The organism is Limnothrix sp. HT2024, from assembly GCF_059138625.1.
Genome location: NZ_CM181121.1, coordinates 1,153,430 through 1,211,100, shown reverse-complemented (window position 1 = coordinate 1,211,100; position 57,671 = coordinate 1,153,430). Strand labels below are relative to the sequence as shown.

Genomic DNA, 57,671 nt, shown 5'->3' with positions numbered 1-57,671 from the left:
ACCAGGAATTTGAGCTGGAGCGATCGGTGGTGCTCGAAGAAATCCGCCAGGCCTATGACAGCCCCGATTGGGTGGGATTTCAGATGCTGCTGTCGCGGGTCTATCCGGATCATGCCTATGGGCGATCGGTCTTGGGCAGTGAAGAATCCTTGATGAAGCGATCGCCCGCTGAGATGCGGCGGTTTCATGCCTGTCACTACCAACCGGAAAATCTGGTGGTGGCCCTGGTGGGAGGGTTGCCGCCCGATCGCGCCCGTCACTTGATGGAATCGGCCTTTGCGGCCTTTGGTCAGCCCCAAGCCTGTCCTCCTCAGCCGATCGGGCAAACTCCGCCGATTGCCGCCGTCCATCGCCAAGAACTGCACCGGCCCTATCTGGAGCAAGCTCGGGTGATGATGGCCTGGACGGGGCCCAGCTTGCAGGACATTGGCGATACCTATGCTTTGGAAGTGCTGGCCACCGTTCTCGGCATTGGGCGCACCTCGCGCTTGGTCAGCGATTTGCGTGAAGACCGGCAATGGGTTTTGGCGATCGACTGCGAAGCCAGTGCCCAACGGGATGCCAGCTTGCTGACGATCGGCGCTTGGCTGGATGTGCGAGATGTGGGCGTGGTGGAAGCCTGCATTTGTGATCACCTGGCCCTACTGCGCGATCACCCCATTAACCCGATCGAGCTGAAGCGGGCCCAGCGTCTTCTGTGCAGCGACTATATTTTCGCCACGGAAACCCCCAACCAACTCGCCAGCCTCTATGGCTACTACGGCCTGCTGGATCAACTGCCAGAAGCAACGGTTTATCCCGATCGGATCCAGGCCGTGGGCCCCGAAGACGTGCAACGGGTGGCGCAAAAATATCTTTCTCCCGATCGCTATGCCATGGTTACCCTGGTTCCGTCCTAGAGCGAGATCGATCGACCAAGACAAGGGGTTTCAGTAGACCTCTTGCATCAATCAAAACCCTCACCCTAAATCCCTCTCCCAAGTCGGGAGAGGGACTTGACAACTAACAACAAAATCGTCGCTATTCCCGATTTCTGGCTCCCCTTCGCCCTCCTTGGGAGAAGGGGTTGGGGGATGAGGGCTGTTAGCTGATTCGCGCAAGAGGTCTAGTCCCTTGCGCCCACCATGATTAATGCTTGGCCAGTCCGAAAATCAATCGGTTTGCACAGCAACCAACGCCTAACCGTGGATTAACCCATGGATTAGCCCTTGGCCTTCATGGCCAACTCGCGCCGCCAGAAAAAGGCCGCCGCTCCCCACAGCCCCACCATCTTGAACGTTTCCGAAGCCAGCGTCGCCCAAATGGCCCCCGCCCAGGAATAGGACGGAATCAAGATTAGGTTTAGCACCACATTCAAAATGGCAGCGGTGACTTGAATTAAGCTCCGTTGTCCCTGGTGGCCCGAAGAGGTGAGGCAATCGGCCGCCAAATACTGCATTCCCAAAATCAAATGCACGGGGGCGAACCAACGCAACACCCCGATCGCCTCGCGATATTCCGATCCCAAAATCCACTCCACCACCGGAGCAAAGAAAAACATCCCCAATCCCCCCAGCACCCCGTAGCCCGCGATCAGCGGAAACAGGCGCTTGGCAAATTGAATACTGCCGTCAATGCCATGAGTGCCCGCCTGAAAAAAGCGGGCATAATTCGCCGCACCAATCGCCAAGATCGGCTGGTAGCCCACATCCACAAACCGATAGCCCGCCCCATAGATCCCGGCAGCCTCTTCATTCACCAAGCTAGAGAGCAAGGTCTTATCCGCATTGGCATTAATCGTTTCAGCGGAACCGGCAATGGAAAAGTAAAACCCTTGACCCAATTCCCAATCACAATTGGGTTTGGGCCAAAGGGGCCAGCCCGCCTGCCGACTGGCCAACACAAAGGCCGCAAGGGCCGGCAACACTGACGCAATGCAGTAAAAAATCGACCAGGTTTCCGCCGATCGCCAGTCGGGAACCAGCCACAGGGCCCCCACCGCCAAGAGTTTCACGGCGCTGAAAACCACCTTGAGCTGGGCTGGGCGAGCTGCCACCCCCACCGATAAAAACGCCGAACTGCTAAATTCCAGCAGACAAACGCCCCAATAGTCCCCCAGGGCCATCCACAACACCAACCAGGGGGAAACTTGGCTGCCCCAAATTCGACTCGCCAGCAACATCACCAACCCAATGCCCAGCAGGGAAGACCAGCCCCAAACGAATAGGGACTTTCCCCACTCCGTGCGGAAGCTGCTGCGATCGCGCGAAACCGTCCGCATCAACAAGTGGGCATAGCCAACCCCAACGAAAGGCGAAAGCATGGCCACCAAGGACAACACCCCGATCAGTTCGCCATACTCTTTGGATCCCAAAAACCGCGCCACAAAGATGAAGTACAGCGCCTGGATCGCCACGCTAATCACCCTGGCGGCAATCATCCAGAGATTGTCTTGCACCGAGGATTTCCCCAGAGTGGTGCGCAGACGTTGCAGGACTCCTTGAAGGTTGGGCATAGGGGCTAGTGAGTGAAGAGTGAAAAGGAGTAGAAAATTGCACCCAAACTAACACCGTCGCTACACAAAACCTCTGGAAAAGATTACGGACTGGTAATGCTGGCCAGCAAACGAACGTAGGCTGCTTGATAGTAAATGGCTGGTTCCGTGAGTTCCCAACTATTCACCGGCCAGCCGGTGGGTGAGTCGAGATAGCGCTTTTGGATGGGCTGTTGTTTCACGGATTCTTGGTTGCCGGTGTAGTCGCGGTTGGGCCCGCCCACCAAATATCCGGGAGCCGGGCCCGGTTTTCCGGGGGCAACCCGTTCATACTCGCCACGCCCCAACCATTCGTGATACATGCTGGTGACCGATCGCTCGGCTCCCAGACTGCCCATGTTGGTGAGGTAAACAAACCCCAAGGGATTCACGCCATGGAGGTAGTGCAGGTGGGCCATGGCTCGGGCCTGTAGGCTGGTGTTGCGATCGGGCACTGCGCCATAGCGAATGGCATCTCGGTTGCTGTTGCCATAGTTGGCTTGAACTTGGTTGCTGCCCCAGTGATATTGCTCATCGGGCAGCGACACCCGATAGGGATCTAGATCCATACGCAAGCCGTAGGCCTGGGTTTGGGTGCGCACCATATTCACAAATCGATCGCGAATTTGCTTGACCAAGGCGGCATCCGCATTTGGCAAGCGGGTATAAAGCAGCAGCGCATCGCCTTCGTGGGCCCGATACCGACCCCAAACGTTGTCGTTCCAAGGCTGGGAAGCGGTGAGATATTTTGCAAGTTGGGTGCTGTAGTCGGGGTTGCCGGTGAGGGCAAACAGGTGAACAGCGGCGGCGGCAGCGTTGCCCTGTTGTTCAGGAATCGGGCGATCGGCATCCCCGGCTTTAATTTCCTGGGTGTCGCAATCGGTCTTGAGAGGATTTTGCTGGAACCAGTTCCAAGCCCGAATGGCCCGTTGTTCCAAATCTCGGGACTCCCCTTGCAGGGCGGGAAACTGCCGATAGACACGGGCCGCATGGGCAAAGGCGGCCGCCGTGGCGATCGTGGAGGAAGAGCATTCGGGCCCGTAATATCGGGGGCGACGATCTTGGCTGGGGCGATCGGCCGCATTGTGATCCAGCACGCCCACCTTGATCAATACGCCGCCATCGTCTTCCTGCATTCGCTTCAGCCAATCCACTTCCCACTTAATCTCATCAATCAGGTCGGGGATGCCGTTGCCCGATTCGGGAATGTTGAACCGATCGGTGAAAGCTCGGGGGTTTTCTTCGTAGGCCGTCAGCAGTTGATTCACCACGGGGCCTGCAAAGGTGCTGTATTTGTTCGTATCACCGGCATCAAACCATCCCCCTCGCAAGTCGCGGGCCGTGGCGGGATCGTCCTTGGCACTGACCGATCGAGCCTGGGAATCCTGATTGGGGCCCAAAAAAGCCGCCCCATCTTGCCACTTCCCAGCCACAGAACCCGTTTTGTTGAAACCGGCCCGCTGGTAATAAAACACACGTGTGGCGGTTATCAGTTTTTTTTGGTAGACACTGCTCTGAATTTCAAAGGGAAATGATTGCTCACCCCGTTCCCGATCAACCACCACATAGGTTCCCGATTGTTTCACGGTTGAAAAATCAAAATGCCAAGCCCGATCGCCCGATTGACCGTGGATTTGCCCCCCATTCCAAGGGGTCAGCGCACCCGAAAAAACCACCGCATTGGTGGAGGTATTTCTGACTTCATAGACTGATCCCGGCGTGAAGGCTCGGTTGGCATTTTCACCCCGCTGCGGAGAGGCAATCACCGCCACTTTGGGATCCTGAGGTCGATAGCCAAACTGATCCACCAAAATTCGAGGAATGGGTTCATTACCACCCCCAGTTCCCCCGTTGAATGGCAGTGATGCCCAAGCCTGCATGGTGTATTGAAACAGCGATTGATTCGCTAAGGATTGAGACCCAAAATCCATGATCCCTAGCCCCGCTAGCAACGCTCCACCCAGCCAAACCCACTTCCAACGCTGCATCACAAACCTTTCTCCTTGGGACAGGTGCTATTAACCAAATTTCATTGCTAGGCAGGACGACTGAGATCAGAATTCTAGGAAGGTATCTCAGATCATAATTTCAAGTCATAATTTCAAGAAAAATGAGATTAACTATTCAAGAAAATGAATGGAGCTATTCAAAATTAATCAATAATTCAAAATATTTGAATGAAATAATGCTGAAAAGCTTTGTTGATGTTTTCGGTATGTATCAAATTAAACAACAGAGAAAAAATGGTAATTGAATTGATTGGAAAACTGATCATGGTTGAACCCATGAATGGTTATTCTCAATCACTCAAATGGGTCAAGGCTGTGGTGCTCGTTAATTCCCAAACTTTTAGCTTGAAGTTGGGTTGAGCGCAATGCCACCTGAATTCGCCTAGTCTTTCTATCATACTAATGAAAAAAGCGTCCGGGCCCTGAAGGGGGATAGTCTTTAGATTAATCTTTTTTTGAAAGCAGTCGTTAACCGAATCTTCACAAATTAGGTTTCCAGATTCACATCATTTTTCTGCATAAACTTTCTGGAAATCTAGTAACAATGCCAACGGGCTGCGATCGGGAAGGAAAAGAACCGCCAAAAATCAGCCCTAATCCCGCCCGATCGCCCTCTTATTCTCATCAGCTTTAGGCTTGCAGGAATTCTCGTAGCGCCACCAGTTTTTCCCAAGCGGCCCCGCTCGCCAGGATTTCCTTGGCCCGAGCCACACCAACAGCACAGGCTTCCGGCGACCCGATCGGCTCAGCGATCGCCCCGGCCACTTGGAGGGCCAGGGACGCATTGAGGGCCACGGCATCCCGCTGGGCGATCGAGCCTTGACCCTGAAGCACTTGTCGCAAAATCTCGGCATTTTCGCTGGGATCACCGCCCACCAAGGCGGCCGTGGGCGCGGCCGCACAGCCGGCCGCCACCGGATCCAACTCCAAGCGGGCGATCGACCCCTCGGCCAAAACCGCCAGATCGGTCACATCCGCCAATCCCCCTTCATCCAAGCCTTCGCGCCCATGGAGGACGATCGCCCGCTGAGTGCCCAGCCGATTCAGGGCCCCAGCCATCACCTCAATCAAATCGCTTTTGAAAGTGCCGATCACCTGGCCCGTGGGCCGCAGGGGATTCACCAGGGGCCCCAATAGGTTAAACACGGTGCGCACCTTCAGGGCTTGGCGAATGGGCGCGACGGCCTTCATGGCCGGATGCCAACCGGGCGCAAACAGAAACGTGATCCCCACCTGGTGCGCCGCCGCTTGGATTTGGGCGGGATCAGCTCCGAGGCGAATTCCCAATGCTTCCAGCACATCGGCGGATCCCGACTTGCTGGAAGCGGCCCGGTTCCCGTGCTTCACCACCGTGACCCCAGCGGCGGCGGCCACAAAGGCGACGGCCGTGGAAATGTTGAAGGTGGAAGCGCCGTCGCCACCCGTGCCGCAAGTGTCGATCGAGGGGCTGGGCAGCGGATCGCCCGTCACACTCACCGATTGGCTCAGCAAAACCTGGGCCATCCCAGCCAGCTCATCCGCCGTTACGCCTTTGGCCTGGAGAGCAGCCAAAATTGCGCCTGACAGGGCCGGAGCCAGCCCATCATCCAACCAAGCCTGCATCAGTTGAGCGGCCTGAGCCTGGGACAGGGAGGCTCGATCGAGCAGTTGCTTCAACAGGGTGGGCCCATCAAAGGTCGTGGCGGCGGCAGTCATAACTGAAGCTCCAGGGGCGATCGCGCGAGAAAGTCCAGTGCTAGAATACTATCCGCGCTCAAAATTCCGGGCCCCCCAAGCCAAGAATCAGCCCATCAATCCCCCCTTGCTGAAGGGCTGGCTAGAGGTTGATTCAGTGGCTCAAAGTCAAGCAATTGGGGTAAAGTAACAACCGCGCGGGTGTAGTTCAGTGGTAGAACGTCAGCTTCCCAAGCTGAATGTCGTGGGTTCGAGTCCCATCACCCGCTTAGTTTCTGCGACACTGCGATTTCAGGTAACCAACAAATCGCTCAGATTGCTTGAGCGAGTTTCCTGATCACTGCAATGGCATCATTGTGATTAATTAGCCCTGGCTAGGCACTGCCTCGGCCTTCAGCAAAAATTCGATAACGTTTTGTCAGCAAAACTATTTTGGGCAACACATGGTGAAGTGGGATGACGATATCCATAACACCCCAGCGTATTCGGTGACGGACGCTGCGCGGTATTTGCGTATCCCAGTTGTGACGCTGCGCTCTTGGCTTAACGGGCGTTCCTATGCCACCCAGATTGGTCAACAAGCGTTTGAGCCACTGATTCAGCGGCCCGATTTAGCTCTGCCCCAGCTCTCGTTCACAAACCTGGTAGAGGCTCATGTTTTGCGAATTATTCGTGAAACCCATCAGGTCAAGCTTGATAAAGTTCGCCATGCCCTAGATTATATGAGCCAGCAGTTTGACACGGCTCACCCATTGGTGATGAGACGGTTTCAAACCGATGGGGTTGATTTGTTTGTAGACCAAGTAGATCGGCTGGTCAATGTTTCCCGATCGGGCCAGCTTGCCATGCGCGAAACCTTGAAACACCTGCTGACCCGCATTGAGTGGAACGCAGAGGGGATCGCCAACCGATTTTTTCCCATCATTGAGTGGGTTCCTGAGCCAGGAACTGACAAAATCATTTTCCTCGACCCATCCATTCGGTTTGGTAAGCCGGTCATTGCAGGCCAGGGAGTGCCTACTGCTGCCATTGTTAGCCTGATTGATGCGGGTGATTCGATCGACGATGTGGCAGAGGAGTTTGACTGCTCTCCTGAACAAATTAAGGCCGCTATTCAGTTTGAAGCTCAAAATCGTGCCGCGTGACTCCAGCCGATCGCCCCATTTTTTTCATCGATTGGTGCCTCGGAAAGTCGGTGGCCAAGGCTCTCAGGGAAGTGGGTGCTCAAGTTGAGCATCATGGCGATTGCTTTGCCCAAAATACCCCTGATCCAGAGTGGTTGACGGTGGTGGGCGATCGGGGTTGGGTTGTGCTGACCAAAGATGAGGCAATTGGAACCAATAAGCTGGAATTGGGGGCGATCGCCCGTGCCGAGGCAAGGGTATTTATTTTGGTGTCAGGCAACTTGGGCCGTCAGCAGATGGCGGCCCTATTTGTTGAGGTGTTACCTAAATTGGAACGGTTCAGCCAGGGCAACCAAGCGCCCTTCATTGCCAAAATCTACAGAGATGGCAGAGTTGAACTCTGGAAAAATCGTACCCAGTTGCTCAAGCTATTGAAGGGGAGAGACTTGCTGGATCTTTGAGAAAATTCCTCGAACATAGAGGTTTAATTGACCCAATGAGCGAGGATAGCTGCCACTAGTTCGCAGAAACCTTCTCCTTCAGCGCTGGGAGTGATGTGCGCCGGTTGATGAATCAGCTCGCTGAGGTAGGGACGCACGTTGGCAACACCGACGGAGCGGGGAAAAAGGGCCGGGTCAAACAGACTTTCATCATTGGGGCTGTCCCCGATCGTCAGGATTTGATCGAGGGCATAACCGGGCCACAACAGCTCGATCGCCCGTTGGAGTCCTGCGGCCTTGTTTTGTGCCGGGAGTTTGATGTGGGCTTGCACGGCACTGTAGGTGAATCCCCAGCCCAAGGCCGCCAGCGATTCCCCCATGGCCAATAGGGTTTGGCGATCAATGCCCGGTAAATCCGCTAGATCAAAAGTCCAATCGGTGATTCGGAAGCGGTTATCGGGGGCCGGGTGCAGGTGGGGAAAATGGTGATGGAATTCCGTTTGGAGGATGCCAAAAACATCGGCCAAAGCATCGCGATGGGCGATCGGGTCGGTTACATCCACTAGCCATTGGCCCTCGGGTCGATCGCGCCGATAGAGCAGACCGCCGTTTTCCGCGATCGCCCCTGCGATCGGCAGGTATTCCACCAGGGCGCTCACCCAACCGGCTGATCGCCCGGTGATGATCAGGACGGGGATGCCAGCCTGTTGCAAGCGTTCCAAGGCCAAAAACAGGTGGCTGGAAAATCGACCCGATCGGGTCAAGGTACCGTCCATATCGGTGGCGATCGCCCGAAGGCCGGGAGCCAGAGCAGCGGCCATCGCCGCCAGTGAGGACTGAGGAGACAAGGGCATAGCGATCGACCCGTTTGCAAATACCGCAATGTACAGTGGGGAATGTTTTTGCCGCAAGTGGCGCGATCTCCACATTGCCTGAACACACTCTGATCAGGCCTGCAACGCTACCTTCAAGGCTGTCTCAACCCTGTAAACGTATTTAACGGATTGGCTGTACCCATGGCTACCACCGCACTTGATCGGGACGCGCATCTGTTCCACCTGGCTGCCCAGCGAGCGGGAATTCATATGCCCATCTTGCCCGCGCTCCAGGAAGCCCATGATCAGCCAACCCCAGAAGGGGAACGGGGGTTGGGCTTAACCAGCGCGGATCAAGAACAGGTGGACAGCCTACCGGATCAGTTGATGGAAGCGGCCCTGTTGGTGCGACGGTTAACGGATTCTTTAATCCAATCCGGTTGGAAGGCCGATCGAATCTGGCAGGTGAGTGCTGGACAATATAGCCCTGAAGTGTTGGCCGTGTTGGCTCGGGGCTTTGAAGACAAAACCACTGGCGGGCCGATTCTGGCCGGTTGCTCGCTCGATCGGCTGACGGCCGCCTATCGCCAATTTTGTACCTTGGAGCGATCGACCCAGATTGCCCCCGCCAGTACCACCCTCACCGGCAGCACCTTCACCATCGATCGGGCACTGCTCGACACGATTGAGCGCCTGCCTCAGTTTTATCAAGGCTATGTGCATCAGCGGGAAGCCCTGCTTGAGGCGACCCGTATTTGGCGCGGCCTGGCCACCCGGGAGGACACCTTGGTTTCCCTGGGGTTGCCAGCCTTGAACTACACCGATACCGCTCTTGACACGGCCTTAGTCACCTTCATCCAACGTTTGTCGCCCAACTATTCCGGCTTTCCGCACCAGCGAGAGGCCCTGCTGCGGTTGGTGCAAATTTGGCGGCAACTGGATTCACGCCAATCGGCGATCGCCTCCCTCAGCGACAGTAATTTGAGTCTGTTGCCCCGTAATTACGATCCGGCCCTGCTGGCCTTTGTGCTGCGGGTTCCGGAGTTCTACGCCGGTAGCGGCACTCAGCGCAATGCGGCCACCGAAACCGTCCGCATGTGGCGAGATTTGGAGAATCGCAACGCGGCCCTCACCAGCTTGGGGGTGAATCCGATTGTATTTGCGAATCCGGCGGCCCCCGAAGCCAGCACCGCCGCTGCCCAGCTCGATCGGGAATTGCTCTCTTTTCTGCGACGGTTGCCAGCCGCCTACCGAGCCACACCCAATCAACAGGGGGCTTTAACTCGGTTGGTGCAACTGTGGCGCAATTTGGAAACCCAGCAGGCCGCGATCGGCTCCCTGGAAACGGATCTGCGCACCATGCAATGGCAGGTAATGATCCTGAAACAGAACACCGTCCTCAAAAGTCAGCCGGTTCAGGCCAGCGCCCTGCCCCGAAACGAAGTGGCCGCCATGCCTGCCGGGGAACTGTCGCTGATTGACTCGATCGAGCAAGGAACCCACTATCGAATCCTGACCGTGGAGCCAATCCGCGATCGGCGGGAATGGTTTGTTTACCGGGGTCATGCGGACTTCTTGGAACCGGCCACCATGTTGGTGAAAACCAGTACCTTCCTCAAGACCCGCCCCCTACAGTCCAGCAGCTTGGGAAATGCGGAAAAGGTGGCCCTTTCCCCCGGAGAGTTCCAAATTCGCAGCTACGAGGATGTGGGCGATCACCTGCGAATTCGGCTGGTGAAACCCATTAATAACCGGCTGGAATGGTTCATTTTTGAAGGCCACATCACCCTGCTGAATGTGGATGACTATCCCTCGCCTCGGGATCCCCAGCCTGCGCCCGCGCCTACCCCTGTGCCTGCCCCCGTGCCCGCGCCTGTCCCCAGGCCCACCCCGGTTCCCACCCCGTCCCCTGTGCCCGATCGGGGACGACGGATTCAAGTGCCCGGGCTGGGGACGGTCTGGACGCGTGACCCGATTATTGCGGGCGGTAACTTTAATTGGGGTGAAGCCACCAAAGATGGCACGCGGATTCCCGAAAATTCCACCATCACCCAAAACATCATCGCCATGGCCCGGCGAATGCAGGAAGTGCGGGCCCGGCTGGGCAATCGCACCATCACCATTACGAGCTGGTATCGGCCCCCGGCCGTGAATCGGGCTGTGGGTGGGGCCCGCAACTCAACCCACATTCGGGGTTATGGGGTGGACTTTGTGGTGGCGGGGTTGTCGCCGCGTGCGGCCCAACGGATTTTGGATCCCTGGTGGCCCGGTGGCTTAGGCTATGGCTCCTCCTTCACCCATTTGGATAATCGGGGATATCGGGCCCGGTGGAATTACACCAATTAATGAGTGATCCAACCAAGGGAATGGCAGGGGAGGTCTATCGGGTTCAGTCAAGGGATCACCCAACGGCTCCGCCAAGAAGCAACACTTGAATTTCGCTGTGGGCCGCGATTTCGCTGGTTCCTTGGGGAACTTGGGCCAGGGCGGTGGTTCCCGCTAGGTTGATCAGGTTGCCAGAACTGTGGCTGCCTTTGGCCAGGCTAAAGACCAGTTGCCCTTCGATGATTTGCAAAGAACCCCAAAGGTAAGTTTCTCGCCGCCCGGCCCCTTGCAGATCCTGCGCCGATCGCGCCGTTATCCATTGCACCCCGTGGGGGCCCGATCGCCCCGACAGCTTCCGCAACAGGGGAGCCACAAACCGCCAACAACCCACCAGGGCCGAAACGGGATTTCCCGGCAAGCCCACATAGACCTTGGGGCCAAAGGTGGCCAGGGTCAGGGGTTTACCGGGCCGCACGGCCACGGATTTGACGTGAATTTCGCCGCCCAATTCCGCCAAGACCGCATCCACATAGTCATAGTCCCCCACGGACACGCCCCCCGTGGACAGCACTAAATCTGCTTGGCCGATCGCCTGTTCAACGGCAGCTTTCAAAGCGGCGCGATCGTCCCGCACCACCCCCAGGGCGATCGGCTCCACGCCCATTTGTTGCAAAAAAGCGATCAGGGCGTATTGATTGGAATCAACAATTTGCCCCGGTTGCAGGGGTTGATCGATCGTGCCCAGTTCATCACCCGTGGAAAACACCGCCACCCGCGGCCGTCGCACCACCGTGACCCGATCGCACTGGGCCGCCGCCAACACCGCCAATTCAGCGGGGCCGATCGCCAACCCGGCGGGCAAAATCTGATCACCCGATCGGCAAAACATGCCCTTGGCCCGCACAAATTCCCCAGCGGCCGGCTGGCTCAACACCTTTACTCGATCGGGCCCGGCCGGTTCCGTGTCCTCTTGAATCGCGATCGCATCGGCCCCCGGCGGCATCATCGCCCCGGTGAAAATCCGTGCCGCCTGACCCGGCCCAACCGCTTGTTGAGGAGCCACCCCCGCCGGAATTGTTTCAATAATTTGCAATTCCGCTGGCCCCTGGGCCAGGTCAGCTTGGCGCACCGCGTAGCCGTCCATGGCGGAGTTGTCCCAGTGGGGAAAGTCCAAGCGCGATCGCACCGGTTCCGCCAACACCCGCCCCAGGGCCGCCACGCTGGCGATCGATTCGGTGTCGATGATTGGCGGCGTGATCCGTAGGGCGATCGCTTCGGCTTCTTGGGCGGAAATCATGGGTGACTTGGGCGAGGGAGCGATCGTCAGTTTAAAACCCCCGGCCCGTTGCCACAATTCCCACAATGGGTGATCGCCATTCGCCCGTCTCCACCCTGACCGCCTCAGCAGAATGCGATATCGTTGGGGGCAAGGGGTTGAAACCCCTTGTCTAGGACTGCGATCTGTTACCTGCTAGCTATTGCTTTTTGATCATGCCCCGAGCCAAAGCCCAACCGAGTTCTCCTGAAACCGCCCCCGATTGGCACTATGAAACGGCCATGGCCGAGGTGGAAACGATCGTGCGGCAACTGGAAACGGGCGACTTGGATTTGGATCAAGCTTTTGATCAATTCACCGCTGCGGTCGATCGCCTGCAACAGTGCGATCGATTCCTGCGCGATCGACAGGCTCAGGTGAGCTTAGCGATCGAAACACTGGACAACCTCGATCTGGAATAAGCCAGGCATTCCTGATCGCAAAATCAGTAATTTAAGTAATCCATCCGTAGGGGCGCAACGCCTTGCGCCCTTCCCCGTCTGTGCCTTTGTTAAAAACTGTTCTTAAGCCTGCCATTGTTGGAGTAACCAAGCGCTGACTTGGCCATGGTCGGCCTCGCGCGATCGCCGCAGGGCCTCTTCCAAAATATCCAAACTCAGACCCGGCAACACCGCCGATTCTTGGATTCGCCGACTGCCGCGCTCAATAATTTCAAACCCGAAGATTACCGCCTCCGGCACATTCACCACCCAATATTCCCGCACGCCCAAATCTTCATAGAGCAAGCGTTTGCGCCCACAATCATCGGGCCAGGTGCTGTCAGAAATTTCGATCGCCAAGTCCGGCGGCGGTAACTGATCCAAGTCCACAATTTTAGTTTCCCAGTCCAGCGATCCCACGCGATCGCCTACATACAAGGAAACATCGGGCTGCGCTTCTCGCAAGCCAGTTTTGCGATAGGTGCAGTTGTCGTGAACATCGACGCGCAAGTCTCGAAGCGCTGCAAACAGCAACGTCGCGTAGATCACGATCGAATGGTCGCGGGAGTGGGGGTTACCGACGGGAGACATTTCGAGCCTCATCATTCCGTCGTGATAATAACCTTTTGTTTTCTCACTGGCTTGGGCGATCGCTTGCTGATAAGTCTCCCAATCTGCCTTTTGCCAATCGTCAGGATCAGTCTCTGTCGCCTCATCAAACTCGCAAAGGGTCGGGTCAGCCTCCGCCACGGGGCTAAACCGTTGCGGCTGGGGCGCTGAAGCAGTCACAGCGGCGTTAGGGGAGCGACCGGGCTGGATGGCAACCATGGCGGGGGAAGAGTGGGCGATCGACTGCTTGGATTCTAGCAATCTCTGCTGGGAGCAGGGCGCTGCTGCGGGTTGCACCAAGGCTAATCCGTGGTAAATCACCTCACTCGCACATTTCCCACAGCAGTCGAGTTGCTGGGCCGCCGCGCACGGTGGGGTTGCGTGGCGATTCAAGGTTCAGAATGTCCAGCGATCAATTCTTGCCGATCACCCGAGGCGATCCCCTTGGGTGATCGATTGCAGACATGAACTTAACTTTTTGAAACAAATCGTAATCATCAGAAAAAACGATTGGTCACTGTATGTAAAGTTTATTAAACTAAAACCAGGTGAGTAATTATCCCTACCTCTCCCTCATCGAGTTCATACCCGACCTTTGCAGCCGGGTGGAGTCAATGGACGCAACATTTCCCTGGTTAAGTTTGATTACGCTGCTGCCTTTGGTGGCGGCACTGCCGATTCCCTTCCTGCCCGATCGCGACGGCAAAACGATCCGTTGGTATGCGCTGGCGGTGGGCATTGTGGAATTGGCCCTGATTTCCTACACCTGCTTCGGGCAGTTTGATTTCACCAACACTGAATTTCAACTGGCGGAAACCTACGCTTGGCTGCCGCAAATTGGACTGAACTGGTCTTTGGCGATCGATGGCATCTCCATGCCGCTAGTGGCCCTGACCGGTTTGGTCACCACCCTGGCGATCGGGGCTTCCTGGAACGTCACCAAGAAACCTCGCTTGTTCTACACCCTGCTGCTGGCCATGTACAGCGCCCAACTCGGGGTGTTTGTATCGAAGGATCTGTTGCTGTTCTTCTTGATGTGGGAGCTGGAGTTAGTACCGGTTTACCTGCTGATCTCCATTTGGGGTGGTGCGAAGCGCCGCTACGCTGCCACCAAGTTTATTCTTTACACGGCCCTCGCTTCCCTGTTCATCCTGGTGGCGGCGCTGGCCATGGCCTTCTCGGGCGGCCCGGTCACCTTTGATATGGATGCCTTGGGGCTGAAGAACTACTCCCTGACGGCGGAACTCCTGCTCTATGCGGCCTTCTCGATCGCCTTCTTGGTGAAGCTGCCCGCTTTCCCGGGCCACACCTGGTTGCCCGATGCCCACGGTGAAGCGCCCACGCCTGTTTCGATGCTGTTGGCTGGCGTGCTGCTGAAGATGGCGGGCTATGGCTTGATTCGGATGAACATGGAGATGCTGCCGAATGCGCACATCTACTTCGCGCCGGTCTTGGCGATCCTGGGCGTGGTGAACATCATCTACGGGGCGCTGAATGCCTTTGCCCAACGGAACCTGAAGCGACGGATTGCCTATTCGTCAATGTCTCACATGGGCTTCGTGCTGCTGGGGATTGCTTCCTTTACCGATGTGGGACTGAGCGGCGCGGTGCTGCAAATGGTCTCCCACGGGTTGATTGCAGCGGCGATGTTCTTCCTGACGGGCGTAACCTACGAGCGCACCCACACCCTCTCGATCGACGACATGGGCGGCATTGGTCAAAAGATGCCCCGCACCTTCGCCCTGTTTGTGGCGACGACCATGGCTTCCTTGGCTCTGCCCGGCATGAGCGGGTTTGTGGGTGAGCTGACGGTGTTCCTCGGCTTGACCACCAGCGAAGTCTACAGCGCTCCGTTCCGGGCCACGGTGGTGGTGTTGGCGGCGGTGGGTGTGATTCTCTCGGCGGTTTACTTGCTGTCGATGCTGCGGGAAATTTTCTACGGCAAGGAAAACGCGGCTCTGACTGAGGTGAACTGGTCGGATCTGAAGCTGCGGGAACTGGCGATCGCCCTGGTGTTGTTGGCCCCGATCGTGGGTGTGGGCATCTATCCCAAGCTGGCAACCCAAACCTATGAAATGAAGTCTACGGAAGTGGCTAGCCGGGTGCGGAGCAGCTTCGCGATCGTGGCAAAGACCCAGGATTCCCGATTCTACTCAGCGGTGCTGAATGCTCCGAAGCTGGCGGATACGGAGTTGGCGGCATCGGTACGCACCAACTAAGGATCGCTAGCTAAGGGTCTGGCTCTCAATGTTCCCCCTGAGGGGGTGACGAATCCCTGACAAATCTCGATGAGATGATTCCGTAATCCCGATTTTTCCCTGGTGAAGAATCGGGATTTTGTTTTGATTGCCCATCAGCAGCCGCGCGGTTCTGATTTGATGGAATTCTGTGGCGATAATTTTATGGATACTTACAGATACCGTTGACTCACCTCTTGATTCATACCTTGTTCATACCTTGACTAATCCTTGGGTTTTCCCGGTAATGGTTTTCTTTGGCAATCCGGCGACTTTGGTGCAATGACTCTGGAATTCTTTTTGGCAGATGCGACTGCAACTCAAACCCTGGGCCGGGCGATCGGGCAGATTTTGCGGCCCGGTGCGGTGATCCTGCTGGATGGAGAGTTGGGAGCTGGCAAAACAACGCTGGTGCAAGGTTTGGCGGCGGGGCTGGGCATTGCGGAGCCGGTGGTGAGTCCCACCTTTGTGCTGGTGAATGAATATTTGGAGGGTTCGATTCCGCTGTATCACTTTGATCTCTATCGGTTGAGTCCGGAAGAGGTGGAGCCGTTGGCCCTGGAGCAATATTGGGAAGGGGGCGAGGTGACTGCGGGCATTGTGGCGATCGAGTGGTCGGAGCGGTTGCCGGAACTGCCGATCGCTTATCTCCAAGTGGCCTTGCGATCGGGCATCACGGGCCGTCAAGTGCGGATTGAGGTGGTGGGTGAAGTGCCTGGCTGGAACCCTCAACATCTTGAAGATCTTTGCGCAAATTTGGGCGGACTCACGCTGAATCAGGAATGATGGAGGGTGGGCGCTGGTCTGTGGCTAGGTGAACTTTGAGTGAATGCGATTTCCTCATCTCCGATACTCCCATGGCGTTCCCGTCCTGGATAACTTGATCAACTCAGTGGGTAAGCCAACCGGTGACGCGCTTCTCTAGTCCGCCAATCAACTGGAATCGATCGCTGCCAACCAAAGTCGGTGCGGCAGTGTTTTTAAGTGTTTTGGGGGGCTGGTTTCTGTGGGCGAGTTGGGAGCCATTTCCCTTGGCTAAGGTGGCGAGCTGGGCCTTGGCGGTCAGTCTTTTAACGGGGATGACTGCGGCTTGGGTTTGTAGTCGGGCCTTAGACTCCATCCGCCTGGCTTGGGTGCTGTTGACCTGCTTGGATCAGGAGTCTTCTTTTACGGGTGGCTTGGCGGCGAAGGTCAGTGCCCTGACGCAATTGGACGATCAGGATGACTGTGCGCAGTTTGTGCGGCTCACCAGTCGCTTGCTGGTGCGGTATGGCGATCGATTGCAGTTTTTGGAGCGCCAACGATTAGCCCTGGAAAGTTGGCTTCATGAACATCGCGATCGACTGATTTTGATGGAAGCGGAACAGGAAAAATTGCAAGTGGCCCTTGCCCAGGCCCAAGACCGCATTCGACAGTTGGAAGGCGTTGACCTGGAAACGGGCTTGGCGAATCATTACCGTTTCTATGAAGCGCTGCAGCACACTTGGCAACAGGCGCTGCGATCGGAACAGGTGCTATCGATTGTGGCCTGCGAAGTGGATCATTTGGCGGATTGGGTGAATCTCCAAGGCGAGGCCTTTGGTCAACAAACAATTCACAACCTGGCAGCGGTCTTAAGACAACAGGTGCAACGCAGTTCCGATGTGGTTGGCCGCGATCGGGGCGATCGATTCCTGATTTTGCTGCCCAATACTGATTCGATCGGTGCTTTGGCCGTCGCGGAATCGATTCGCCATCAGTTCAATCGCTGCGCAACTCAGCAGCCCATGACTCCCACGGCTCACCATTGGCCAAGCCACTACGATGACGCTCCGGCTTCTCCTTGGACCGCCGGTTCGTCTTTGCATCTTGATATGGATTGCCCCCCAACGCGTGATCGGCTACGAAGCGACTCCACCGCCACCAGTGACCGGGTTAAGGCTGAGCAAGAGGCATCCAGGCCGATCAATGCCAACATCGATGCCAGCGCAGATTTCGCCGATGCGTTCTTAGTCACTGGTTCTGAGGCTGCAATGGCTGCTGAAGTGGCCCCTGAAATCGCTCCCGAAATGCCAATAGATCACTCTCCATCCGCCCAGGAGCCGATCCCAACCGCTGGCACAGAGGTGACCCTATCCTTAGGCATTGGCACGTTGGTGCCTGATCTCCAGCAACTGCCCGATACGGCCGTGCGATCGGCTTTGCGGGCCCTTGAGCGGGCCCGTCGGCATGGGGGGAATTGTGTTGAGATGGACGGGCTGGAATATTAACCCGGTTGTTGGTTTTGTGGGCTGGTTGTACTGGCTGGTTGTATTGACTAGTTTTGTTCGTTGATTCTGTCTGCTGGTTTTTTCTGCTGGTTTGGTTGGTCTCGGTCTGGCTCTGTTGATTCCTGGGTATAGATTGGGGTAATCCATGGATTGGGGGAATCAGCCGTTAAGTTATGGCTACGATCGCATAGTTCAGATGGTGTGTTAGCAGTGAATCGCAATTGGTGGATCGCAGGCACGGTCGCGTTTAGCTTAGGCCTTGGCATTGGGGTTGTGACCGATCGCCAATGGCAAAAGGCCCTCGGTCTCGGAGCCATTGCCCTGTCCGGTGCAGCGGCGATCACCGCCTTAACGCCCGATCGCTCCCGATCGCAGCCCGAACCCTGGGATCCTCGCCTCAGGGAAACCATCTCCCCCGAATATGCCAACTGGTTACCCAGCGATCATCGTCCACCAACCATCAACCCACCTCTCAGCAGCGACCTCGCCAGCGCCTTGCGCGTGGAGGTCGATCGCCTTGAACGAGAACTAGAACAATCCCTCACCCGTAAGCAGCAACTCGAAGCGGTGATTGGTGTTCTGCGTAAGGAAAAAGAAGCAATTCAGTCCCAAATTGATGAAGGCAGCGGCCGAACGCAGAAGATTTATCGTGTTTTGGCTGATTTGGAAACCCAGCGCCAGCAACTCGAAGACAAAATTGCCCAGCATCAAACTCAACTAGCCGATCTTGACAGTCGCAAGGCCAGCATGGAGCGCGACCTAACTCAGGTCGATCGACTGCGCGCCGAAACCATCGCCCTAGAACAAGAGGCCCAAGAACGCCAAGCCAACCTCAGCAACCTCCGCCAGCGAGAACAAACCCTCCTCAACAACTGCACCAGCCTTGAGGCCCAAGCGGCCGAACTCAGCGAGCGCACGGCCACCCTCACGCGATCGCTCGCTGACACCATGCGAGAACAGCAGAGCGTAGAAATGACCCTGCGACAACGGCAAACGGCCCTCGAACAAATTCGCACCCAAGCCGATGCCCATCACCGACGGCGCTACGAACTTCGCCAACAGATCGAAACCCTGCAACAGCAATACGACGGATTGCCCTCCACCGTCGCTAAACTGCAGGCAGAGCACGATCGACTCGTGGCCCTCTGCCGCGATCGGCAAGTGGAATTAAACCAAATTCACGAAAACATGGCCCAAGCTCGTGCTCAGCAGCAAGCAATCCAAGCCGAGTTACAGCGCGATCGCCAAGCACTCCTGCGGGTCAACCACAAAAAACAGCAGGAAACCAACTCCTTACGGCTGTGGCTCAGTTTTCTTCTCAAAGACCTATCCGCCAACGAGCCACCAGCACCCAAGCACCGCCGCGCTCCCCGCAAACCCAACGCCTAGTGGCAAGTCAGGTAAACTCGCTGAAGAATTGGACTGTAACTGCTGAACTCACAGCTCAAACCGGCGAACTCATGAACCAAACTTGAGCTTGGCATTAAATTAATGTTGTTAATATTGATCTAGCATTGATCTTGAATTGTTTTATTTTGAATTTATTTTGAATTTATTTTGAATTTATTTTGATGGTTTACGAATATTGCTCCGGATTCGCTGCCAACCCCCCTGACTAGTATCTGATCAAAAAGAAATGAGCATTTTTTTGATTACAAAGGAAGCAACAGCAAAACTCAAAGAGGTTTATAACCGCAATCCTCTCTTTCTCTTAGAACACATTTTCGTTGTTTTCTTTCTCATTCGCTACTCTCTTGGCATTCTAGAGGTTATTTTAACCAACGGAGCCAGTGAAGGTGATGGGCAAGATATCTTATCTTTTAATTATAAACCGAGCGTAGCGCTCTATTTTTTAAACTATATCGTCACTAATATTTTATTAATTATGCGATGGAAAAAAGTCATTGTGATGCTAATGGCAGCTCCCACAGTTGTTTTTCTCATTGCCATGTTTCCCGTTTCATTTCTTTGGTCGATCGAGCCGTCCAAGACCCTCAATGCCTCGATCGCCATGATTGGTACCTTTCAATTTGGTCTTTATCTCGCCACTCGCTATTCTCTTAGGGATCAAGTTCGCATCTTGGGAGTGATGTTTGGTATTTCCCAGGTGCTCTGTTTCGTCTTTGGTGTTGCCCTGCGTAAATATGGCGTGATGAGCGCAGTCCATGCTGGCAAATGGCGCGGCATCTATTCCCACAAAAATCAACTAGGCAAAATGATGGCCCTCGCTTCCGGGGTCTTCGTGCTGCTTGGTATTTCTGAAACCTATCGACGATATCGCTACTTAGCTTGGTTTGGCCTCATCACTGCCTTTGTTCTCATTCAGCTCTCTGGCTCCAAAAGTCCTTTTATTAATATTGGATTGCTGATTGCCATGAGTGCATTTGGTCAGATTTTTCGTCTACCACATAAATGGATGGTTCGCGCCCTAATTTGGTCAGCCGTCATTGGAATTAATCTGTTTTTCTATTGGGATGACATCGTAATCAATATCCTAGGCGCGTTAGGTAAAGATGCTAGCTTAACAGGCAGAACAGATGTTTGGGAATTTGTGATTGATCGGATCAAAGATCGACCAATCTTAGGTTATGGCTTTGGCACATTTTGGAATGGCTTAGATGGGAAGTCAGCCTATGTTGTTCGTGCAGTTCGGTGGCCTGTTCCTGATGCGCATAATGGATTTTTGGAAATATGCATTGATTTAGGTCTTGTGGGCTTAGCAGTTTACGTTTGGGTTGTTTTTCAAACAATTATCAAAGCCATAGCGCTCATTCGCGCCACCAGAAGCAATGAATACATCTGGGTTCTAATGTTCTTTACCTATAGCACAGTTGCTAATCTTTCAGAAAGCTCCCTGCTGTTTCGTAACTCCTTACCCAGTGTTATTTTTGCTGCCGTCTCCTTCACAGTGGCAGCAAACTATTACCAGCAATTTAAAGTCAACCCTTCCAATTTTTCCACTCAAATTTCGGAACAACCTTTGCCCGAGACCTCTGAGTTACTATCGGATGAGCCAAGCGTTGGAATTGAATATAAATCCAATCCTTGATCACGAGAAAAATTGAAAGTACTTTAAAAAATTCAAAATGTTTATTTGTCATCAAATTCTTTAAGAAAAATTCACTTTCTGAGATTTACAATTCCTTCTTGGTCAAAAATAAAAAATTCTCAAAAATTCTCAAAAAAATTCTATAAAGCTAAATACAAATCAATTTCGACAATGCAGTATAATGATAATAGGAGTCTTCGATTTATGGTGAATGTCTAAAGTATAATTTGAGATTTCGCTTAAACATTGCTTCAAGCTTACAAAGCTTCAAGCCTATAAATAGAATAGTTCATTTCATGATTGAGAAACTTTTTCCTGATTCAAATAAAATCAATAAGAATAATCGTCCAGTGCTTTGTTTTTAACTGTCTTGTTTTTACAAGAACCCTTTGAGTAAGAATTTTGCTTGAAGACACTCAAAAAATCGATAACCTACTCTGCTTTCAACACCAATCGTCCCATGCAAATCGATAATTCTCAAAATCTATCCTCCTTTGCCATCATTACACCAAGCTATGATCAAGACTTCCAGCGCTGCCAACTTCTTTGCAAAAGTATCTCGCGCTTTGTTCAGCCACCTTTCAAGCATTATATTGTTGTAGAAAAGCGTGACCTGAAACTGTTTTCACAACTCAAAAATCAACATACAGAAATTATTATTGTTCAAGATTTGCTTCCTTTCTGGATTTTTAGGCTACCCAAAATCCGAAAAACTTGGTTCAGCCTAAAGGGAGTTCCGGTGCGTAGCTGGATTATGCAGCAAATTTCCAAAATCGCACTTGCGAGAGCAATTGATGAAGAGATTTCAGTATTTTTGGATTCGGATGAGATGTTTATCCGAGACTTTGGAATTTCGAACCTGGTCAAAAACAACCAAGTTCGATTCTATGCTGAGCCAGAGGGCAACCCGATCGGAATGGATACGCCGCATCAACATTGGCATCAATCGGCTAGTCGATTATTGGGTTTAGCGGCAACACCCATGCCAGCCCCCGACTACATTGCTGACGTGATCACGTGGAAACGAGAAAATGTAACAGCAATGTGTCGTCACATTGAACGCATTTATCATCAATCATGGTTCGAGGCAGTTTCAAAAACATGGCATTTTTCTGAATACACGCTCTATGGAACCTATATTGATCGGGTGCTTCAAGACCGGAGCGGCCATTACTGGGATCCAACCAAAATTCTCAATTCCTATTACGATCCCAATGTGATGACTGAAGAAGAGTTGCGCAACTTTGTTAACTCAACTCGACCTGAGCATGTTGCCATCATGATTTCTGCTAAGGCTAAAATAGCAGTTGACCGATACGCGAGCTTGTTAGAGCTTGAATAGGCTGGTTGCTAACGGTGTGTAATCGATCGCTCTTCATGATGGGTGGAGGGTAACTGTTGAGCGAGTCGAAGAAGCAAGCATCCGATCAAAAACCCTCGGGCTACCTTCAATGATCCGGTTACTGACCCTAAATCTCGGTAAAGGATGAAAATTTGGCAAGGTTGGTGGGGGCCCGCTGCCAAAGAAGTTGGTCAGTAGTGATGTTCTTGATCCTGAGGCTGCCAAAACTAGCTGACTATTTGGGGGCATCCCCCTTGTTCTGTTTTTGATCAATATAGACGGGCAATAGTTCCATGAATGTTGCATTGATCGGCTGTGGATTTGTTGCTGATTATTATGTGCGAACTTTAGAAAATCATCCTTCATTAAAAATTCTAGGCGTGATGGATCGAGATTCAGCACGCACAGAGCATTTTTCTCAATTTCATAAACTTCCTAAGTACCCCAGTTTGGAAGCGGTACTGGCAGATGAGCGTGTGCAAATTGTCATTAACCTAACCAATCCTCGCAGTCACTATGAAGTTTCCAAAGCAGCTTTGCTAGCGGGCAAACATGTTTACTCAGAAAAACCGCTGGGGATGACTTTTGAAGAGGCCAAAGAACTGGTTGAACTAGCGGAATCTAAGCAACTGGAAATTTCCGGTGCGCCCTGCAGCCTTTTGGGCGAAACGGCACAAACGATTTGGAAAGCCTTGCGCGAGCAAGCAGTTGGCCAAGTCAGCGTGGTTTATGCAGAAATGGACGATGGGTTTGTGCCTGCGATGGCTTACCAAACCTGGCTGAGTGAATCGGGAATACCGTGGCCCTACAAAGATGAATTTGAAGTGGGTTGCACGTTGGAACATGCGGGCTATTACTTAACTTGGTTGCCTGCTTTCTTTGGGTCGGCTGTTAGCGTCACTGCTTTTGCAGATTGTACGATTCCCAATAAGGGTGTTGATCATCTAGATCCACCCAATACGCCGGATTTTTCAGTTGCCTGTATTAAGTTTGCCTCGGGAGTTGTGGCTCGCTTGACCTGTAGTATCGTGGCTTCCCACGATCATGAATTACGAATTTTTGGAGATCAGGGGGTGATGTATACGGAAGATTGTTGGTTTTATCGATCGCCCGTTTATATTAAGCGCCGTCTACGAATTCGTCGCAAAACGATCGAGGGGCCTCTCGCGCAACGTTACCCATTGGTGGGACCAGTCACCAAACGCCAAAAGTACCGAGGTGCTCAACAAATGGATTTTGCGCGGGGAATTGCTGACTTGGCGGAGGCAATTGAGAATAAGCGATCACCCAGATTGTCGGGACGCTATTCATTGCATGTGAATGAAATGGTCTTGGCAATTCACTACGCAACAGCTCAAGGATGTACCTATCAAATGAAAACCGATTGCCCGGTGGTGGAACCGCTGCCTTGGGCACTCTGATTATGCTGCCCTAACTCAACTAGTCATCATCGCAAAATGAAGGATCATGGACGATTTAGGTGCGATCGGTGAGTGCGACTGATTGAGTGTGACTCATTGAAGGTGATCAATTAAATTTTCATGAAAGTTTCCATCTGCGTTGCCACCTATAAACGACAAGATTTACTGCATCAACTGATCTTGAGCTTGCAGGCACTCAAGTTTGAGCAAATTGCAACTCCTGAAATTGAAATCATTGTGGTTGACAATGATGCAAATGGGTCGGCGCGCGAAACCGTGTCCACTTGGCAAGAAAGCTCTTGTTGGCCCATTCGCTACGATATTGAAATGCGATCGGGTGTGACCTATGCCAGAAATCGCACCATTCAAAATGCGGCTGAAGATAGTAACTTCATCGCCATCATTGATGATGATGAACAAGCTTGCCCATCTTGGCTAGAAGCACTTTTGACTGCGCAAGAGCAATTTCAAGCCGATATTGTGGGCGGGCCAATCTTGCCAGTTTTTCAATCCAATCAAGTACCCAACTGGATTCATCAGGGACAATTTTTTGCGCCTCCTGCCTATAAAACGGGTCAGAGCTTACATGTGGCTTTCACGAATAATGTGTTGCTCCCTGCACCTTACCTGAAGCAAATGTCCTGTGTTTTTGATGAGCGATTTGCGGTGGGAGGTGGAGAAGATACGCACCTATTTATGCGGCTCCATCAAGCGGGCTTAAAAATTGTTTGGTCAGCAGAGGCGATCGCCTATGAATCGATTCCAGCCAGTCGAACCACGTTCCAATGGTTGTTACGGCGTAACTATTGGGGTTGGAGCATCTACAGCTTGGTTGAAAAAGAACTCTATCCACAGCCCAAGATATTTCTAGTTCGGCTTTGCAAAGGGCTTGCGTTAATGATTTTGGGAATTTTGGCGCTGATTCCTGGATTGCTGCGAGGAAAGCATCATTTATATCGAGCTTGTATCCGAACGGCGCAGGGGGCGGGCACAATTATGGGATTACTGGGACGCAGAACTACTTGGGTTTAGTCATGGTCTAAGCTTAGTTTAATAGGGTTTAGTGAGAGATTATTGATGCTACTAGAATCTGAAAATCAACTCAAAATTTCAATTAGAATTTAATATGTAGATATCCTCAAAAACTGAGTACATGATTGATAAATATTGATAAGCTTAGGTGAACGAAATCAGATGAATAAAAAATTTCTGAGGTTCCAGTGTCTTGGGAATTTGCAGAGCGTACTGAAGCATCAGCCCAAAATTTGTTGAAAATTGGAGAGGTGCGATCGCGCAGTGGTTGCTCCATTCAAACGATTCGCTACTACGAAAGTTTGGGACTGATCCAAGCGGTCGATCGAACGGCTGGCGGGTTTCGGTTGTTTGCACCGTCCACGCTCGATCGCTTGGCCTTTGTGAAGCAGGCTCAATCCTTAGGCATGAGCTTGCAAGATATCAGTGAGCTGCTGACGGTTTATGACAGTGGCAATGCTCCCTGTTCAACGGTGAAGCATAAGCTGCGAGACAAGTTGGCAGATTTAGATCGTCGCATTCAATCGCTCCAGCGCTTGCGAGATGAGTTGCAGTCCCTGTTGGCGGTGGCGGATGATTTGGAACAATCCCCGGGCAATATTTGTCCGATTGTGGAGCGAGCGAGTCGGCTGCATCAGGTGACGGAGGGTGTTGCTTTCGAGGCAGAGACTGTGGCTACTCAGGACTCATCAATCGCCCAGGCAATTCCGCCGCTGCCTGCCGCTGCTGGTTGCGGTGCGAATCGGGCGTTGAACTCCAGTACTGAACCTTGAAGCCGATCGCGCCCTCTAAAATCTTCAAAATTGCCCGTTAAAATTGCCCGTTGCAAGCTGCCGCCAGAATGGCGCAAACGTCATGCCCAGTCTTACTTGTGTTGCTAACCGTGCTGCTATTGGTTGGGCCGTTGGTTTAGGGTTGGGGCTTGGCTTGCCGCTGGCAATTGTGCCCGGGGCGATCGCCCGGGAAGGGCCGCCCAAGACCGAGCCGGTGCAGATGGCCGTGTCACCGGAAGTGGAAACTTCGGCTTCGGAGGCGGCGGCTGCGGCCGTCACCAGCGGCAGCGATGCGCTGTCCGATCAACCCTTGGGGGATCCGGTGGCGGTGGAACTGGAGCCAACCCGAATTTTTCGGCGAACGGGCTGCTTTGGCGATCAGCCCATGGCGACTGACAAGGAAATTCGTCAACAGGGCCTGACTCCGCCTAGCCTCTGGCTCACTCGGGATTTGCTGGGGGGAAAAATTGTCGATCGCTGGACAATCCACCGGGGTGATGAGCAGTTACCGCCTTGGGTAGAAGTGACGTTTAATTTGCAACCTTGGAATAATTTGGAATACCCGCGCCAATATGCCTACCTGAATGAATTTGGGCGAGTGGCCAGGGAATATGGCTTTAATGTGCGGGTTTGCAATAGCTCGGGCGATGCGTTGGCGGCGCAGTTTTGTGACTGGTCGCAAATGCGGGCGGGGGTCACTTGTCCGATTTATCTGCCGGGGGGATTTTCGGCGCGGGCACGATCGCGACTGTTTTAGCGGGGTCGGTGGGCTTGGGATCCAGGCCGCCCAGGCCAATGCGCGATCGCCACTCGTCTCGCAGTTGGTGCAAAACGGTTCCCGGCTCCACAAAATCTAGCAAGTCCTTGGCGAGGGTGTCGGGGCCGTCCTCCCCCCAAGTGCAGCCCGCTTCCAGGGAACTGCGGGTGGTTTTGGCGATCGCTAGGCTACCAAAGGCCGCCGCCGCCGCCTGCACCAGGGCCGCCCCCAAATAGCCGCTGAAACCGTCGCTGCCCGCCTGGAGCGATCGCCCGTCATTTCCGCCCAAGAAACCGCCCCCCACTTCTCCGAGCAGCATGGCTCCCAAGCTGACCAAGCCCGTTTTCCAAAACGATTGCCAGGCCGATCGCACCAGGGGCAAACCATAGAGCCGCGACAGCGATCGCACCAAAAACCAATCCACCAACACCGCCGCGATCGCATCCAACAGCACAAAGGGACTGAGGGCCACGATTACGGCCTTCACTTGAATGAATCGCCAGGTTTGGGCCTCTGCGTCGTCGCGCAGGTGGGTGAGGGTTTTTTGGGCGATGGTTTGTTGGGCAGTGCGGGCCTGCATCAGGGCATTCAGGGCCAGCAGGGCTTCTCCTTCCCGATCGATGGTGGCCAAAATGGCCGATCGCAAGGCCTCAATCTCCGGTGGGGGCGACTCCCAACCGTAGGTCACTCGCCCATCGGGCCATTCTTCTCGCACTTGAATTGGGGCCGGTTCCGCCGCCGCCAGCACAATTTCATCCACGGGCAAGAACGGATCCCAGCGACGTTCGGCGGGATCGTGGGTCGGGTGGGTTGGTGGGCGCTGGCCGGCCGCTTCCAACTGCATAAGCGATCGCAGCCGCTCCACAATCGCCGGCCGCTCCGCTTCGGGAAACAAATCAATTTTGTTGAAGACCAAAATCAGGGGCTTATGGGCTTGGCGCAAGGTTCGCAAGGCCGCATATTCCACCTGGGTTAAGTCGCCAGCGGTGATGAATAGGATCAAGTCCGATCGCTCGGCCACTTCTCGCGAGAGTTCCGCGCGGCTTTCTCCGTCAATTTCATCTAGTCCCGGTGTGTCAATGAATTCCACCTCGATCGGCCGATCGCGCCCGGGAGGATGCCACCGCACCGATCGGGGCAATCGCGTCAAACCATTCAGGGGCCCCGTTTCCAGCAGGCGTTCCCCCAACAGGGCATTCAAAACGGCGGATTTGCCCCGGCTAACCAAGCCAAAGGCCGCAATTCGCACCACGAATCGATCGAGCTTGTCGAGGGCCCCCGCCAACCGATCCAAATCCGGTTGAATCAGAGCATTCCACCGTTGTGAATCGCGAGTACCCAACTGCTCGATCGCCCGTCGCAGGCTCGATCGGACGCGCTCAAATTGTTCCGACTGGGGCGCGTTCAAGGCTGTGAACTCATCCAAATCAAACTAGTCGCCCCCATTGTAGAAGCGAGGCGATCGTCTCGTTGCATTGGCTCCCGAAAATCCAGCCCGCCCGCTCAGGCCAGAGCATCACCACCGTGAACAGTGCGGCCATGAGACCACTCCTGAAGAAACCATGAATTTTTAAAGATCATTTAGAAGTCATCTAAAAATCATGAGGTTTGAACGACTCAGCGGCGGATTCCCTAACACAACTAATTCAACTGGGAAACGAACGGGAGCAGCAGGGTCGTGAAGTAATACACCAGGGGAGCCGTGAAAATGTAGCTGTCGGCGCGATCGAGAATGCCACCATGGCCCGGAATTAAATTTCCGGAATCCTTAACCCCCGCATCTCGCTTCATCAGGGACTCAATCAAATCCCCGAGCAGACTGGAAACACCCACCAGCAGCCCCAGCAAGGGCCCCGTAATGAACCACAAGGGCCAATGGCAATAGGCCGCGCCCAGGGTTCCCACCAGCGCACTGCCCAACGTGCCGGCCAAAGAGCCTTCCACGGTTTTCTTGGGGCTGATGTCTGAGAGGCGGGTTTTGCCCACCCATTTGCCCATGATGTAGGCCCCAATATCGGCCGCCCAGATGCAGCAAAAGGCCAAAATCGTCACCATCAGGGCTTCGGGCCAGGCGGCCGGGTTCCAAGATTCGGGCCAGAACCCATTCAGCGGCAACCGGGCCACGGCTCCATCGTCCAAAGCCAACCCCGCCCCGACCCGCAGCCGCACCCAATAACTGGGTAAATAGCCACAGTAAAACAGGCCCATCACCGAGCTGGATAGGTCGGCGATCGAGGCCATCTTGGGCATAAACAGCAAATAGAAACAAACCAGGGTGCTGGCGATCGGGACGATCGCATCGGCCACGGACGGCATCCAAGCCGAGGCGGCCACAATTGCCAAACAAGCAACGGTGACGGTTTTCACGGCGGGAACTGCCCCCTTGGCCTTCACTAGGGCGAAATATTCACCCAAACCCAGATAGACCAACAGGCCAAACCCCGCCGTGAAATACCAGCCACCCAACACCAGCATGGTCAGGGCGATCGAGATTCCCACCACGGCACTGAAAATTCGCCGCCAGGGCCACCCGGCTAATCGATCGCCCCAACTGCGGCCGGCATTGCCCTGGGCCGCTTTTGGCAAAGCAGACTTGATTGCAGCGGAACTTGATTCACTCAAAGACATGGGACGCAACCAGCACAAGGACAGCAAGGGCGATCGCAGCGACCAAGAACTGCGACACAGGGTTAAGGAAACGGGGAACCGAGGTTAAGTTGGCCTTAATTAAGGATAAGGCAGTGCGCCTCGGTGTTGTGTGCCGTAGCCAACCAGGGCGATCGCCCTGAAACCGTCCTGATTGTGGGTTTGGACGCGATGGCCGGCTTAATTTCGGCTGACATGGCCATAGTCAATGCGGGCCCCGGCCCAAAGCAATTTCTCGCGTAGGGTGCGGTAGTAGGAATAGTTTTCCCGCAGAATCACAAACTTGGCCACACAATCCGCCATCCGCACATCAATCCGCTGGCCAGGCCAAAGGGAAGCCCCAAAAACACCATCCATCCAAACTTTGGTGGCCAGCTCGTAATCCCCCAAGGGCCAAATGCTGACCACACAGCGGGGGGGCAACACAATCGGGCGGCTAGACAAACTGAGGGGGCAAATGGGGGTGACGGTGATGGCATCCAGGCCAGAATGGAGAATCGGCCCATTGGCGGAAACGGTATAGCAGGTGGAACCGGTGGGGGTGGCCACAATTAGCCCGTCGCCGTGGTAGCGATCGACGATTTCGCCATCGATTTCCACTTCCAGCATGGTGGTCATCAGGCGATCGTTGGAAATGGGCTTCACGCAAATTTCGTTCAGGGCCAGGAAGGTTTCCCCCACCGGTTCCGTACCCTTGTAGCTGTTATCTTCCAAAGCGGCGAGGGTCTTCCCTTCAAAGACCTGCCCTTGCAACATCATCCGTTGTTGAACGGCGAAGCGATCGCTCTGGAGCCGTTCCCACACCGCTTGGGAGTTTTCAAATAGCTCAAAGGGTTCCGTTAAAAACCCCAAGTGCCCTCCCACGTTCACGGCCAGAATCGGCACTTGCTCCGGGGCCAGGTGGCGAGCCGCGGCCAACACCGTGCCATCCCCCCCCAAGACAATGGCCAGGTCGATCGGCTGAGTGACCGAAGCCAAAAACACCGGGTAGGGATTGTCCTTGGGGCCGCTGGGGCCCACGAGCGATCGCGCGCCTAGGGCATCCAGTTCCCGTGAGCAACGTTCTGCCCAGCCTTGGCTGCGAGAGTCTCCGGCTTTATAGATGATGATGACTTGTTTCAGATTCATGGCAAAGGGGGAGTGATTCGGTGCAGGTCAGGGCGATCGGCCAAGAGAACGCAGAACAAGACGAGAACTTGGCCCTTGCACCATGTCTCTCTTGCACCATTTCTTTTTGTAGCGTTTCTGGCCAATGCGGAATGCTCGAATCGCACCACCATGCCACCGCAATTCAACCGTTGCGATCGGCCCTCATGATTTGGCTGCTGGCTGAGCTAGCTGCTGGATTCAGCCATCGGGTGATTAACCTGATTAACCCTTGATCAGTCTCTGATTCGCCCCGATCGGGATCAAGCCTGCTGAATCCACACCGACACCGATCCCCCGGCACAGCGGAACTCACCCCAGCCCCACTCGTTGGTGTAAACCAGTTCCTTCACGTGATCCGTTAGGTCATAGAACGTGGCGTTCGATCGCCCCGTTTCCATCCAAAGGCTGCTGGGGCCACCGTTGCTCAACACCACCGCCATGCTCAGGGGATGGGTGGCATCGCCTAACCGAGTCCAGCCGATCGTGTTGCTGCCGGAGAAGTAGTCATACTGAGGCCCCCAACCAAAGCGCCGACGGGCATAAAGAAACTTATCCAACAGCCAATTGTGTTTGGACAGGGAAACAGTGTGTTGATGGCCATCCCGTCCCCGATCGGTATATTCCGCGCCGTAATAGTCCCCGTAGAACACACAGGGATAGCCCTCCCGCCGCAGCAGAATGATCGCGTAGGCAAGGGGTTTAAACCAAGCCTCCACAGGCGATTCCAGGGCTTGCAGCGGTTGGCTGTCGTGGTTGTCCACAAAGGTGACAGCCAAGGTGGGCTGCTGTTGCATCAGGGTGCGATCGAGAATGGTGCGTAGGTCATAGGCACTGCCCGATCGACTGGCTTGGTGGAAGTGGTAGTGCAACGGCACATCAAACAGCGACATCCGCCCCTCCGTGGCCGCCAAATATCGATGCAGGGCCTCCACGTCGTTTTCCCAATATTCCCCCACCGCGAACAGCTTTCGATGGGGACAGTGATGGCGCACCGCATCGAGCCACTCATTGAAAAAGCTCGATCGAATGTGTTTCACCGCATCCAACCGAAACCCATCCGTGCCCAGGGTGTCTTGGATCCATTGGCCCCAATGCACCAACTCCTGGCGCACCTCCGGGTGATGGGTATCCAAATCGCAAGCCATCAAAAAGTCGTAGTTGCCATGGTGATGGCTCACTTCCGACTCAAAGACTTTGGGGCTGAGGCGATAAATGGCGCGATCGTTCGGATCATCGGCATTGTGGTTCACCGAGTCAAAACAGCGGGCATCCCACTTCATGGCCGAGTAGCGATCGCCCCGACCGGGAAAGGTGAACTTCGACCAAATGCTAATTTCCCGGGCCGCTCCCAACTCCCAATTGCGGTTATCGCTGGCGACGGGCGTGGCCCACACCGTTTCCGTGGCATCGCCCCCGTTTTTGTGATTAAACACCGTGTCCAAATAAACCTGCAAACCCGCTGCCCGCGAGGCTTTCACCGCCGCGATCAGCTCTTCTTTTGTGCCATATTTGGTGCGAATGGTGCCTTTTTGGTCAAACTCGCCTAAATCAAACAGGTCATAGGTGCTGTAGCCCACATCAGAACTGCTGGTGCCCTTATAAACCGGCGGTAACCAAAGGGCTGTGATCCCCTTTGCGGCCAACTCCCGAGCTTGATCCTGCACCTGACCCCAAAGGGAGCCATCGGCGGGGCAGTACCACTCGAAGTACTGCATGATGACACCGTTTGTTTCTACCATGACCGTTCTCTCCGCTTCCTGGGCTGGCCCTTATCCATGACTGTAGGCCGATCGCCCAGAACTCAGCCCGGTAGTTTGCACAAACTTAAACTCTTTCAGAAAGGGGGCTATTGAACGGATTGGTCGCGATGGCTTTGAGGGTAGTGGTAGCGGTTAGGGTGTTAGCCCACAGTTCCAGGACTGCGGCAGTAAAAATGCCATTGAGGACTTCTCGAAAATCAACTTCTATCGAATGTCCAAAGCCTTTAGGAGCGGGCAGCAGTAGTAATGGCTAGAGAAGTGCCCACTCATCATCGCTCAAGTCACTGAGATCAGCTTTGCGGGTGGGATTGGCCATGACCGGGAGACGACTCATGAGCTGGGTGATGCTTCAGATAGGGCTAGCCTAAAACCGAATTTAGAGCGACCCAGTCGATTTTAGCTTCTCTTTATCAATAGCAATTAGCTCTTATGGCTAGTGTCGGTAATAGTTTCCCTGCTTTCAAAAAAAGTCTATGACTTAATCGGCAGTTGAATCTGAAATTCAGCGCCTTGTCCTGGCTCCGATTCAACGGTCAAACTGCCACCATGTTTATCAACTACGATTTGTTGAGCGATCGCGAGACCTAATCCAGTCCCTTTGCCCACAGATTTTGTAGTGAATAAGTGATCAAAAATTCTCGACTTTACCTCTGCACTCATCCCTTTACCATTATCTTGAATAGCAATTTGTACCTGATCGCTCACCAAAGTCGTGCTGATCGTGATCCGTTGAGGATTAACTTCTAATTCCTTGAACGATCGCCCCTGGGCCAGCTCGTCAAACATATCGATCGCATTAGCCAGGATATTCATAAACACTTGGTTGAGTTGCCCCGGAAAGCAATCGATCGGCGGTATTTCACCATAGTCAGTGATTACCTCGATCGCCGGTCGGTTCGCATTCGCCTTGAGCCGATATTTTAAGATTAATAGAGTGCTATCGATCCCTTCATGCAAGTTTGCACTGACCTTATATTCCGTATCTGCACGGGAAAAAGTACGCAAGCTGGTACTAATCGATTTGATGCGATCGGTTGCCCCTTGCATGGAATTGAGTAATTGGGGCAAATCTTCGCAAATATATTCTAGGTCGATATCATTCGCGTGATCTTGAATTGGAGAAACTGGACTAGGATAATACTGCTGATAAAGGGCTAAATGGTTGAGCAAGTCTTGCACATAGTCTCTACCATTATTAATGCTGCCATTTAAAAAACTAATCGGATTATTAATTTCATGGGCAACCCCAGCTACTAACTGTCCTAGGGCAGACATTTTTTCGCTTTGGATTAATTGCATCTGGGAGGCTTTGAGTTCAGTAGTTTTTTGAGCTACCTGTTGCTCTAGAGTTTGGGCCAAATACCGAAGCTGGAGATGGGTTTTTACCCGAGCTAAAACTTCCTGCTCCTGGAAGGGTTTAGTAATGTAATCTACGGCTCCTAGATCAAGGGCCCGAACTTTGCTATTGAGATCAGAAAGAGCAGTCATGAAAATTACAGGAACATCGGCCGTTCGAGAATTTGCTTTCAGGCGGCGACAGGTTTCAAAACCATCAATACCCGGCATCATCACATCTAGTAAAATTAAGTCCGGTAGCTTTCGTTCTACTTGCTGCAAGGCTCGTTCGCCGCTAGTAGCGATCGCTACATCAAATCCCATATCACTTAAAGTGTCAGACATTACATCTAAATTACTGGGAATGTCATCTACAATTAAGATTAAGCCCGTCACCACATTTGCTGCCATATTCATGGCGCTTTCCTCCTTTTTAGCTTTGCTAATACTTTTCTAGGCTTTTAGAAAAATCCTATTAAAACTCTTAGGAGCTATCTTTGGAGTTGAGAGACTGCTGAATTAGTTGTTGAATAAATACTTCTATCTTCTCTGATTGAAATTGTTTAGCTAAATGATTAATATGGTTAACAAATGGTTGATATCGCTGCTCTTGCTCAGCAATTTTGGTTGTCAATTGAGTTAATTTTTTGAAACGTCCTTCTTGAACTAACTCTAAAAGTAATTGTAAATCCTTAATATCTGGAGTCTCAAAGAAAGGAAGCTTAGAAGATGTTGGGCTAGCTTCTTTAGCGACTTCTTCTTCCTTTTGACTATTATTCCAAGTTAATTCTAGATATTTGGTGAGAATATCAAATAACTCTTGACTATGCACAGGTTTCGCTAAAAAGTCATCCCCGCCTGCATCAATACTCATTTGCTGATCTGCTTGGGAGACGGAAGCTGAGGATACGATAAGTTTCAAGTGTTTCAAGTCTTCCGCTTGTCGTACTTGCTTTAGCATGGCAAAGCCATCCATCACGGGCATCGCTAGATCAGTAATTACAAGGTCTGGATATAGCTGTCGCATCTTTTCTAAGCCATCTTGACCATGCTCCGCTTCAGCAACAATAAATCCCAGAGGCTCCAAAAGATTAACAATTACCGACCGATTTTCCCAACAGTCATCTACGATCAGAATACGCTTCCTATCTCCTTCATAGCCAGTAATATTTTCCCCCCTGCTCTGAAATCGTATCCAATCATCATGTAAAGGTAGAGCTACTTCAAAGAAAAATTCACTGCCAACTCCTAGCTGACTATTTACCTGAATTTCTCCTCCCATAAGTTGAACAATTTGCTGACTAATAGCAAGCCCTAGCCCCGTACCTTCCGACTGTCGGCTTTTATCTCCCACCTGCTCAAAAGCTCGGAAGAGTTTTTGCACATCCGCTGTCGCAATACCTACCCCTGTATCAATGACAGCAAAGCGTAAATGAGCAAGTTCTTTAGTCGTTAGCTGATAATTAACTCGAAAAGTGATCCCACCTCGATCGGTAAATTTAATGGCATTGCTCAATAAATTAATTAATACTTGACGAAGACGCTTTTCATCAACAATTACCCCGTTGGGTAAGTTGACATCAGGTTCGTAGTGAAAGCTAATATTTTTCTGTTGCGCCCGAATTTGAGAAATTTCTACCACCCCTTGAAGAAGAGCAGGTAAATGCACAGCTTTGGGAGCAAGTTCCAATTTACGAGCTTCAATTTTAGAGATATCTAAAATGTCATTAATTAGGGTGAGTAAATGAGAGCCACACTGATGAATAATATTAACTCCGTGGCGCTCCTTTTCAGGAATAGCCTTGGAGCGACCTAAAATTTGAGCATAGCCGAGAATACCATTAAGGGGAGTCCGCAGCTCATGACTCATGTTAGCAAGAAATTCACTTTTAGCCTGATTGGCGTTATCAGCTAATTGTTTAGCTATTTGTAATTCTTTAGTTCGTTCTGCCACTCGCTGTTCGAGTTCTGCGTTCGCATTTTCCAGAGAGCTAAAAGCCGATTGAAGTTGATGACTCATGGCATTGAAAGTTTGCCCCAATTTGTTAAGTTCTTGAATATTCTCCAATTGAATTCGTTGATGAAGGTTGCCTTTACTAATTTCTTGAGAAGCTTGGTTTAAGCGATCAATGGGACGAAGAATCCAACGGGATGTGTAAATACCAGAGGTGACAGCGATTGCCAGAGCCAGAAGACATAGGAAGATAGTGATACGGGTATTTTCATTAATCTGCCCCATAAAATCTGCTTCGGGGACAATAACGACAATTAACCAATCTAGCCCTCGTCCATCTTGAAAAGGGGTGACTTGAATAAATTGTTGCTCTCTATTAAAAGAAAAATTGGACTCTTGGATCGTAGAAATTTCCTGAAATGAAGAGAAGGAACTATTTAAATACTTAGCTGTAGCTTGAATTAGAGGTATTTGACTGTTAGTCGCTTTTAATCTTTTTGGTTTTTGGTTTTTGTCAAATAAGAAAGGTCTTTCTTTGGTAGAACTAGCAACTATTAAGCCACTACGTTCCATAATAAAAACCTGCCCCGAAGGACTGATTTTTAACTCCTGAAGAAACTGGCTTAGGCGCAGAAGGCTAACATCAACCCGCAGCGCGCCAATAAACTTATTTCGATCATCATAGATTGGTTGCACCGCAGGAAGGGCAATGTCATGGGGAGGCAACTGCCACACGAAAATATCTGCCCAAGCCAGTTTATTTTCCTTTAGTGCTGTTTTATACCAAGGGCGAGTTCGAGCATCAAAATTTGGAGTTATCGAAACTAGCTTTTGACGATTTCCTTGAGCATCAATTTCATAGGTAGAATTTCCTCTTGCTACATTATCTACGCTACCGACTAAAACATTGGAAGTTCCATTTAAGGAAAACTGCTTGCCCGCCCATACATACTTACCTTCTTGATTTCCGTGGGCAATGATTGTTGCACTATCAAAGCGTTGAGCTTGTTGCCAAAAATGACGCTCTAAAGATAATAAATCTTGAAAATTAATTTGTTCAAGCCGAGCACTATCAACGTTAATCTGATTGATCAAAATAGGAGTAGCAATAAAAGATCGAAGATGATCTTGGATTCGATTTGTTACTTCATTTCGTAGCTTGCTTGCAACATCATTAACAGCTTTTTGACCATTCTGGATTGAGAGATAACTAGTCAAACCTACAGCAGTAAAGATTTGGATGACGAAGGGAGCAACAAGGATCAACCTCAAAGGGATAGATCGACGATGTTGAACTCTGGCTGTTTTAGGAACTTCCACTTTTGAAGATTGGTTGGTTAACATAGGAAAATGCTTTGCAAGTTTCAAGTAAATGATGTTGTGTAATAATGAAATGAATTTTAATTATAATAGTCCGTCATCTTTAATCTGATGCTCAGAGCGTTATCAAGAGTGCTTCTGTCAAAGGCTATTAACAATTTCGGCGTAAGAATTATAACTATCAGTATATAAACTTTTTTAAAGAATGAGGGTAAACCCATGAAAAGCGAATATCACCTTGTGAATTTTGCCGAGCGGTAAAAATTTGGCTTGATCATAGCCTTGTTTTCTGAGCTTATGGCAAACTGCACAATTGATCTGCTAAATAACTAGTGCTTAACATGACTACCTTAAGACTTCCCAGTGTCTTTACGATCGATTCGTTACTGGTGGAGATCATGCAAGACTGTGGCTAATTTCAGAGTAACTCTGAGTTCCTCTGTCTAGTTTAGTGCTTGTTTCTGGAGATATTGATTGAGAGACAATCCCTTTTTGTCTTCCATTGCAGGCACATGGCTATTATAAAGCTCTCTCTCGGTGATGTAGCAACCCTAAAGCGCTTAATATAGTGCTAGGTACAGATTTAACCTTGCTTTAACTTATATGCTTTAGAGCTGATCTATAGAGCAACTACTAATCATCTAAAGCAGCCAATCTTCTCACCATCAAATGCATTAAGCAGCTATAGATTATTCCTTCACTCGTCTCTGAATACAGCGCATAGTCCTTGCTCAATCGCCGAAATCGGTTCAGCCAGCCCAACGTCCGCTCGACAATCCACCGTTTGGGCAGCGTCTCAAACGCTTTACCGATTCGGCTGATGACCTCCACGCGCACAGTCTCACCACACACAAGCTGCACGGCATCCGCAAACTTTTGCCCGGCATATCAAAGTAGTGATAGACCGTGCTGCAAGGCGGTAAATCGTGAGGCAGTATTTCCCACTGGCAGTTAGCTCTAACTCACGGCGGCCACAGTTTGCGAGAGGGCTTGGCTGGGAATGTCTTGATGAATCGGAATTTCGATATGAAACGCGGTACCACGCCCCACTTGCGAATCAAACCAGAGCCGACCTCGATGGGTTTGATGAATGACTTGGTGACTAATTGAAAGCCCCAAACCTGTACCCTTGCCCACGGGTTTTGAAGTCACAAAAGAATTGAAGACCTGCCCCTGCAAATGTTCAGGAATGCCACTGCCGTTATCAGCGATCGTGATCCGAATCAGTCGTCCTTCACAGAGGCGTGTTTGAATCCGAATAATGCCAGGGTTTTCCCGAATTTCATCAAACGTCCAACCCAATTGAGATTCTTCGATCGCGTCGATCGCATTGCTCAAAAGGTTCATGAACACCTGATTCAGGGGGCCTAAGCAGCATTCCACCAAGGGCAAATCCGCATATTCTCGCAACACCTGAATTTCAGGGCGCTCACTCGATGCTTTAATTCGATGGTTCAAAATAATTAGGGTGCTGTCGAGTCCTTCATGGATATTGGTGACCTGAAAATCGTTGTCATTGGCTCGCGAGAAGGATCGGAGCGATCGCACGATATCTCGTACACGCTCGGATCCCAACCGCATCGATCGCACCATTTGGGTCAAATCATCTAACAGAAAATCAGGATCAACTTCCTCTAAAACCTCTTGCAACTCTTCTGGCACTTCGGGAAAGTAATGTTGATAGCTGCGAATAATGCGGCCCAAATCCTGAACATAGTGGCCCAGGTGTTCCACATTGCCGGAAATAAAGCTAATGGGATTATTAATTTCGTGGGCTACCCCTGCCAACATTTGCCCAACCGCTGCCATTTTTTCGCTTTGAATCACCTGAAGTTGGGTATCTTTCAGTTGATTCAGGGTATTTTGCAAAGAGCTAAGCGAGGTTTCCAATTGCCGATACATGGCTTGGAACGCATCTTGCAAAAGATCAATTTCATCGAGTCCCAGGGTGGGATCAATCGCAATGGCAGACTTGGTTGCTAAGGCTGCGGAAGGTTCGATCGCCCCCACCGCGCCCGCTCCAGCGCCGGGAAAGGGTGGGGCTGCGCTGGCTAAGGGAACCGTAGGGGCGATCGGCTCGGGCGATCGCGCCGACTCCGGCCCCTTGGGGTTGCTGGGGATTCCCCTTGCCGGGGGCGATGTTTCCTCTTCATTGGTAATTCCGCTGGAGAGCAGCGCCATTTGGCTGCTGTGAACCAGTTCCCGACAGCCATCAATCATTGGCTTCAAGCGCTGATTCAACCGATGTACAAAAAACCAAATGCTGCCCAACAGCACCAGACTGGCCACCAAGCTGGTTCCCAAGGCTGTTTGGAAAATGGGGGTAAACAGTCGGCGGCGCGGCACCACCGCCACCATCATCCAGTCCGTTCCCGCGATCGGGCGATAGGCCAAAAACTCAGCAGGAGTTGTCCGAAAGCCCAACCGAGATTGGCGAATTTTGGGCCAAATTCGTTCCAAGGAGGGAATTTTCTGGTAGCTCGATAGGCCCGTGGCCTGCTGCGGATCCGGTGGATAGGCTAGCAGTTCCCCCTCATAACTCAGCAGTACGAAATAGCCGTCCTGTCCCAACACCGGCCGCGCCAAACGTTCACTGAGGTTGGTGATGTCAATATCCACCACCGTGGATCCCACCTTATGGCGATCGCGACTGCGCACCGGACTCAGCAGCGTCACCAGCACCTGTTGATTCCAGCGGTAAGGCTTGAGCCACCGTGGCTCCGCCGCACTGGCCTCCTTGGGGGACACCAGGCGGGCTTCCGAAGGGGTAAGCCGCTCCGTCAAGGATTCAGCGCGATCGAGTTGGGCCAAGCGATCGGGAGTTGAAGGCGTGGCCGTGGGCGATGGCGTTGAAGGGGGAATACCATCGCGGATCAACACATAGGGCGGAGCCAATCGCTTATGAATCATGCTTGGCTCCGAAAAAGCGGTTTTCGGTTCCGACACCGTGGATCGGGGGCTATTGGGCGTGGGCTGCGATCGTCCCAGCTCCGAAACCCGGTTTACCAACCGCTGCGGCACGATCGAATAATACGGATCGAACTGCTGCCGGCTCTTGAGCAGGGCAAACGGTTCCTGTTGCAACCCCAAACCCGCCACCAGAGGCGGCCGATTTTTCAAAAATTCCAAAATGATCTGTTCACAACTTTGGGCGATCGCCGCCTCATCCTGGCCCAGTCGGCTGACCTCATAGACAGCAACCCCGAATCCATCCGCAAACTCTTCCACCTGCTTCAGGTCGCTTTCGAGGCCTTGCACCTCAATCCTCAGGGTTTTTTGAATCTCATCAACAGTCTGATCCTTCAGCAGGTTGTAAGTAATCCCGGTCATGATGCCCAGCGTTGACAAAATGCCCAGCATCGTCCACAAGAGCATCTGAGCACCAATGGAAGAAAGCCTCGTGGCCTTCAGAATCAGTAGCAGTTCAAAGACGCGATGTCTCATGTGGTCAAGAGGGGGTGAAGACGCGATGCTGATTGGTCAATGGCATGACCATCACTGCAAAACTAGGTAATCTCGGGGTGCGACGGCATTACGATGCCTCAGCTCTCTCGACAACTACATATTTCCTATATCTCAATCGAACTTTGCAGATTCGGGAAACTTCAGAACTTTCTGGCCCATTTCATCCTAATGACCTCATCCTGATGACGGACTTTTGATGAAATTTCGGCTAAATCTGCCCCGAAAAATGCATCTTTGGCGACAAAATGGGCCATGGACAACTGAATGACAAACCCAACGATTTAGGTTTTCTCTCGATTGCCATTATGAAAGGTGACGCAATGATGGCCAGTACAGAAATCGCCTAATGCTAATTCGCTAGGCCGTTCTGAAAATCGACTAAAACCAAAAAAGATTAGTGAGAAATGACTGCATTTTTGAATCATCTCTTAAATTAATCATTTTTGAAGTTAGTCATTTTTGAAATTATTGGTTCACTCTGAACTTACTCCTAAATTTACTCCTCATCAAACTTCCTCAAGATTGAAAAATTGATCCTGAGAATTGGTGCAATTGACTGTTGCCTGAAAACTACCGAGTTAGGGCATTAGCTAAACGGTCTGGAATGCACCCATGGGGAGTAGAAAGGCCAATTTGATTTATCCAAAATTCCCCTTAGCTTAGGAGATCACCTGGCCTGATCTTGTATTCAAGACTACCGTATCCCGATGATGATGCTCGGGATTCGCGCCCCAGGCTTCACAAGGCCTTGCGCGAAGGATGGCTGAGAAGCCAGAGCTGACGGCGAGAAAACGGGCTACCTTTGCTGATTCAACTTCGCTGATTTAACATTGACGATTTGGTTTTGCAGTCCCGATCGACCGCCCGATCGACCGCCTCAACATTTCCCTCTGAGTGCCCTCGGTCATTCTGAGAGGGTGTCTGAAAAGCCAAAATTGCTACTCTGTACGCCCCAGGGATCGATGTAGACAAGGGGCTTAAGCCCCTTGCCCCGACGGTTACTAGCCCCTTGACCAATCCCCCAAGTTACTGCTCAGGCATCCTCTTAGAACACCCTATTGAGCCGGTGGTGCAGCATCGGGAGGATTAAATCGATAACCAACCCCGCGCACCGTTTGGATAATTTGGGTTTTCGCGCCTGCACTTTCCATCTTTTTGCGAATTTGACCAATGTGGACATCAACAACCCGTTGGTCGCCCACATAGTCGTAATCCCAAACTCTTTGCAAAAGTTCTTGGCGATTCCAGACCCGTCCTGGATGGTTTGCCAAAAAATGCAAGATATTGAACTCTAAGGCCGTTAGGGTAATTAATTGATCGTCAAGGGTGACTTCGTGGCGTTCCGGATCGATGATTAAGCTGCCAAAATTAAGGGAAGGTTGCGGTAAATCACGTGGAGAATTGCCCCGACCCCGCTTCAGAATGGCACTAACACGCACCCCTAATTCCATCAAGCTAAAGGGCTTGGTCAGGTAATCATCTGCCCCTTGGCGAAACCCCTTAATTTTATCGGCTTCATCGGAACGACTGGTGAGCATCAAAACGTAGACACCCGTTTTGGCTTGCATTTCCCGACACAGTTCGTACCCCGTTGCATCCGGTAGATTGACATCCAAAATCACCAGATCGGGTTGAAACTTTTCAAAGAGCGCTAAGGCCGTCTTCCCGTCAGGAGCCGACTCCATTTGATATTGCTGCTTGCTTAAGAAGCGATGGATCAACTTTCGGATCGCTGGATCGTCATCCACAACCAGCAGCTTTGGAGGCGTGTCAGTCATCGCTTTGAAGCCAAGATAATCGGCAGAGAAATATTATGGGGCCATTGGGGGTGCGACGGTCATCGCGGTGTGGAGATTTGGGTAGCTGTGATGAACCCAAATAAATAGGGGCTGCTCAATTGTGCCCCTTTCACTCAATCAGGTGCAAATCGTTGTCCAACGATCCAACTAAAATTTGTCCAAGTTTGTCCAAATAGGATGATTGTCCAAATCATTTGTAGGGCTAATTGAGGTTGCACGCCAGTTTATTGACCCTTTCTACGGGGATCAGGGATCAACCGGATGTGACCAAACGCATTTCTAGCGCATTTGGGCGCTTGATTGCTTGCGGGGGAGTGTTTAGGAAAGTTTTGGACAGTGGGCTGCATGTTATTGCGCGTATTCTATCAAACCGGCACTATTTCACTAACGGTTGTGGCGATTCGCTTTTGGCCAACTGATGATGGGCAATTGACGGGCGATCATCCCAAACCCTTGGGGGCTGACTGGTGCAGGGTTTTGGCGCAAGGATCCGGCTTGTCTGGCACAATGGGCCGATCCTTATAGATCCGGATAGATCTGGTAGATTTGGCTGATCTGGCGCAAGGCTTGGGGGGCAGGGGCTGGCTCAATGATGAGGACTTGTTGCCAATCCGAAATGCTCAGGTGTCGGTTGCTTAGAATTTAGACTAGATTTAAATAGTGTTTTCACGGTATTAGGGCGATCGCCAAGTGCCGCGATCATGCAGTGATCACTCAAACAGTACTGAACAGATAGCGTCGAAGGCGCTGTTTCACTCGATCGCCGCCAAGAGACTAGCCCCACCCAACGCATGAGCAACCCGAACCCCTACGAACAGCTTGGCGTGACCGAGGATGCGTCTTTTGATGAGATTCAATCGGCGCGCAATCGGCTCCTCAAGGAACATGAAACAGACCGCCAACGGATGGAAGCGGTTGAGATGGCCTATGACGCAGTGCTGATGGATCGGCTGCGGCTGCGGCAGGAGGGACGAATTAAAGTTCCCGATCGAATCCGGTTTGCGGAACAGGACGATCGCCCCGCGCCGGCCGCTCCCCAACCCAGTCAACCGCCGCAACTGCCCAATTGGTTAGCGGGGTCGATCGATCAGCCCACCCGTACCGATTGGATCCAGGCCGGCGGCACGTTTTCGGTGCTGTTGGTGCTGGGGTTGTTGAATCCTGGTGGTGATGGGGCACTGCTGCAATTGGTACTGGCGATCGGGGCAGGGGCCAGCTTGTTTTTCCTCAATCGCAAGGAGCGGCGTTTTGGCCGAGCGGTGTTGTTGACGCTGCTGGGACTGATTGGCGGTCTGATTGTGGGTTCGTTGATCACGGGTCTGATTCCGCCTGTGGTTGGCCTGCGCACGGAACAGTTGGTGGCGGTGGTGACGCTGATTACCCTTTGGCTCACCAGTTGCTTGCTGCGATAAGCAGGGCGATCGACCTTGCCAGCAAAGTTCAAGACTTAAGGTTAAAGACTCAAAATTCAAGGGCAAACGGCAAAACGCGAAAGCCAAAACTTGAAAGTCAAAAATGCCCAGCGATCAAGGACAACCGTTGATCGCTGGGCATTTCGCTGTTCAGAAGGGCTGGTTGCTGGTTAATTCACGGAAGATTCCCTAGTTGCTAACCTCGCGCACCGTAAGCTGATAGCGTCCTCGTCCTTGGGGATCGTAGGCATTGACGATGATCCGGTAAGTGCCAGTGCTGGGCAGTTGCACCACGAGGGCCGCGTTGGTGTTGGTGTCGCTGATGTCGTCGGCATCGGCCAGTTTTTCATCCTGGGGATCCGCCACCATCAGGTAGGGATCAAAGTCATTGCTCTCCAGCAGGATTTCAATTCGTTGGCCGGCCCGCCCATTGAATCGATATTCCTGGTAGGGGCTGTTGTCGGATTGCAGACGGGGCGAACTGGCGGTCAGGCTACCGGCATCTTGCAGGATGAGGGAGCCGGCCTGTGTACCAGGTTGTGTGCCGGGCTGTGTGCCGGGGTTCGTGGCGGCGGGGCCACCCGATCGCGCCCGTAGGGTATAGCGTCCTTGTTGGTTGGTGGCGGCGGTGTTCACAAACACGGTGTACAGGCCGCTGCTGGGCAGGGTGGCGGTGATGCGAGCGTTGGTTTGGCCGCCGCTGTCGTCGTCCTGGGCTAGCTCTTCTCCGTCGGGATTGAGCACGATCAGGTAAGCATCGAAGTCGCCGCTGGCCAGGTCGATCGTGACTTGGTTGCCCGCTTCGCCCGTGAAGGTGTAGATGTCGTAAAGGGTTTGGTCTTGGCTCAAAACCCGATCGCCCTCGGCCAATTCGCCGGCCAGGGGCTGATTATTGAGAGCCAGGGTGGTGACGGGGATGGAGGGGCGCAAATCTCCCGATCGTGCCTTGGCCAGGAAGTCCAACACGCGATCGGTGGAGATGGCGAAGCCAATGCCGATGTTGCCACCGCCGTCGCGATCGACATAGATCGAAGTGTTGACCCCAATCAGTTGCCCTTTGCTGTTCAGGAGTGGGCCGCCGGAGTTGCCGGGGTTGATGGCCGCGTCGGTTTGAATTAGCCCTTCAGTGTTGTCCAGGCGGCTGACAATGCCCACGGTGAAGGTGTTTTGGAACTTGCCAAAGGGATTCCCGATCGCGAAGGCCCGTTGCCCCACTTCCACGGAACCGGGCGGCGCAATGGGCACCACCGGCAACCCACTCGCCCCCCGCAGTTTCAGCATGGCGAGGTCTAGGCTGCCTTCCGCAAATCCCAGAATATCCGCCTCAAATTTTTGACCATCGGCCAACACCACAGTCACGGGGCTGGCGGCATCATCCACCACATGGGCGTTGGTCAGAATCAGTCCATCGGCGCTGACGATGCTGCCGCTGCCGGTGCTGCTGCTGGTTTCGATCGAGACAACGGCAGGGCTGGCAGTCCGATAAACCCGCACGTTTACCTCTTCATCACTGTTGCCTTGGGCCCGGTGGTCGGGAACTGTTGGGCGCAACGGCTCGATCGACTCGTTCGCCGGGCCTAATCGTCCTGCATCGGGGGGCATTTGCCGTGCTGCGCCAGGACTGGCCGCCCAGCCAATGGAGCCGATCGAGAGGAGGATCATTCCTCCCAGGCCCCATAGGGAATGGGAAAGCCGACGTAGCGGCATAGGCTGCGATCGCTGATTGATACTCATGGCCCCAAACCCTTCTGCAACGATGGTCACAATATGGTCACAACAAAACTGGTCACAACAAAACCGCCAGCGCCGGGCCCCGCTGGTGGGTGCGCTGGCGTTGGCATTGTACTTTTCTTGAACTTAGCAGACCGATCGGGAGATACCGATCGGATCGCAGACAAATCCTGTCTTGGTTCCTGTCTTAGCGCCTAGCGGGCTTGCCGGTTGGGGGCTGGAGGACGTGAGGCTAATCACCAGGAAATTCACTCAGGAACGGGGCCCAAAGGGGGCTAGTCCCGATTGCCATTGGTCGATCGCCTGAGCCAGGGCAGGGCGCACCTGCTGCCAAACACTGGCCCAATCCCGAGGCTGGGGCTGACGAAACAACCGAGCCGTGGGATACCAAGGGCAATCGGTGCGATCGAGCATCCAGCGCCAATTGGGCATTCGGGGCAACAGGATCCAAGTGGGCAAGCCCAAACCGCCCGCCAGGTGAGTGACAGAGGTGTCAACACAAATCACCAAATCCAGTTGGGCTGCGAGGGCGGCGGTGTCGGCAAAATCCCGGAGTCGATCGTGCCAGGCTTGGACTTGCGGAAACTGGGCGATCGCCCCGGCATCAGGCCCCACTTGCAAACCATGCAGTTGCACTTCTGGACAATTCAGATGCTCCACAAATTGGGCTAGGGGAATCGATCGATTGTGATAGTCCCGGCGGCCGTCGCGATTGGCTTGGTAGCCGCTGGCCCAGGCAATGCCCACATGGAATCGATCGCGCCGAAAGGTAAATTCCTGATCCGGTCGCCAGTCCGTGGCCTGGGCTGACAGGTAAGGAATCGATCGGGGAATGGCCGCCAAGCTGGGCGTGAACGCCTTGGGCAGGCTCAGGAAGGAGATTTGCCAGTCGAAGGCCGGCAGGGCCGCCCCTTGAACCACCACGTGATCCACCCCTGGCAGGGCCGCCAAAATTCGAGCAGTGGGTTTTGGTGACTCCACCACCACCCTCGCGCCCCGCGCCGCCAACAGGGGCAAATATCGCGCAAAGTGCAAAATATCGCCCAACCCACACTGGGCATAGACCAAGATCGTTTGCCCTGCGATCGGCTCCCCATTCCAGGCCGGTTGCTGGAAGGGCCGCCGGGGCAAAACATTGGGCCAGCGCCATTCAAATTCCGCGAAGCCCCGCTCATAGTCGCCTTGGTGTAACCAAAGGTTGGCCCGCCCCCAATGCACATCCGCTTCATCGGGTTGATGGCGGAGGGCGGCTTCGTAGCAGTCGGCGGCGGCGGCCAATTCCGCTAGCTCAAAATGGCAATTCCCGATCGCCCCCAGGGCCCGCGCCTGCACACCGGAATCCGGCGGAGCCAGGGCCAACCCCCGTTGGTGGGCGGCGATCGCCTCCCGAAATTCTTGGCGATAAAAACAAACCCGTCCTAACTGGAACCAAGCACCGGGATAGTGGGGATCCAAGGCCAACGATCGCTGAACCGCTGCATAGGCCAGCTCGGGATCGTCCCCAGCTTCGCGATCGAGCGCAATCCAACTTTGCAGCAGGTGGGCCAGGGCGCGATCGGGGTTGCGTTGCAAGGCCTGCTCGATCGCCGCCGCCGCTTCCGGCCACCGACATTGCTGGCAAAGACTTTGGGCTAGGTAAAGATGCAAGTCCGGTAGCTCAGGATTGGTCTGAATCGCTTGCTGATAGTGTGTGGTGGCCGTTGCCCAATTCTGTTGTTGCAGGGCAATCGCGCCCCGATTGGCCCAAACTTCTGCCCAATCGGGCCGATAGTGCAAGGCCCAGCCATAGGCGCGATCGGCCGCGGCCCACTGACCTTGCCCCTGTAAACCATTGCCCAACCAGCGGTAAGGTTCTGGCCGATCGGGAACCAGCCGAATGGCCCGTCGGGCTTGCTCGATCGCCCCTTGGGCCTGGCCCTGTCGCCAAGCCGCCTCGGCCGCCGCCAAAGCCTGGTCAAACGCCGTCGCCAGCATTTCCAAGGCGATCGGGGGCGCAGGTTTGGGGGTGATTGCTGCGATCGTTTCTTCCTGTTCGAGGGCTGTGGTTTCGCCTGTTTGCATGGATCTCCTCGCATCTGCCCGCGTCTGGCTGCTGACCATCTGGCTGCTTAAATCTAGTGGGTTAAATCTGGCTGACCGAACTTGATCGCCTGGATTTGATTAATGGAATCTGAATCAATGGAATTTGGCTGATGACAATTGCTCCAGGTCGCGGTTTAGGGCCTGGGTTTCCGGATCCCGCTGCAATCTTGGCCGCCGGAACTCGCGATCGGGTCAGCTATCCGGTGTTTAATTGAACCCGGTTTGGATAACCCGATCCCCCTCAGATCAATCTTTCAAAACTTCCTAGGAGTTTGACCCATGAGCCAGCTCGATCCCGCAACCATCATGAAACAACAAGTGGCCCGCGCCGCCGTGGCCCGCGTCAAGTCGGGAACCGTCGTGGGGTTGGGCAGCGGCTCAACGGCGGCCTTTGCGATCGAATATTTGGGCGATCGGCTCAAGTCCGGTGAACTCACCGATATCATTGGCGTGCCCACGTCGTTCCAGTCGGAAGTGTTGGCCAAACAGTTTGGCATTCCCTTGGCCACGCCCAACGATGTGGATCGGATTGATGTGGCGATCGACGGGGCCGACGAAGTGGATCCGCAAAAGAACCTGATCAAGGGCGGCGGCGCGGCCCACACCCGGGAAAAGATTGTGGACTGCTTGGCAGCGGAATTTATTGTGGTGGTGGATGCCAGCAAATTGGTCGATCGGCTGGGAACCACCTTCCTGTTGCCCGTGGAAGTGTTGCCTATGGCTTTGGAACCGGTGAAGCGGGCGATCGCAGCCCTGGGTGGTGAACCGCAATTGCGGATGGCCGTCAAAAAAGCCGGCCCCGTGGTTACAGATCAGGGCAACTTGGTTCTGGATGTGAAATTCCCTAACGGCATTGACGATCCCGCCACCTTGGAAAAAGCCCTCAATAATATTCCCGGAGTCCTGGAAAACGGCCTGTTTGTGGGAACCACAGACTGCGTGCTGATTGGGGAAATTGTGGACGGGGAACCGCAAGTCCGCCAAATGTAGGTTGAATGCCATTGGAGCTAGATCGGGGTGGGCAATGCCCGCCCGACTAGCGAGTCAAGGTCTAACTGAATGTCTGACTCAGAAACTGACTCAATCCCCGACCGATACCCAACCAATTCATAGAAATTTATCAGCCGTTGAACAACACTCGAACGATTGAAGGGCCCGCGATCGCCATCATGGTCGATTCTGTCGGTCAAAATCTTTGCCGATTGCAGGATAGAAAGATGATTAAATATCTGTGCGATCGCTAATTACTCCTAAGTTGGGTCTTGCGCGCGATCCTTGCCCGAATGTCTACCTGTTTCAGTCATTCGGCAGAATGACAATCCAGTCAAAATTGAGCGCAGAGTGAAGCGCAGGGTTGAGTGCCAATGCCATCTGCAACCACTCAACGCAAGAGATCATGGCTCCTCAATTTTGCTCTCCCCCTCGCACGTTTAAGCCCATGGTGCAAGCTCACACGCGAATGTTGGATCGTTCAGTTCCCCAAGCCGTAAAAGCCGCAGTCATGGTCATCGGCGGCGCAGAAGACAAGATTCACGGTCGTGAAATTCTGCACGCCTTCTTTCAGCGATCGGGCGGAACCGGTGCCAGAATCGCCATCATTCCGAGTGCTTCGCGGGAGCCATCGGTGATTGGCAGCAAGTACCGCATGATTTTCGAGAGCATGGGAGCCGAGTCGATCGAAATTCTCGATGTGCGCGATCGCGACCAAGGTTCCAACGAAAGCTATTTGGAATATGTCTACAGTTGCACGGGCGTGTTCATGACCGGCGGCGATCAGTTGCGGCTGTGTGGCCTGCTGGCGGAAACGCGGCTGATGGAAAGCATTCTGGAGCGGGTGCGGCGGCGGGAAATTTCCCTGGCCGGAACCAGTGCCGGGGCCGCAGTGATGGGTCACCACATGATCGCGGGCGGTGGCTCGGGTGAGTCCCCCAATCGATCGCTGGTGGATATGGCCACGGGGTTTGGTGTGCTGCCCCATGTGATTGTGGATCAGCACTTCCACAACCGAAATCGGATGGCGCGGCTTTTGAGCGCTGTGTCCCTGCATCCTGATCGCCTGGGCATTGGCATTGATGAAGACACCTGCGCCTGTTTTGAGGATGACGGCTCGATCGAAGTGCTCGGCAAAGGCACGGTCACGATCATTGACCCGGGCGACATCACCTACACCAATCAATCCTTGGTGGGGGCCAACGATCCCGTTAGTCTGCATCACCTCCGCCTGCATGTGCTCAGCTACGGCGATCGATACTCAATTCCGACGCGGCGTGTGGTCAGCACCGGGCAACCGCGCTAGTCGTTAAACCATTTCCGTGATCTTCCGTGATCTAACGACTCTCGCGCTCCTGGGCTAATCCAACCGAAAGAGCACGGTTCAAAACCACGAAACCCAGCCTCAGTGATGAACCGGGGCTGGGTTTTGCGTTTGAGCTTTGAAATTTTGACCCGATCGCGCGAACCACCGTTGAACCGGCAATGGATCGAGAATCGAGGATTGAGCCGATCAACGTTGGGCTAGCCACCGATGAAATCGGCAAAAGTTGTTCCAAATTGCCTACTTATCGGCCCCTTGCAACCGCAGCAATAGGAAACCACCGCCCAGGCCAATCAAAATCAAGGTGAATGCCAAAAAAGCCGTGCTAAAAATTTCGCCGCTCATGGTGCTATTTCAGTTTTGGTAACGTGCCCCGCCATTGTATCAACGCGCGTAGGGCTGGGACTCGAATTGCGGCTTGAATTGCGGCTCAAATTGAGACCCGGATTCAACCCCTTGATGGCTTCCCTGGCGAGCTGACTGGCGGACTGGCTGGCCGCCCAACTCAGACGAACTTACGGTGCGCTGTGGATCAGCAAGGCGGTGCTTTCCTTTTGGGTTGCCAAAATAGTGCCCTGCAAGCGAGCGTTCTCCAGGCGGGCATTTGCCACATTTGCCCCATGCAACTTGGCAAACCGCAAATCGGCATTGGTTAAGTTGGCCCCGGCCAAGTCAGCCCCTTCCAAGCTGGCGCGACTGAGGGAAGCGTTGTGTAAATTCGCATCCCGCAAATTAATTCCCGCCACATCCATCGGCACATCCATATTGCCGTGGCTGGCCTGTTGCCACCGCAGCAACCCGGCCATGGTCTGGCGAGCATTGTTCAGGTTGGCCCCAGCTAACTGGGCCCCTTCCAAGTTGGCTCCCAACAGGTTGGCATCCTGGAGATTAGCCGATCGCAAATCTGCCAGAACCAATCCCACCAAGGTCAAATCCGCCTGTTGCAAATTGGCTTGGGCAAGCTTAGCCGCGTGCATTCGTGCCTCGATCGCGCTGGCTCGGCTCAAATTCGCGGCCGTCAGATCCGTGCGCCACAGTTTGGCTCCGTTCAAATTCGCCCCTTGCAGGTTGGCCCCGGCCAGATCAAGATCAGACAGGTCAGCACCACTCAGGTCACAATTCGCGCAACTTTTGGTTTCCAGCAGTTGGCGCACATGGGCAGGGTTTTCCGCAACGCTCGGGAGCGCCGTCACTGCCAATGTGCTGGCGAAGAATGCAACGCCCGCCACTACTTTCGTCAACACTTGAACTGAATTCATTGCGCCTTCCCCTCGTTCAACCTGCCTCTAATATCTAGGATAAATTGGGTGGGGGCGGTGACCGCTTGCTGTTGCGGAATGCGATCGTTACGCTTTAATACGCCGGCCGCCATTACAGAGCAATGGTGATCTCGATCGCACATCCCATCAAATACCCTTGGTTTCCATTGACTCGCGAAATTGTGCGGCAAAAAATCGCGATGTGACAGTTTCTGAACCAGATAAATCAACGGTTCCAGGTTTTAGTTCGGAAATCCGTCCCCACAACCGAAAACTGATTCAGCAGTCGATCGCGCCGATCATCACTGCCTCGCTCGATCAAGGCAAATCAACGCTTACGGGGATCGATTTTGTTAGGATCTGCTGAGAAAAATGATTCCTCTCCAGTAAGAACCCTATTGATTTATCCTGCATTTCAAATTCAGATTTACAGAATGTAAAGAATCGATTGTTATTTTCACGCAACTATGATCGATTGGGTTAAACGTTGCTGCGGGCTTTCAACTATTGATCTGAGTATCGATTTAAGTATCGATTTGAGTATTGATGACGATCGCGGATCAAGTGCCGACTTAGCGATCGACCCAATATCCACCCGATATTCACATCCCAGCGATCGGGCCTGGGTCAAAGTATCGCTTGAAGGTCAATGCTTGAAGGTCAATGCTTGAAGGTCAATTGGAATATTGGCTAGAGTCTGAATTTGAGAAACATCAAGTTTCGATGAAGATTCTTGACAGTTGCGCAAAATAGCCGGCCACCTCGACCGATTGTTCTTCGACCCACGGTTCTGTTGCGGTCTGCCCCAAGGGCGGTAGGCTAAATGCGGGCGATCGCCCCTAGCGTCTTCCTGGCGACTGAACCGTGACTAAGCTGATTATTCAGATTCCCTGCTTCAACGAAGAAGAAACCCTGGGCATTACGCTCCAGGCCTTGCCCCGCACAGTGCCCGGCTGCGATGTGGTGGAGTGGTTGGTGATTGATGATGGCAGCGTCGATCGCACCGCTGAGGTGGCTTTGGCCCATGGGGTAGACCACGTTGTGCGACTGTCCACCAATCAGGGACTGGCAAAGGCGTTCATGGCCGGTTTGGATGCTTGCTTAAAGGCCGGGGCAGACATCATCGTGAATACCGACGCGGACAATCAATACTGTGCCGATGACATTCCGGCGCTGGTGTTTCCAATCCTGGCCCATCAAGCAGAGATGGTGATTGGGGCCCGCCCGATCGCGGAAATTGAGCATTTTTCCCCCGTCAAGAAGGCCCTGCAACAATTTGGCAGTTGGGTCGTGCGCTTGGCCAGTGACACGGACATTCCCGATGCGCCCAGTGGGTTTCGGGCCCTGAGTCGGGAGGCGGCCCTGCGGGTCAATGTGTTCAATGGCTATACCTACACCTTGGAAACCATCATCCAAGCGGGTCAACAGGGAATCGCAATTGTTTCCGTGCCGATTCGCACCAATGGCTACCTGCGCCCCTCGCGCCTGGTCAAGAGCATCCGCAGCTACATCCAGCGATCGATCTTCACGATCCTGCGGATTTTCATGACCTACAAACCCCTGCGATCGTTTCTGATTCTGGGGACAGTTCCTTTCTCGATCGGGGTCTTGTTGGGAATTCGCTGGCTGCTGCTTTACTTCGGCGGCTCACCCCGGGCCCACGTGCCTAGCTTGATCCTGGCCGCGATCGGGATCTTGGTGGGGGTGCAGCTCTGGATTTTGGGATTGGTGGCGGATTTGCTGGCCGTGAACCGCAAAATGCTCGAAGACATCCAACTGCGGGCCCGCCGGGCAGAAATTGAAGCCGCCCGCCAAGGAAGCGATCCCTCGGTCAGCGGCCCCCTGGCTTCGCTATATCCCATGCATGAAAACCGTTCCAGCCGCTAAAGTGACCTTGCATCACGTCGCATCATGTCAAAGTTTGATCAACTGGCGGATCAATTTGGCGCAATGATTTGCAACGATTAGTTGACGAGCTTCAAAAAGTCTGCTAGATTAATCACCCGTGTTCGGAATTTCACTGCAACACCCAACCAGCCCGGTTTTTCTTGCAGTCCCCAACACCGCCTCATAGCCCCCAACAAGGCGATGGGGGTCGCTAACTCAACGGTAGAGTACTCGGCTTTTAACCGATTAGTTCTGGGTTCGAATCCCAGGCGACCCATTTTTTAGAATCCACAGTTTTCAGAAATAGTCTTCAGAGATAGTCTTCAGATCCCGTCTTTTGGATCCTGCTCTGGATTGAACGGACTGGATCTCTCCATACTCTGCTGTGCCTGCGCAACACCCCAAGGGCTGGTTTTGGGCGATCGAGTCGATCGGGAGATCAAGTCACTTTCCAAAACTCCCTGCCACTCAGGATTTTCCATGGGTCAAAATCGCCCAAATCCTTTCGAGATCAGGTTTCTAGGTTTGGTCGATCGGGCGATTGGTCAATTCAAGATCTCCAAAACCGCCAAATCGCCGAAATTTTAATTCTTACTTCCAGAAAAACAGAGGGGCTGGCAACAATTGTTTTAAGATTAGTGCCAAGCACTCGACCGGCCGAGAGTTATCGAGGCATCGATATAAATCTATCTTAGGAGGATTCCTATGGCGCTCGTACCCATGCGGCTTCTGCTCGACCACGCGGCAGAAAATGGCTACGGCATTCCTGCCTTCAACGTCAACAACATGGAGCAGATCCAAGCGATCATGCGGGCAGCCGATGAAACCGATAGCCCCGTGATCCTGCAAGCGTCGCGTGGTGCTCGTAACTACGCTGGCGAAAACTTCCTGCGTCACCTGATCTTGGCAGCGGTGGAAACCTATCCCCACATCCCCATCAGCATGCACCAAGACCACGGTAACGAGCCGGCCACCTGCTACTCGGCCATCAAAAACGGCTTCACCAGCGTGATGATGGATGGCTCGCTGGAAGCTGATGCGAAGACCCCCGCGAGCTACGAGTACAACGTGAACGTGACCCGCGAAGTGGTGAAAGTTGCCCACTCGCTGGGTGTGAGCGTGGAAGGCGAACTGGGTTGCTTGGGTTCGCTGGAAACCGGCATGGGCGAAGCAGAAGATGGTCACGGCTTTGAAGGCAAGCTGGATCACTCCCAACTGCTGACCGACCCCGATGAAGCAGCCGACTTCGTGGAAAAAACCCAAGTCGATGCTCTGGCAGTGGCGATCGGGACGAGCCACGGTGCTTACAAGTTCACCCGTAAGCCGACCGGCGAAATTCTGGCCATCAGCCGCATTGAAGAAATCCACAACCGTCTCCCCAACACCCACTTGGTGATGCATGGTTCGTCTTCGGTTCCCGAAGATCTGCTGGCGCTGATCAACCAATACGGCGGCACGATCCCCGAAACCTACGGCGTGCCCGTGGAAGAAATCCAAAAGGGTATCAAGTGCGGCGTGCGGAAGGTGAACATCGACACCGACAACCGCTTGGCGATCACCGCTGCGGTGCGCGAAGCGCTGGCTGCTAACACCAAGGAATTTGACCCCCGTCACTTCCTGAAGCCGTCGATCAAGTACATGCAAAAGGTGTGTGCCGATCGCTATAGCGAGTTCTGGACCGCTGGCAACGCTAGCAAGATCAAGCAAGTCTCGGTGGATGAGTTTGCTCGCAAGTATGCCAAGGGCGAATTGGTGGCTAAGGCTGCTGCTAAGGTCTAAAAGGTTCGATCGGGAAGTTGGGTGATGGATGATTCAAAATGAATCGGGCGATCGCCCAACTCTGTCCCCGATTGAGCAATGATTAATCACTGGTTAATCACTGGTTAATCACTAAATGTTTGACCCAAAAATGATAATAGCGGTGAAGCCAAGTGCCTCGCCGCTATTTTTTGCGTTTAGTTTTTTTGCTGCTGAGTTCGTTGTTTTTGGGGTCGCTGTTTTTGGGTCGATTGTTGATGCCAACTAGCGGCAGCAACCCGCTTAATGAACCGGGACAACCCAATCGCCGTGGCTTGTTAGGTTGCCCCCTTGGATCTGGTATTGCATGGTGTCAGCAATCGCATTGTTTTCATCACAAAAAACAACGGGAGCCGTGAAGGGTCGATCGCTCAAGCGATAGGCGATCGCTAAACATTTGTCGCCCACTTCTCCCAACCGTGCAGAACCACCATTGAGCGTAAATTCGCCCGGCCCGGCGGGAATGGCGTAGGTGACCCAACGTTCACCATTGCGCAGGTTAACCAAATGCACTTGCTCATAGGCTTCAATGCCAGCACGCTCCATCAGCGCCGCATCAATGCCGACGCTGCCGTTGTAATCCACACTTTTGTCGGTGACGCGGATACCGTGAATTTTCCCGGAAACAAAGGTCTTCATCAAAGAAGCGATAAGAGAAGGATTGCCGATGATTATTTCAGAGTCTTTCCTGTTTCAGGGCCTTTTAGGTAACAGGTTCTGAGGAGTCGATCGGGGCTAGACCAAAATGGGTTCGTTGATTGGCTCGTTTGGTTGTTCCAATTCTGGGCCGATCGCGCCGAATTCGGCTTCGTGGCGTTCAATTTGGGCAATGGTGCGATCGATCAGGGCCACCCCTTCGGCGGCCGTTTCAATCCGGCAGAGTTGGCCGCGCAATTCCGCCGCCCCATAGAACCCCTTGGCATACCAGGTCATGTGCTTCCGGGCTTGGCGAACACCCCGATCGCCCTTGTAAGCCGCCAACATGGTCAGGTGTTCTTGGGCACAACGCAACCGCTCGATCGGGCTGGGCTGGGGGCGCAACTCGCCGGTTTTCAAGAAATGATCAATTTCGCCCACCAAAAACGGATAGCCCATGGTGCCCCGCGAGCACATCACCCCATCCGCGCCGGTTTCCGCCAAACACCGCACCGCAGCCTCCACGGAGAAAATATCCCCGTTGGCAATGACCGGCACGGAAACCGCTTCCTTCACCCGTTGGATCCAAATCCATTTGGCGGGGCCGTTATAGCCCTGGGCCCTGGTGCGACCGTGAACGGTCAGCATGGCTGCGCCGGCCGCTTCCATCCGCCGGGCAAAATCCACGATGTTAATTTCGCTTTCGTTCCAGCCAATCCGTGATTTCACGGTCACCGGCACGTTCACCGCCGCCACCACGGCCCGCACGATCGCCTCGGCCGTTTCGGGATCGCGCAACAGGGAGGAACCGCCACCATTCTTGGTGATTTTGTTCACCGGGCAGCCCATGTTGATGTCCACGGTGTCAGCCCCTTCTTCAACGGCCATTTGGGCCGCCTCAGCCAAAAATTGCGGGCGACAGTCAAACAGTTGAATGCTGATGGGGCGCTCTTCGGCGGAAACCTCCATGATTTGCGGAAGTTGCCGCGCGTAGTGCAACCCGGTGGCGTTCACCATTTCGGTGTACATCATCGAGGCGGGTGCATAGCGCCGCACCAAACGCCGAAAGACCAAATCCGTGACACCGGACAGGGGCGCTTGCAACACACGGCTCTGAAGGGTGACAGAGCCAATTTGCAGCGGTGCGGCCAAACGGGTTTTGAGTTCAGGGGATAGGGTCAACATGGGCGATCGAAAGGGGCGATCGAGGCATTGGCCGCCGGCTGAAGCCATGGGCCATGCGATCGGGACAGGAAACCGTAGCTCAGGGATGGGGAATTTCCCCTAAAAGTTGGCTTTTGAATATCGCCTAAGCAATATTGCCTCAAGAGGATGTCTGGAAAGTGCTTTTTGACAGGGGCCAAGCATCAACAGTTGTGGGGGCAAGGGGCTGAGGGCCTGTCGTCGAATTGCCTGAAACCCTGATTCCACCGTTGGCAGATCGTGGGGGACAAGGGGCTTAAGCCCCTTGTTACGACGATTGGGGCATGGAAAATCAACCGTTGTTGTCTGATCTCAGGAAATGACGACAGGCCCCAAGTCCCTTGTTGACGTTGATTGATCAGGCCCGCAAGGTAGCAATTTCGACTTTTCAGACATTCCCTAAGAATCTTGGTTTAAATCTTTCTTTAAGAATACATGGGAATTTGATCGCCCTTTCTGGAAATCGAGCGGCGGCGACAGGGCCTTAGGTTGGCACTGCCGCCGAGGGTTCAGCGCTTCGTGGGGATCCCAGCGGGCGGCAGTTCTCCGCTGATGACGGTCGATCGCTCAAAGAGCAATTGTCGAGCGCGGGCGGCTCCCAATTCCCCATAAACCCGCAAGGTGTAGGAACCGGGCGGCAAGGGGCCGATCGTGCCGGTAATTTGGTAATCGCACAGACAGCGACAAGATTCGCCCTCGTTGCGTTCCACGACGGTGATGATCGATTGGCTGCCTTCGCGATCGATGGAGCGATCGAGCACAAAAGCCGCACAGCAGGTGTAGGTCAAAGCATGGCCAAAGACCAGCGTTCTGCCTTCGGTGCTGATGGCGATGTTGCTGACCAATTCTCGCCCCAAGGCCAAGGGGGAACGGGTCAACCCCTCGGATGCCCCACTTTTGCAGGTTAGGGCCCGAGCTGCCGCCCAAAGAGGCGCAACCGCAGGCGATATCGAGGCATCTTCGCAACCGGAGACCGAATAGTCAAACTTCAGCTCACGATCCAAGCCGGGTGCAGTTACCCGGGGCGTAGGCTGAGGTTGCCCAACCCTGTCGATCGCCCCCGGGAGCGCCTGGGCCACTGTCGATCGCCCTTGATCGATCGCCAGCATGGCCAAGTACCCCAGCACCACAGCCCAGCGCAGGGGCAATCGGGAGGACGATCGCTGGCCCGATTGGTTACGCGATCGATGAATTTGTTGCATTTCCCCAATCCTCCCTTGCGCCTCGTGCAATTTACCAGTTCCCGATCGCCCCAATGCCCTACCTATTCATAACCACCCGTCAGTATTCCGTCATGGTGGTTAATAGACTGCGCTCGATCGCCCCAGGGTTTCCGAAGATCACGAGCACCCCCAAGCCGGAGTCATCCATCAAAGCAATTGCCACCGCAGCCTGAACCGGCGCATCGTGCGGGTTGATGAATTGACCGCTGGCTGACCTGGGCGATCGGGACGCTGAGATCAATTATTAACGATTGTTAAGAATTAATTGGGTACTTGACACTTCTAGAGGAGTTCGCTAATTTAGATATCGCGAAAGGCGCGGACGGCGAGCAAAACGCGAGCGAAACGCCCACAGCAAAAGAACTCAAGCGATGGTAAAGTAAGTTTACCGAGTCTGAGCGCTTCAAGCGAAAGCTTAATGATACGCCCCCATCGTCTAGAGGCCTAGGACACCTCCCTTTCACGGAGGCGACGGGGATTCGAATTCCCCTGGGGGTATCAAAAAATAAAGTCTGCTAACGATCTGATTAGCCCCAGAAGTTAGAAGATCGATAAAACCGAGAGCTGATCGTAATT

Annotated in this window: 42 protein-coding genes, 3 tRNA genes and 2 pseudogenes (1 of these 47 cut by a window edge); 24 read left to right on the top strand and 23 right to left on the bottom strand. The window is 53.4% G+C overall.

The window, feature by feature from the left end; genetic code table 11:
* Positions 1-899, top strand: partial view of a M16 family metallopeptidase gene (locus AC2IAX_RS04875; protein ID WP_494389579.1) — the 3' portion only. The gene continues 388 nt to the left of window position 1, outside the view; the window shows 899 of its 1,287 coding nt (coding positions 389-1,287); its start codon lies beyond the left edge, outside the window; the stop codon is at positions 897-899.
* 302 nt (positions 900-1,201) lie between these two features.
* Here the strand turns inward: AC2IAX_RS04875 and AC2IAX_RS04870 are convergent, their stop codons facing one another.
* The 3 genes from AC2IAX_RS04870 to trpD all read right to left on the bottom strand — a co-directional run bounded on the left by AC2IAX_RS04870 (position 1,202) and on the right by trpD (position 6,216).
* Positions 1,202-2,494, bottom strand: a complete 1,293-nt coding sequence (locus AC2IAX_RS04870) for an oligosaccharide flippase family protein (protein ID WP_494389578.1) — start codon at positions 2,492-2,494, stop codon at positions 1,202-1,204.
* Positions 2,495-2,577: 83 nt separating this feature from the next.
* Entirely contained in the window at positions 2,578-4,500 is a 1,923-nt protein-coding gene (locus AC2IAX_RS04865; protein ID WP_494390280.1) for a glycoside hydrolase family 9 protein, read from the bottom strand.
* Positions 4,501-5,151: 651 nt separating this feature from the next.
* Positions 5,152-6,216 carry an anthranilate phosphoribosyltransferase gene (gene trpD, locus AC2IAX_RS04860; protein WP_494389577.1) on the bottom strand — a complete coding sequence of 355 codons (1,065 nt, stop codon included), beginning with the start codon at positions 6,214-6,216 and terminating at the stop codon, positions 5,152-5,154.
* Between the two features lie 176 nt (positions 6,217-6,392).
* Between trpD and AC2IAX_RS04855 the strand changes: the two genes are divergently transcribed.
* From AC2IAX_RS04855 to AC2IAX_RS04845, 3 genes are all read left to right on the top strand, one after another.
* Positions 6,393-6,464: transfer RNA gene (locus AC2IAX_RS04855), tRNA-Gly, on the top strand.
* Between the two features lie 174 nt (positions 6,465-6,638).
* A complete protein-coding gene (locus tag AC2IAX_RS04850; protein ID WP_494389576.1) occupies positions 6,639-7,340 on the top strand; it encodes a DUF433 domain-containing protein in 702 nt (233 codons plus the stop codon).
* Positions 7,337-7,780 (top strand): PIN-like domain-containing protein, encoded by a 444-nt coding sequence (locus AC2IAX_RS04845; protein ID WP_494389575.1) that lies wholly within the window; start codon positions 7,337-7,339, stop codon positions 7,778-7,780. The genes AC2IAX_RS04850 and AC2IAX_RS04845 overlap by 4 nt, the downstream gene beginning before the upstream one ends.
* Before the next feature lie 23 nt (positions 7,781-7,803).
* Here AC2IAX_RS04845 and AC2IAX_RS04840 read toward each other — a convergent pair whose 3' ends face one another.
* Entirely contained in the window at positions 7,804-8,613 is an 810-nt protein-coding gene (locus AC2IAX_RS04840; protein ID WP_494389574.1) for an HAD family hydrolase, read from the bottom strand.
* A 162-nt stretch (positions 8,614-8,775) separates the two neighbouring features.
* On the opposite strand from AC2IAX_RS04840, the gene AC2IAX_RS04835 reads away from it, so the two are divergent.
* The gene (locus tag AC2IAX_RS04835) at positions 8,776-10,920 is read left to right on the top strand and encodes a D-Ala-D-Ala carboxypeptidase family metallohydrolase (RefSeq protein WP_494389573.1); all 2,145 of its coding nucleotides are present in this window, start codon (positions 8,776-8,778) and stop codon (positions 10,918-10,920) included.
* A gap of 55 nt (positions 10,921-10,975) precedes the next feature.
* Here AC2IAX_RS04835 and AC2IAX_RS04830 read toward each other — a convergent pair whose 3' ends face one another.
* Positions 10,976-12,196 carry a molybdopterin molybdotransferase MoeA gene (locus tag AC2IAX_RS04830; protein ID WP_494389572.1) on the bottom strand — a complete coding sequence of 407 codons (1,221 nt, stop codon included), beginning with the start codon at positions 12,194-12,196 and terminating at the stop codon, positions 10,976-10,978.
* A 194-nt stretch (positions 12,197-12,390) separates the two neighbouring features.
* Between AC2IAX_RS04830 and xseB the strand changes: the two genes are divergently transcribed.
* Complete coding sequence (gene xseB, locus AC2IAX_RS04825) at positions 12,391-12,636, top strand: exodeoxyribonuclease VII small subunit (protein WP_494389571.1); 246 nt, start codon at positions 12,391-12,393, stop codon at positions 12,634-12,636.
* Between the two features lie 102 nt (positions 12,637-12,738).
* Here xseB and AC2IAX_RS04820 read toward each other — a convergent pair whose 3' ends face one another.
* Complete coding sequence (locus AC2IAX_RS04820) at positions 12,739-13,443, bottom strand: Uma2 family endonuclease (RefSeq protein WP_494389570.1); 705 nt, start codon at positions 13,441-13,443, stop codon at positions 12,739-12,741.
* Between the two features lie 434 nt (positions 13,444-13,877).
* Between AC2IAX_RS04820 and AC2IAX_RS04815 the strand changes: the two genes are divergently transcribed.
* The 10 genes from AC2IAX_RS04815 to AC2IAX_RS04770 all read left to right on the top strand — a co-directional run bounded on the left by AC2IAX_RS04815 (position 13,878) and on the right by AC2IAX_RS04770 (position 26,123).
* Positions 13,878-15,482: an NAD(P)H-quinone oxidoreductase subunit 4 gene (locus tag AC2IAX_RS04815; RefSeq protein ID WP_494389569.1), complete on the top strand. Its 1,605-nt coding sequence runs from the start codon at positions 13,878-13,880 to the stop codon at positions 15,480-15,482.
* A gap of 300 nt (positions 15,483-15,782) precedes the next feature.
* Positions 15,783-16,286, top strand: a complete 504-nt coding sequence (gene tsaE / locus AC2IAX_RS04810; protein WP_494389568.1) for a tRNA (adenosine(37)-N6)-threonylcarbamoyltransferase complex ATPase subunit type 1 TsaE — start codon at positions 15,783-15,785, stop codon at positions 16,284-16,286.
* Positions 16,287-16,540: 254 nt separating this feature from the next.
* Positions 16,541-17,749, top strand: coding sequence for a GGDEF domain-containing protein (locus AC2IAX_RS04805; protein WP_494390279.1), 1,209 nt, complete (start codon positions 16,541-16,543; stop codon positions 17,747-17,749).
* Between the two features lie 210 nt (positions 17,750-17,959).
* On the top strand, positions 17,960-19,138 hold the full coding sequence (locus tag AC2IAX_RS04800) for a hypothetical protein (RefSeq protein ID WP_494389567.1): 1,179 nt from the start codon (positions 17,960-17,962) through the stop codon (positions 19,136-19,138).
* 247 nt (positions 19,139-19,385) lie between these two features.
* Complete coding sequence (locus tag AC2IAX_RS04795; RefSeq protein ID WP_494389566.1) at positions 19,386-20,798, top strand: O-antigen ligase family protein; 1,413 nt, start codon at positions 19,386-19,388, stop codon at positions 20,796-20,798.
* A 460-nt stretch (positions 20,799-21,258) separates the two neighbouring features.
* Positions 21,259-22,140: a DUF6492 family protein gene (locus tag AC2IAX_RS04790; protein WP_494389565.1), complete on the top strand. Its 882-nt coding sequence runs from the start codon at positions 21,259-21,261 to the stop codon at positions 22,138-22,140.
* A gap of 293 nt (positions 22,141-22,433) precedes the next feature.
* Entirely contained in the window at positions 22,434-23,561 is a 1,128-nt protein-coding gene (locus AC2IAX_RS04785) for a Gfo/Idh/MocA family protein (RefSeq protein ID WP_494389564.1), read from the top strand.
* Between the two features lie 120 nt (positions 23,562-23,681).
* On the top strand, positions 23,682-24,593 hold the full coding sequence (locus tag AC2IAX_RS04780) for a glycosyltransferase family 2 protein (protein ID WP_494389563.1): 912 nt from the start codon (positions 23,682-23,684) through the stop codon (positions 24,591-24,593).
* A gap of 188 nt (positions 24,594-24,781) precedes the next feature.
* Positions 24,782-25,366, top strand: coding sequence for a heavy metal-responsive transcriptional regulator (locus AC2IAX_RS04775; RefSeq protein ID WP_494389562.1), 585 nt, complete (start codon positions 24,782-24,784; stop codon positions 25,364-25,366).
* Positions 25,367-25,448: 82 nt separating this feature from the next.
* On the top strand, positions 25,449-26,123 hold the full coding sequence (locus AC2IAX_RS04770) for a hypothetical protein (RefSeq protein ID WP_494389561.1): 675 nt from the start codon (positions 25,449-25,451) through the stop codon (positions 26,121-26,123).
* Here AC2IAX_RS04770 and AC2IAX_RS04765 read toward each other — a convergent pair.
* The 3 genes from AC2IAX_RS04765 to AC2IAX_RS04755 form a co-directional block, all read right to left on the bottom strand.
* Complete coding sequence (locus tag AC2IAX_RS04765) at positions 26,062-27,531, bottom strand: DUF697 domain-containing protein (RefSeq protein WP_494389560.1); 1,470 nt, start codon at positions 27,529-27,531, stop codon at positions 26,062-26,064. The two genes, AC2IAX_RS04770 and AC2IAX_RS04765, sit on opposite strands and share 62 nt — an antisense overlap.
* Before the next feature lie 233 nt (positions 27,532-27,764).
* Positions 27,765-28,751 (bottom strand): phosphatidate cytidylyltransferase, encoded by a 987-nt coding sequence (locus AC2IAX_RS04760; protein ID WP_494389559.1) that lies wholly within the window; start codon positions 28,749-28,751, stop codon positions 27,765-27,767.
* Positions 28,752-28,949: 198 nt separating this feature from the next.
* Positions 28,950-29,897, bottom strand: a complete 948-nt coding sequence (locus AC2IAX_RS04755) for an NAD(+) kinase (RefSeq protein ID WP_494389558.1) — start codon at positions 29,895-29,897, stop codon at positions 28,950-28,952.
* Between the two features lie 131 nt (positions 29,898-30,028).
* Here AC2IAX_RS04755 and AC2IAX_RS04750 point away from each other — a divergent pair, with 131 nt between their 5' ends.
* Complete coding sequence (locus AC2IAX_RS04750; RefSeq protein WP_494389557.1) at positions 30,029-30,151, top strand: hypothetical protein; 123 nt, start codon at positions 30,029-30,031, stop codon at positions 30,149-30,151.
* A 27-nt stretch (positions 30,152-30,178) separates the two neighbouring features.
* Here the strand turns inward: AC2IAX_RS04750 and AC2IAX_RS04745 are convergent, their stop codons facing one another.
* From AC2IAX_RS04745 to AC2IAX_RS04715, 7 genes and pseudogenes are all read right to left on the bottom strand, one after another.
* Entirely contained in the window at positions 30,179-31,657 is a 1,479-nt protein-coding gene (locus tag AC2IAX_RS04745) for an alpha-amylase (protein ID WP_494389556.1), read from the bottom strand.
* A gap of 190 nt (positions 31,658-31,847) precedes the next feature.
* Positions 31,848-32,012: pseudogene (locus AC2IAX_RS04740) on the bottom strand (IS5/IS1182 family transposase); the annotation flags it as partial.
* 137 nt (positions 32,013-32,149) lie between these two features.
* Complete coding sequence (locus AC2IAX_RS04735) at positions 32,150-33,430, bottom strand: sensor histidine kinase (RefSeq protein WP_494389555.1); 1,281 nt, start codon at positions 33,428-33,430, stop codon at positions 32,150-32,152.
* A 67-nt stretch (positions 33,431-33,497) separates the two neighbouring features.
* Positions 33,498-36,311 carry a hybrid sensor histidine kinase/response regulator gene (locus AC2IAX_RS04730; protein ID WP_494389554.1) on the bottom strand — a complete coding sequence of 938 codons (2,814 nt, stop codon included), beginning with the start codon at positions 36,309-36,311 and terminating at the stop codon, positions 33,498-33,500.
* A 609-nt stretch (positions 36,312-36,920) separates the two neighbouring features.
* A pseudogene (locus tag AC2IAX_RS04725) lies at positions 36,921-37,175 on the bottom strand (transposase); the annotation flags it as partial.
* A 69-nt stretch (positions 37,176-37,244) separates the two neighbouring features.
* Entirely contained in the window at positions 37,245-39,662 is a 2,418-nt protein-coding gene (locus AC2IAX_RS04720) for an ATP-binding protein (RefSeq protein ID WP_494389553.1), read from the bottom strand.
* Between the two features lie 1,145 nt (positions 39,663-40,807).
* A complete protein-coding gene (locus AC2IAX_RS04715) occupies positions 40,808-41,530 on the bottom strand; it encodes a response regulator transcription factor (protein WP_190355924.1) in 723 nt (240 codons plus the stop codon).
* A gap of 812 nt (positions 41,531-42,342) precedes the next feature.
* Here AC2IAX_RS04715 and AC2IAX_RS04710 point away from each other — a divergent pair.
* Positions 42,343-42,963, top strand: coding sequence for a CPP1-like family protein (locus AC2IAX_RS04710; protein WP_494389552.1), 621 nt, complete (start codon positions 42,343-42,345; stop codon positions 42,961-42,963).
* Between the two features lie 189 nt (positions 42,964-43,152).
* On the opposite strand, the gene AC2IAX_RS04705 is transcribed toward AC2IAX_RS04710, so the two are convergent.
* Both AC2IAX_RS04705 and AC2IAX_RS04700 read right to left on the bottom strand, forming a co-directional pair.
* Positions 43,153-44,727 (bottom strand): trypsin-like peptidase domain-containing protein, encoded by a 1,575-nt coding sequence (locus AC2IAX_RS04705; RefSeq protein WP_494389551.1) that lies wholly within the window; start codon positions 44,725-44,727, stop codon positions 43,153-43,155.
* Positions 44,728-44,946: 219 nt separating this feature from the next.
* Positions 44,947-46,755 carry a tetratricopeptide repeat protein gene (locus AC2IAX_RS04700; RefSeq protein WP_494389550.1) on the bottom strand — a complete coding sequence of 603 codons (1,809 nt, stop codon included), beginning with the start codon at positions 46,753-46,755 and terminating at the stop codon, positions 44,947-44,949.
* Positions 46,756-47,055: 300 nt separating this feature from the next.
* Here AC2IAX_RS04700 and rpiA point away from each other — a divergent pair, with 300 nt between their 5' ends.
* Together rpiA and AC2IAX_RS04690 are read left to right on the top strand one after the other, a co-directional pair.
* Positions 47,056-47,766 carry a ribose-5-phosphate isomerase RpiA gene (gene rpiA, locus AC2IAX_RS04695; RefSeq protein ID WP_494389549.1) on the top strand — a complete coding sequence of 237 codons (711 nt, stop codon included), beginning with the start codon at positions 47,056-47,058 and terminating at the stop codon, positions 47,764-47,766.
* Positions 47,767-48,214: 448 nt separating this feature from the next.
* Complete coding sequence (locus tag AC2IAX_RS04690; protein ID WP_494390278.1) at positions 48,215-49,072, top strand: cyanophycinase; 858 nt, start codon at positions 48,215-48,217, stop codon at positions 49,070-49,072.
* A 258-nt stretch (positions 49,073-49,330) separates the two neighbouring features.
* Here AC2IAX_RS04690 and petM read toward each other — a convergent pair whose 3' ends face one another.
* Positions 49,331-49,435 (bottom strand): cytochrome b6-f complex subunit PetM, encoded by a 105-nt coding sequence (gene petM / locus AC2IAX_RS04685; RefSeq protein ID WP_099533150.1) that lies wholly within the window; start codon positions 49,433-49,435, stop codon positions 49,331-49,333.
* A 170-nt stretch (positions 49,436-49,605) separates the two neighbouring features.
* Positions 49,606-50,349, bottom strand: a complete 744-nt coding sequence (locus AC2IAX_RS04680) for a pentapeptide repeat-containing protein (protein WP_494389548.1) — start codon at positions 50,347-50,349, stop codon at positions 49,606-49,608.
* 864 nt (positions 50,350-51,213) lie between these two features.
* Here AC2IAX_RS04680 and AC2IAX_RS04675 point away from each other — a divergent pair.
* The 3 genes from AC2IAX_RS04675 (at position 51,214) to fba (ending at position 54,015) form a co-directional block, all read left to right on the top strand.
* A complete protein-coding gene (locus tag AC2IAX_RS04675; protein WP_494389547.1) occupies positions 51,214-52,236 on the top strand; it encodes a glycosyltransferase family 2 protein in 1,023 nt (340 codons plus the stop codon).
* A gap of 205 nt (positions 52,237-52,441) precedes the next feature.
* Positions 52,442-52,513: transfer RNA gene (locus tag AC2IAX_RS04670), tRNA-Lys, on the top strand.
* Between the two features lie 428 nt (positions 52,514-52,941).
* Positions 52,942-54,015 (top strand): class II fructose-bisphosphate aldolase, encoded by a 1,074-nt coding sequence (gene fba / locus AC2IAX_RS04665; RefSeq protein ID WP_393014153.1) that lies wholly within the window; start codon positions 52,942-52,944, stop codon positions 54,013-54,015.
* Between the two features lie 261 nt (positions 54,016-54,276).
* Here fba and AC2IAX_RS04660 read toward each other — a convergent pair whose 3' ends face one another.
* The 3 genes from AC2IAX_RS04660 to AC2IAX_RS04650 all read right to left on the bottom strand — a co-directional run bounded on the left by AC2IAX_RS04660 (position 54,277) and on the right by AC2IAX_RS04650 (position 57,074).
* Positions 54,277-54,672 (bottom strand): aspartate 1-decarboxylase, encoded by a 396-nt coding sequence (locus AC2IAX_RS04660; protein WP_494389546.1) that lies wholly within the window; start codon positions 54,670-54,672, stop codon positions 54,277-54,279.
* A 96-nt stretch (positions 54,673-54,768) separates the two neighbouring features.
* Positions 54,769-55,854 carry a tRNA dihydrouridine synthase DusB gene (gene dusB, locus AC2IAX_RS04655; protein WP_494390277.1) on the bottom strand — a complete coding sequence of 362 codons (1,086 nt, stop codon included), beginning with the start codon at positions 55,852-55,854 and terminating at the stop codon, positions 54,769-54,771.
* Positions 55,855-56,381: 527 nt separating this feature from the next.
* Positions 56,382-57,074, bottom strand: a complete 693-nt coding sequence (locus AC2IAX_RS04650; protein ID WP_494389545.1) for a hypothetical protein — start codon at positions 57,072-57,074, stop codon at positions 56,382-56,384.
* A 446-nt stretch (positions 57,075-57,520) separates the two neighbouring features.
* Here AC2IAX_RS04650 and AC2IAX_RS04645 point away from each other — a divergent pair.
* Positions 57,521-57,593 (top strand) — tRNA-Glu (locus AC2IAX_RS04645).
* Positions 57,594-57,671: the final 78 nt, after the last annotated feature.

What these genes read in the sequence shown, in the direction of transcription:
- AC2IAX_RS04660 (WP_494389546.1), bottom strand. Translation starts at nt 54,672, where the DNA reads ATGAAGACCTTTGTTTCCGGGAAAATTCACGGTATCCGCGTCACCGAC.
- AC2IAX_RS04790 (WP_494389565.1), top strand. Translation starts at nt 21,259, where the DNA reads ATGCAAATCGATAATTCTCAAAATCTATCCTCCTTTGCCATCATTACA.
- petM (WP_099533150.1), bottom strand. Translation starts at nt 49,435, where the DNA reads ATGAGCGGCGAAATTTTTAGCACGGCTTTTTTGGCATTCACCTTGATT.
- AC2IAX_RS04745 (WP_494389556.1), bottom strand. Translation starts at nt 31,657, where the DNA reads ATGGTAGAAACAAACGGTGTCATCATGCAGTACTTCGAGTGGTACTGC.
- AC2IAX_RS04650 (WP_494389545.1), bottom strand. Translation starts at nt 57,074, where the DNA reads ATGCAACAAATTCATCGATCGCGTAACCAATCGGGCCAGCGATCGTCC.
- AC2IAX_RS04755 (WP_494389558.1), bottom strand. Translation starts at nt 29,897, where the DNA reads ATGAATCTGAAACAAGTCATCATCATCTATAAAGCCGGAGACTCTCGC.
- xseB (WP_494389571.1), top strand. Translation starts at nt 12,391, where the DNA reads ATGCCCCGAGCCAAAGCCCAACCGAGTTCTCCTGAAACCGCCCCCGAT.
- trpD (WP_494389577.1), bottom strand. Translation starts at nt 6,216, where the DNA reads ATGACTGCCGCCGCCACGACCTTTGATGGGCCCACCCTGTTGAAGCAA.
- AC2IAX_RS04710 (WP_494389552.1), top strand. Translation starts at nt 42,343, where the DNA reads ATGAGCAACCCGAACCCCTACGAACAGCTTGGCGTGACCGAGGATGCG.
- AC2IAX_RS04870 (WP_494389578.1), bottom strand. Translation starts at nt 2,494, where the DNA reads ATGCCCAACCTTCAAGGAGTCCTGCAACGTCTGCGCACCACTCTGGGG.
- AC2IAX_RS04865 (WP_494390280.1), bottom strand. Translation starts at nt 4,500, where the DNA reads ATGCAGCGTTGGAAGTGGGTTTGGCTGGGTGGAGCGTTGCTAGCGGGG.
- AC2IAX_RS04700 (WP_494389550.1), bottom strand. Translation starts at nt 46,755, where the DNA reads ATGCAAACAGGCGAAACCACAGCCCTCGAACAGGAAGAAACGATCGCA.
- AC2IAX_RS04780 (WP_494389563.1), top strand. Translation starts at nt 23,682, where the DNA reads ATGAAAGTTTCCATCTGCGTTGCCACCTATAAACGACAAGATTTACTG.
- AC2IAX_RS04680 (WP_494389548.1), bottom strand. Translation starts at nt 50,349, where the DNA reads ATGAATTCAGTTCAAGTGTTGACGAAAGTAGTGGCGGGCGTTGCATTC.
- AC2IAX_RS04770 (WP_494389561.1), top strand. Translation starts at nt 25,449, where the DNA reads ATGCCCAGTCTTACTTGTGTTGCTAACCGTGCTGCTATTGGTTGGGCC.
- AC2IAX_RS04730 (WP_494389554.1), bottom strand. Translation starts at nt 36,311, where the DNA reads ATGTTAACCAACCAATCTTCAAAAGTGGAAGTTCCTAAAACAGCCAGA.
- rpiA (WP_494389549.1), top strand. Translation starts at nt 47,056, where the DNA reads ATGAGCCAGCTCGATCCCGCAACCATCATGAAACAACAAGTGGCCCGC.
- AC2IAX_RS04690 (WP_494390278.1), top strand. Translation starts at nt 48,215, where the DNA reads ATGGTGCAAGCTCACACGCGAATGTTGGATCGTTCAGTTCCCCAAGCC.
- fba (WP_393014153.1), top strand. Translation starts at nt 52,942, where the DNA reads ATGGCGCTCGTACCCATGCGGCTTCTGCTCGACCACGCGGCAGAAAAT.
- AC2IAX_RS04795 (WP_494389566.1), top strand. Translation starts at nt 19,386, where the DNA reads ATGAGCATTTTTTTGATTACAAAGGAAGCAACAGCAAAACTCAAAGAG.
- AC2IAX_RS04735 (WP_494389555.1), bottom strand. Translation starts at nt 33,430, where the DNA reads ATGAATATGGCAGCAAATGTGGTGACGGGCTTAATCTTAATTGTAGAT.
- AC2IAX_RS04840 (WP_494389574.1), bottom strand. Translation starts at nt 8,613, where the DNA reads ATGCCCTTGTCTCCTCAGTCCTCACTGGCGGCGATGGCCGCTGCTCTG.
- AC2IAX_RS04815 (WP_494389569.1), top strand. Translation starts at nt 13,878, where the DNA reads ATGGACGCAACATTTCCCTGGTTAAGTTTGATTACGCTGCTGCCTTTG.
- dusB (WP_494390277.1), bottom strand. Translation starts at nt 55,854, where the DNA reads ATGTTGACCCTATCCCCTGAACTCAAAACCCGTTTGGCCGCACCGCTG.
- AC2IAX_RS04715 (WP_190355924.1), bottom strand. Translation starts at nt 41,530, where the DNA reads ATGACTGACACGCCTCCAAAGCTGCTGGTTGTGGATGACGATCCAGCG.
- AC2IAX_RS04785 (WP_494389564.1), top strand. Translation starts at nt 22,434, where the DNA reads ATGAATGTTGCATTGATCGGCTGTGGATTTGTTGCTGATTATTATGTG.
- AC2IAX_RS04720 (WP_494389553.1), bottom strand. Translation starts at nt 39,662, where the DNA reads ATGCTCTTGTGGACGATGCTGGGCATTTTGTCAACGCTGGGCATCATG.
- AC2IAX_RS04835 (WP_494389573.1), top strand. Translation starts at nt 8,776, where the DNA reads ATGGCTACCACCGCACTTGATCGGGACGCGCATCTGTTCCACCTGGCT.
- AC2IAX_RS04850 (WP_494389576.1), top strand. Translation starts at nt 6,639, where the DNA reads ATGGTGAAGTGGGATGACGATATCCATAACACCCCAGCGTATTCGGTG.
- tsaE (WP_494389568.1), top strand. Translation starts at nt 15,783, where the DNA reads ATGACTCTGGAATTCTTTTTGGCAGATGCGACTGCAACTCAAACCCTG.
- AC2IAX_RS04750 (WP_494389557.1), top strand. Translation starts at nt 30,029, where the DNA reads ATGCTCGAATCGCACCACCATGCCACCGCAATTCAACCGTTGCGATCG.
- AC2IAX_RS04830 (WP_494389572.1), bottom strand. Translation starts at nt 12,196, where the DNA reads ATGATTTCCGCCCAAGAAGCCGAAGCGATCGCCCTACGGATCACGCCG.
- AC2IAX_RS04760 (WP_494389559.1), bottom strand. Translation starts at nt 28,751, where the DNA reads ATGTCTTTGAGTGAATCAAGTTCCGCTGCAATCAAGTCTGCTTTGCCA.